48 protein-coding genes (2 of these 48 running past the window's edge) are annotated in these 57,671 nt (G+C 67.6%); 28 read left to right on the top strand and 20 right to left on the bottom strand.

Annotated features, from left to right (window positions below; translation table 11 throughout):
- The 4 genes from QRN34_RS10370 to QRN34_RS10355 all read right to left on the bottom strand — a co-directional run.
- Nucleotides 1-2,023: the 5' portion of a DUF6543 domain-containing protein gene (locus QRN34_RS10370; protein WP_285404251.1), read on the bottom strand. The gene continues 1,133 nt to the left of window position 1, outside the view; only the first 2,023 of its 3,156 coding nucleotides appear in the window; its start codon is at nt 2,021-2,023; the stop codon falls past the left edge of the window.
- Nucleotides 2,024-2,164: 141 nt separating this feature from the next.
- Nucleotides 2,165-4,765, bottom strand: a complete 2,601-nt coding sequence (gene plsB, locus QRN34_RS10365) for a glycerol-3-phosphate 1-O-acyltransferase PlsB (RefSeq protein ID WP_285404248.1) — start codon at nt 4,763-4,765, stop codon at nt 2,165-2,167.
- A 32-nt stretch (nt 4,766-4,797) separates the two neighbouring features.
- On the bottom strand, nt 4,798-5,769 hold the full coding sequence (locus tag QRN34_RS10360) for a hypothetical protein (protein WP_285404246.1): 972 nt from the start codon (nt 5,767-5,769) through the stop codon (nt 4,798-4,800).
- A gap of 213 nt (nt 5,770-5,982) precedes the next feature.
- Complete coding sequence (locus tag QRN34_RS10355; protein ID WP_285404244.1) at nt 5,983-6,906, bottom strand: HAD family acid phosphatase; 924 nt, start codon at nt 6,904-6,906, stop codon at nt 5,983-5,985.
- Between the two features lie 145 nt (nt 6,907-7,051).
- On the opposite strand from QRN34_RS10355, the gene QRN34_RS10350 reads away from it, so the two are divergent.
- Both QRN34_RS10350 and QRN34_RS10345 read left to right on the top strand, forming a co-directional pair.
- Nucleotides 7,052-8,071, top strand: coding sequence for a hypothetical protein (locus tag QRN34_RS10350; RefSeq protein WP_285404242.1), 1,020 nt, complete (start codon nt 7,052-7,054; stop codon nt 8,069-8,071).
- A 47-nt stretch (nt 8,072-8,118) separates the two neighbouring features.
- Nucleotides 8,119-9,138 (top strand): AI-2E family transporter, encoded by a 1,020-nt coding sequence (locus QRN34_RS10345; protein ID WP_285404240.1) that lies wholly within the window; start codon nt 8,119-8,121, stop codon nt 9,136-9,138.
- 4 nt (nt 9,139-9,142) lie between these two features.
- Here the strand turns inward: QRN34_RS10345 and QRN34_RS10340 are convergent, their stop codons facing one another.
- Entirely contained in the window at nt 9,143-11,137 is a 1,995-nt protein-coding gene (locus tag QRN34_RS10340; RefSeq protein WP_285404238.1) for a UvrD-helicase domain-containing protein, read from the bottom strand.
- A gap of 156 nt (nt 11,138-11,293) precedes the next feature.
- Between QRN34_RS10340 and QRN34_RS10335 the strand changes: the two genes are divergently transcribed.
- Nucleotides 11,294-11,947, top strand: a complete 654-nt coding sequence (locus QRN34_RS10335) for a thymidine kinase (protein WP_036138231.1) — start codon at nt 11,294-11,296, stop codon at nt 11,945-11,947.
- Nucleotides 11,944-12,717 carry a hypothetical protein gene (locus QRN34_RS10330; protein ID WP_285404235.1) on the top strand — a complete coding sequence of 258 codons (774 nt, stop codon included), beginning with the start codon at nt 11,944-11,946 and terminating at the stop codon, nt 12,715-12,717. Before QRN34_RS10335 ends, QRN34_RS10330 begins: the two co-directional genes overlap by 4 nt.
- Here the strand turns inward: QRN34_RS10330 and mutM are convergent, their stop codons facing one another.
- The 5 genes from mutM to QRN34_RS10305 all read right to left on the bottom strand — a co-directional run bounded on the left by mutM (nt 12,718) and on the right by QRN34_RS10305 (nt 16,919).
- On the bottom strand, nt 12,718-13,530 hold the full coding sequence (mutM, locus tag QRN34_RS10325) for a bifunctional DNA-formamidopyrimidine glycosylase/DNA-(apurinic or apyrimidinic site) lyase (protein ID WP_285404232.1): 813 nt from the start codon (nt 13,528-13,530) through the stop codon (nt 12,718-12,720).
- Between the two features lie 69 nt (nt 13,531-13,599).
- Nucleotides 13,600-14,094 carry a hypothetical protein gene (locus QRN34_RS10320; protein ID WP_285404230.1) on the bottom strand — a complete coding sequence of 165 codons (495 nt, stop codon included), beginning with the start codon at nt 14,092-14,094 and terminating at the stop codon, nt 13,600-13,602.
- A 1-nt stretch (nt 14,095) separates the two neighbouring features.
- Nucleotides 14,096-15,442 carry a DUF4350 domain-containing protein gene (locus QRN34_RS10315; RefSeq protein WP_285404228.1) on the bottom strand — a complete coding sequence of 449 codons (1,347 nt, stop codon included), beginning with the start codon at nt 15,440-15,442 and terminating at the stop codon, nt 14,096-14,098.
- Complete coding sequence (locus QRN34_RS10310; RefSeq protein ID WP_285404226.1) at nt 15,442-16,197, bottom strand: ABC transporter permease subunit; 756 nt, start codon at nt 16,195-16,197, stop codon at nt 15,442-15,444. The genes QRN34_RS10315 and QRN34_RS10310 overlap by 1 nt, the downstream gene beginning before the upstream one ends.
- Complete coding sequence (locus QRN34_RS10305) at nt 16,194-16,919, bottom strand: ABC transporter ATP-binding protein (RefSeq protein WP_285404224.1); 726 nt, start codon at nt 16,917-16,919, stop codon at nt 16,194-16,196. Before QRN34_RS10305 ends, QRN34_RS10310 begins: the two co-directional genes overlap by 4 nt.
- Before the next feature lie 241 nt (nt 16,920-17,160).
- Here QRN34_RS10305 and QRN34_RS10300 point away from each other — a divergent pair, with 241 nt between their 5' ends.
- Nucleotides 17,161-18,354, top strand: coding sequence for a fatty acid desaturase (locus tag QRN34_RS10300; protein WP_285404222.1), 1,194 nt, complete (start codon nt 17,161-17,163; stop codon nt 18,352-18,354).
- Nucleotides 18,355-18,560: 206 nt separating this feature from the next.
- On the opposite strand, the gene rpmG is transcribed toward QRN34_RS10300, so the two are convergent.
- Together rpmG and rpmB are read right to left on the bottom strand one after the other, a co-directional pair.
- On the bottom strand, nt 18,561-18,725 hold the full coding sequence (gene rpmG, locus QRN34_RS10295) for a 50S ribosomal protein L33 (RefSeq protein WP_036109728.1): 165 nt from the start codon (nt 18,723-18,725) through the stop codon (nt 18,561-18,563).
- An 11-nt stretch (nt 18,726-18,736) separates the two neighbouring features.
- Nucleotides 18,737-18,973: a 50S ribosomal protein L28 gene (rpmB, locus tag QRN34_RS10290; RefSeq protein ID WP_036109731.1), complete on the bottom strand. Its 237-nt coding sequence runs from the start codon at nt 18,971-18,973 to the stop codon at nt 18,737-18,739.
- Nucleotides 18,974-19,277: 304 nt separating this feature from the next.
- On the opposite strand from rpmB, the gene secB reads away from it, so the two are divergent.
- From secB to QRN34_RS10265, 5 genes are all read left to right on the top strand, one after another.
- Nucleotides 19,278-19,769, top strand: a complete 492-nt coding sequence (secB, locus tag QRN34_RS10285) for a protein-export chaperone SecB (protein WP_285404218.1) — start codon at nt 19,278-19,280, stop codon at nt 19,767-19,769.
- A gap of 3 nt (nt 19,770-19,772) precedes the next feature.
- Nucleotides 19,773-20,816 (top strand): NAD(P)H-dependent glycerol-3-phosphate dehydrogenase, encoded by a 1,044-nt coding sequence (locus QRN34_RS10280; RefSeq protein WP_285404217.1) that lies wholly within the window; start codon nt 19,773-19,775, stop codon nt 20,814-20,816.
- A 151-nt stretch (nt 20,817-20,967) separates the two neighbouring features.
- Nucleotides 20,968-23,943 carry a DEAD/DEAH box helicase gene (locus QRN34_RS10275; RefSeq protein WP_285404215.1) on the top strand — a complete coding sequence of 992 codons (2,976 nt, stop codon included), beginning with the start codon at nt 20,968-20,970 and terminating at the stop codon, nt 23,941-23,943.
- A 106-nt stretch (nt 23,944-24,049) separates the two neighbouring features.
- Complete coding sequence (locus QRN34_RS10270) at nt 24,050-24,502, top strand: type II toxin-antitoxin system RelE/ParE family toxin (protein ID WP_285404213.1); 453 nt, start codon at nt 24,050-24,052, stop codon at nt 24,500-24,502.
- Nucleotides 24,409-24,633: an addiction module antidote protein gene (locus tag QRN34_RS10265; RefSeq protein ID WP_285404211.1), complete on the top strand. Its 225-nt coding sequence runs from the start codon at nt 24,409-24,411 to the stop codon at nt 24,631-24,633. Before QRN34_RS10270 ends, QRN34_RS10265 begins: the two co-directional genes overlap by 94 nt.
- 24 nt (nt 24,634-24,657) lie before the next feature.
- On the opposite strand, the gene glk is transcribed toward QRN34_RS10265, so the two are convergent.
- Nucleotides 24,658-25,698: a glucokinase gene (glk, locus tag QRN34_RS10260; RefSeq protein ID WP_285404209.1), complete on the bottom strand. Its 1,041-nt coding sequence runs from the start codon at nt 25,696-25,698 to the stop codon at nt 24,658-24,660.
- A 227-nt stretch (nt 25,699-25,925) separates the two neighbouring features.
- Between glk and ugpC the strand changes: the two genes are divergently transcribed.
- From ugpC to QRN34_RS10220, 8 genes are all read left to right on the top strand, one after another.
- The gene (gene ugpC / locus QRN34_RS10255) at nt 25,926-27,020 is read left to right on the top strand and encodes a sn-glycerol-3-phosphate ABC transporter ATP-binding protein UgpC (RefSeq protein WP_285404208.1); all 1,095 of its coding nucleotides are present in this window, start codon (nt 25,926-25,928) and stop codon (nt 27,018-27,020) included.
- Between the two features lie 173 nt (nt 27,021-27,193).
- Complete coding sequence (locus tag QRN34_RS10250) at nt 27,194-29,512, top strand: TonB-dependent hemoglobin/transferrin/lactoferrin family receptor (protein WP_285404206.1); 2,319 nt, start codon at nt 27,194-27,196, stop codon at nt 29,510-29,512.
- Between the two features lie 10 nt (nt 29,513-29,522).
- Nucleotides 29,523-30,596 carry a ChuX/HutX family heme-like substrate-binding protein gene (locus QRN34_RS10245; protein WP_285404204.1) on the top strand — a complete coding sequence of 358 codons (1,074 nt, stop codon included), beginning with the start codon at nt 29,523-29,525 and terminating at the stop codon, nt 30,594-30,596.
- Complete coding sequence (locus QRN34_RS10240) at nt 30,593-31,444, top strand: ABC transporter substrate-binding protein (RefSeq protein WP_285404202.1); 852 nt, start codon at nt 30,593-30,595, stop codon at nt 31,442-31,444. The genes QRN34_RS10245 and QRN34_RS10240 overlap by 4 nt, the downstream gene beginning before the upstream one ends.
- The gene (locus QRN34_RS10235) at nt 31,441-32,475 is read left to right on the top strand and encodes an iron ABC transporter permease (RefSeq protein ID WP_285404200.1); all 1,035 of its coding nucleotides are present in this window, start codon (nt 31,441-31,443) and stop codon (nt 32,473-32,475) included. Before QRN34_RS10240 ends, QRN34_RS10235 begins: the two co-directional genes overlap by 4 nt.
- Nucleotides 32,472-33,245 carry a heme ABC transporter ATP-binding protein gene (locus tag QRN34_RS10230; protein ID WP_285404199.1) on the top strand — a complete coding sequence of 258 codons (774 nt, stop codon included), beginning with the start codon at nt 32,472-32,474 and terminating at the stop codon, nt 33,243-33,245. Before QRN34_RS10235 ends, QRN34_RS10230 begins: the two co-directional genes overlap by 4 nt.
- Before the next feature lie 79 nt (nt 33,246-33,324).
- Complete coding sequence (hemB, locus tag QRN34_RS10225) at nt 33,325-34,314, top strand: porphobilinogen synthase (RefSeq protein ID WP_285404197.1); 990 nt, start codon at nt 33,325-33,327, stop codon at nt 34,312-34,314.
- A gap of 80 nt (nt 34,315-34,394) precedes the next feature.
- A complete protein-coding gene (locus QRN34_RS10220) occupies nt 34,395-36,197 on the top strand; it encodes a monovalent cation:proton antiporter-2 (CPA2) family protein (RefSeq protein ID WP_285404195.1) in 1,803 nt (600 codons plus the stop codon).
- Between the two features lie 245 nt (nt 36,198-36,442).
- Here the strand turns inward: QRN34_RS10220 and QRN34_RS10215 are convergent, their stop codons facing one another.
- Nucleotides 36,443-39,883: an ankyrin repeat domain-containing protein gene (locus QRN34_RS10215; protein ID WP_285404193.1), complete on the bottom strand. Its 3,441-nt coding sequence runs from the start codon at nt 39,881-39,883 to the stop codon at nt 36,443-36,445.
- Between the two features lie 90 nt (nt 39,884-39,973).
- Entirely contained in the window at nt 39,974-40,276 is a 303-nt protein-coding gene (locus tag QRN34_RS10210) for a YcgL domain-containing protein (RefSeq protein WP_036138187.1), read from the bottom strand.
- A gap of 225 nt (nt 40,277-40,501) precedes the next feature.
- Between QRN34_RS10210 and QRN34_RS10205 the strand changes: the two genes are divergently transcribed.
- Nucleotides 40,502-41,926 (top strand): outer membrane protein transport protein, encoded by a 1,425-nt coding sequence (locus tag QRN34_RS10205; protein WP_285404190.1) that lies wholly within the window; start codon nt 40,502-40,504, stop codon nt 41,924-41,926.
- 74 nt (nt 41,927-42,000) lie between these two features.
- Here QRN34_RS10205 and QRN34_RS10200 read toward each other — a convergent pair whose 3' ends face one another.
- From QRN34_RS10200 to trxA, 5 genes are all read right to left on the bottom strand, one after another.
- Complete coding sequence (locus QRN34_RS10200; protein WP_285404188.1) at nt 42,001-42,696, bottom strand: UPF0149 family protein; 696 nt, start codon at nt 42,694-42,696, stop codon at nt 42,001-42,003.
- 9 nt (nt 42,697-42,705) lie between these two features.
- Nucleotides 42,706-44,076 (bottom strand): glutamate--cysteine ligase, encoded by a 1,371-nt coding sequence (locus QRN34_RS10195; RefSeq protein WP_285404186.1) that lies wholly within the window; start codon nt 44,074-44,076, stop codon nt 42,706-42,708.
- 261 nt (nt 44,077-44,337) lie between these two features.
- On the bottom strand, nt 44,338-44,511 hold the full coding sequence (locus tag QRN34_RS10190; RefSeq protein WP_285404184.1) for a hypothetical protein: 174 nt from the start codon (nt 44,509-44,511) through the stop codon (nt 44,338-44,340).
- 286 nt (nt 44,512-44,797) lie between these two features.
- On the bottom strand, nt 44,798-46,696 hold the full coding sequence (rho, locus tag QRN34_RS10185) for a transcription termination factor Rho (RefSeq protein ID WP_285404182.1): 1,899 nt from the start codon (nt 46,694-46,696) through the stop codon (nt 44,798-44,800).
- Nucleotides 46,697-46,850: 154 nt separating this feature from the next.
- Complete coding sequence (gene trxA, locus QRN34_RS10180; RefSeq protein ID WP_036143580.1) at nt 46,851-47,177, bottom strand: thioredoxin TrxA; 327 nt, start codon at nt 47,175-47,177, stop codon at nt 46,851-46,853.
- Nucleotides 47,178-47,607: 430 nt separating this feature from the next.
- On the opposite strand from trxA, the gene QRN34_RS10175 reads away from it, so the two are divergent.
- The 9 genes from QRN34_RS10175 to QRN34_RS10135 all read left to right on the top strand — a co-directional run.
- On the top strand, nt 47,608-49,386 hold the full coding sequence (locus tag QRN34_RS10175; RefSeq protein ID WP_285404180.1) for a DEAD/DEAH box helicase: 1,779 nt from the start codon (nt 47,608-47,610) through the stop codon (nt 49,384-49,386).
- A gap of 90 nt (nt 49,387-49,476) precedes the next feature.
- A complete protein-coding gene (gene ftsE / locus QRN34_RS10170) occupies nt 49,477-50,154 on the top strand; it encodes a cell division ATP-binding protein FtsE (protein ID WP_285404178.1) in 678 nt (225 codons plus the stop codon).
- Complete coding sequence (gene ftsX, locus QRN34_RS10165; protein WP_285404176.1) at nt 50,151-51,131, top strand: permease-like cell division protein FtsX; 981 nt, start codon at nt 50,151-50,153, stop codon at nt 51,129-51,131. Before ftsE ends, ftsX begins: the two co-directional genes overlap by 4 nt.
- A 60-nt stretch (nt 51,132-51,191) precedes the next feature.
- Nucleotides 51,192-51,986, top strand: coding sequence for a response regulator (locus QRN34_RS10160; RefSeq protein ID WP_285404348.1), 795 nt, complete (start codon nt 51,192-51,194; stop codon nt 51,984-51,986).
- Entirely contained in the window at nt 51,983-52,678 is a 696-nt protein-coding gene (gene ung / locus QRN34_RS10155; protein WP_285404174.1) for a uracil-DNA glycosylase, read from the top strand. The genes QRN34_RS10160 and ung overlap by 4 nt, the downstream gene beginning before the upstream one ends.
- A gap of 243 nt (nt 52,679-52,921) precedes the next feature.
- Nucleotides 52,922-53,782 carry an RNA polymerase sigma factor RpoH gene (gene rpoH, locus QRN34_RS10150; protein ID WP_285404172.1) on the top strand — a complete coding sequence of 287 codons (861 nt, stop codon included), beginning with the start codon at nt 52,922-52,924 and terminating at the stop codon, nt 53,780-53,782.
- An 83-nt stretch (nt 53,783-53,865) separates the two neighbouring features.
- Nucleotides 53,866-54,546: a response regulator transcription factor gene (locus tag QRN34_RS10145; protein WP_285404170.1), complete on the top strand. Its 681-nt coding sequence runs from the start codon at nt 53,866-53,868 to the stop codon at nt 54,544-54,546.
- The gene (locus QRN34_RS10140) at nt 54,530-55,900 is read left to right on the top strand and encodes an ATP-binding protein (RefSeq protein ID WP_285404168.1); all 1,371 of its coding nucleotides are present in this window, start codon (nt 54,530-54,532) and stop codon (nt 55,898-55,900) included. The genes QRN34_RS10145 and QRN34_RS10140 overlap by 17 nt, the downstream gene beginning before the upstream one ends.
- 79 nt (nt 55,901-55,979) lie before the next feature.
- On the top strand, nt 55,980-57,671 hold the 5' portion of the coding sequence (locus tag QRN34_RS10135) for an efflux RND transporter permease subunit (protein WP_285404166.1). 1,515 nt of this gene lie beyond the right edge of the window; the window shows 1,692 of its 3,207 coding nt (coding positions 1-1,692); its start codon is at nt 55,980-55,982; its stop codon lies off the right edge, out of view.

Genomic DNA, 57,671 nt, shown 5'->3' with positions numbered 1-57,671 from the left:
CACTGATGGTCTCCATGATCGGTGCCGTCGGGCCGCGACTTCCCGACAAGGCCACCCGGAGAATTCCCCTGATCGAATCAGTATCGGCCTGTGCCGTGCTTCGCCCGGCCCAGGCCACGTCGCGGGCCTGTCGCACGATCTCCGCATCGAACAGGGCCGTGCGGACGTCGCCATCCACGACCCGTTCCTCGAAGGGGCCCTCCGTGAGCGTGCCACGGCCATCGCTGGGGGCGCTCAGCACCCAGTGCGCACGTGCCGTCGATGCGGACACGCGAAAGCGCCGTCCGCTGCCGTTGGGACGTGTCTCGCCGAATTCGGCGGGAAGCCGCCGCAGCAGGTATTCCTCGAACGCGGACGCATAAAGGAAGTGTCGTGCGGCCGTCGCCCGGTCGGCGAACTCGCGGAACGACAGGCCATCCGGCGCCCCGGGCGTGTAGAGCACCACGCGCGACGAGCTGCGCGGGTCCTGCACGCCGATGACCAGCACGTCGCTGACTACCTCGCCCTGATAGACCAGTTGTCGCACGCTGACGCGGTGGCCGCCCACGGTGCGCCGGGTGGCAGCGGCCGGGCTGTCGAGCACCGCTTCGACCATGCGGTATCCCCGGTCGTCGTTGTCGTCGAGGAAAACAGCGGGTTCGTCGGTGAGGTAAGACGCCATGCGTGCGTCGGCGGCTTCCAGGCGCATGCGCGCCTGCTGCAGGCGCATGGTGCTCGTACGATAAGGGCGTCCGTCAGGATCGCGCAGCTTTTCGCGCAGGTACGTGGCGAAGCGGGGTGCGAGGTTGAGCTCGCGAACGATGTCACGCAGTGCCTGCAAGGGTGGGGGCGTGCCTTTCGCGCTGATCACGCGCAACGATCGCGCATCGATGACGCCGGTGTTGCGCAGCGCGAATTCGGCGAGACTCATGCGTGTCGTGCCGGTCGATGAGGTTGAGCCCGGTAGGGTCAATGCTTCCGTGCCGGTGGTCTCGATCGCGATGTCGGCCGGATCGACGTCGATCCGGTGCCGCGACAGCGCAGCGACGAGTTCGCGCCGGCTCCACTGTGCAAGGTCGAGCGGGATGTGCGAGGGATGCCGCTGTGCGGAACCGACGGCCAGCATGCCGGCCATCCGATATTCCGCCACGGCGCGGCGCCAGCCCTGCGCCACCTCGGCGGGCACGCGCGCCAGGCGTGCCTCGCTTGCCGCTACCGCGAGGCGCATTTCGCGCGCGCTGACCAGGGCGAACACGTCGATCAGGTCGTGCAGGTCGTCGGCGGCCGCGATGTCGTCGGCGAATGGCGATGCATCTGCCGCGCCCGCTTCCGGCCATGCGTCCGCCACCTTCTGACGGTGCAGCTCGCCCATGCGGCGCGCGAGGACCTGGAATACATCGCCGTGCAGGGGCGCGGAATCGACGAAGCGTACCGCGGTGACGACCTGCTGTGCCTCGTCCGCGCGCACGCCCGGCAGCGTCTGGCGGTGGGCCATGACCTGGCGCAGGCGAACCTCCGTGCGCGCGTGCAACGCATCGAGCGTTTCGAAAGTCTCCCAGCCATGGTCCGGCGTAAAGAGCAGCGTGGGCGATCCTGGCGTTTCGCGGGTGACGATCACCGCGCCGGCGTAGTCGACCTCGCCGATGCGCAGGCTGCGTACGTCGGTACCCGGCGGCAACGCACCGCCGTGCGAGCGAGCGAAACCGGTGGCCAGCGAAGCGGCGGCCTCGTCCAGGGTGCCGTCGATGCGTCGCACGATGGCTTCGTCGCGCATGGTGGCGGCAAGTCGTGCCGCCAGGGCGTCGATACGTGCCACGGAGGGCGTGCCGGGCGCACCATCGACCGACTGGCGCCACCAGGCATCCAGTCCGGCAAGATACGCCATGCGATCTTCGGCGTGGGGTGTGGCCGGCAGAGCGGGGAGCGCGGCTTGCTGCTCGGCCAGCCATGCCTGCACGTCCAGCAGTCGCCGAAGCCCGTCGATGGCCTCCTGTTGCGTACTGCTGACGATGGCAGGCGGTGCCTGCGGTGGAGTCATATCCATGCTGCATCCTTTGCTTGGGAAAGTCCGTCGCAAAGGTTAGGTGCGTGGCCCGCGCGCGTCTGTCCCCGGCCAGGCGCGTCCCGTGTCGGGTGATCCAAGGCAGCGGCGTGGGCAGCGCGTCGGTGTCGTCACTGCCCGGCCTTACACGCCCGGATGCTCCCGATGACGTATTTCCTCGTTGGCCACATGGCGCTCATGCAGCGACTCGGCGGTGGTTTCACCAGGATCGGCGGGCGGCCGCGCGTCCAGGTCGCGATCGTTGTCGCCGCCGGGGGTGATCTTCAGAATCGAGTGACGCACCTCGCGCGCGAGGATGACGCGTGCATCGCGCACCATGTCCTCCAGGGCGTCGCTGAAATCCAGCTTGCCCGCCTTGTCCGTCCAGACGATCTTCACCTCGCGCAGTTTCTGGATGAAGCCGCGGAACAGCGCCTTGTCGAAGAACTCCGGTGCCGACAGCTCGTTGAGCAGGCCCAGTCGCTGGGCCGTAAGCGTGCACGCGGTTTCCAGCTCGCCGGAACTCATGGTATGCGGGCCGTTCTTCACCAGCGCGGCGATGGCGATGTAGTACCGCTCGAAGGCCTGCAGCATGCTTCGTGCGATGACGCGGAGCTGGTACGCGCCGTCGTCCTGGCCCGGTCCGCGCTCGAGCACGCGACCGTCGGCGCTGGACTCGAGCAGGCCCCGGCGGACGAAGAACTCGATGGTGTCCTGCAACTGCGCCGCAAAGCCGTCCTGGTCCCAGGGCAGGAACAGTTCGCCCTGGATGAACGGGTAGATGACCCGGCCCAGCCGGATGACGGACGAGCGTGACATGCGGCGGTTGTTGAGGAAGCACGCCGCCACCCACGCCGCCGCCGCGTTGAGGTGCAGCACGTTGTTGCGGAAGTAGGACAGCAACACCGCCTGTTCGCCGTCCGTGACGAGCACGTCGCCCAGCGGATGGCGCACCCGGCGAATCCAACCCATCTGCTCGCCGTAGGCGACGATGCTTTGCGGGTTCATCGGCGTGATGGTGACCCGATCCGAGTAGGGCAGTTCGACGAACATCGACTTGGTCAGCTCGAGCTGGGCCAACAGGTCGTTTTCCGCCATCGCGTGCTTCGGCGTGGCCAGCACCACAAGCGCCAGCAGGTTGATCGGATTGACGTCTGCGGCGCGGTTGATGTTGATCTGGATGCGGTCGGCAAGATCGTCGACCACGCCATTCATCCAGTCCGGGCGGGTATCGGCGTCCGCGGTGGTCGCGCGCCAGTCGGGGGCGACGGCATCGAGCATCGGCGTGAGCGCGATCGGCTCGCCGAAGTTCAGCGTCACGTGGCCGTAGCGCTGGCGCAGCACCTTCAGGCCGCGGATCAGGCCGAGCAGGGATTCCTTTTCCTTCGGCTTGCCCGACAGTTCGCCGATGTAGGACTTACCTTCCATCAGTTTCTCGTAGCCGATGTACACCGGCTGGAACAGCACGGGGCGGCGCGGTGCACGCAGGAACGCGCGCAGCGTCATCACCAGCATGCCGGCGCGTGGCGCGAGCAGGCGCCCCGTGCGCGAGCGGCCGCCCTCGATGAAGTATTCCAGCGGCACGCCGCGGTCCACCAGCTGCGCGAGGTATTCGTTGAACACCACGGAGTACAGCGCGTTGCCCTTGAAGCTGCGGCGCAGGAAGAACGCACCGCCGCGGCGCAGGATCGGACCCACCACCGGCAGGTTGAGGTTGACGCCGGCAGCGATGTGCGGCGGCACCACGCCCGAGTGATGCAGCTGGTAGGACAGCAGCAGGTAATCGGTGTGGCTGCGGTGGCAGGGCACGTAGATCACTTCGTGGCCGGGAGCCGCGGCACGCGCCTTGTCGAAATGGTGCATCGCGATGCCGTCGTACAGCTTGTTCCAGAAGTTGGACAGCAGGAACGACGACGAGCGCACCACGGGATGCGAGTAATCCGCCGAGATCTCCAGCGCGAAATCGCGCGCGCGACGCTGCGCCTTGGCCAGCGTGATGTTTTCCTTGCTGGCGGTGGCGGCGATGGCGTCGCGGACCGGCTCGGTGGTGAGCACGGCATCGACCACGGTGCGGCGATGGGAAAGGTCGGGTCCGATCACCGCGGCGCGAACGCGACGGAAGTGGGTGCGCAGCACGCGGGCGATCTTGCGGGTCAGCCGCTCCGGCGTGAGGCTGTGCGATTCGCCCATGACATCGCGCAACGAGACCGGCGTGGAGAAATGGACCACGGTATCGCGACCGTTGAGCAACAGCGCCAGCATCCGGCGGAAGCGGCCCACCACCAGCCAGTTTTCCGCGAACAGCACGCTGAACCAGCCGCTTTCGCGGGCCGGTGCGCGGCCGACGTAGATCGACACCGGCACCACCTGGATGTCGCGCGTGGGATCGTCCTCGATCGCGCGGATCAGCTGGCCGAGCGGTTCCTTCGGGCCCCTGGCGTCCGTGCGCCCGAACAGCCAGCCGTGCCGGCGGCTCAGCGAGAACACGGACCGGCGCCGACGGCCAGGCAGCTCGAGCAGCTGCATCGGGCTGGGTAACCCGGCCTCGCGGCAGGCGCGCTCGAGGATCAGGGCATCCGACGTGCCGTCGCGCTCGATGGCATAGCAGACCGCCGCGCCGCTCCTGAGCAGCGTGGTCGGTTCGGCCGGATCGCGCTTGATCCGGACCCAGGGTTCGAGGACACGCCCCAGCAGCTTGAACCACCAGGGTGAACGGGCGACATGGACGTGCGGAACTGCACTCATCGGGATTTCGGACATGCGGCGATTGTACGGCCTCAGCGCGCCCGGGCGGCTGCGACGGGTGCGCCGGGCGGCTTGCCTGGCGTGGCGGCGGTGGCCGCCGGCGCGGGCGCGCTCGTGGCCGGGGCGGGCTGGGCAAGGCGTGCATGGTCGTCGCGGACGCGTTGAAGCAGGTCGCTGTCGTACCAGCGGCCGTCGAGCAGCACCAGGGTTGCGTCGGTCTGGATCGGCTTGTCGAGAAGGGTATAGGTGATCTTCACGTGCGCCGAGCCGCCGTTGTTTTCCAGCGTATCGATGCTCACCGAGTCGAAGCTCTTGTCCACGGACAGGCCGTAGACCGCCAGCAGGCGCTTGAAGCCGAGCCACCCCGTGGACCACGTGGCCATGGATTGCTCGAAGTTCATCGTGTGCAGGGCGTCGGGGGTGGAGAGGCCCGCCTTGCGCGCGGTATCCACGAGGATGCCGATCGCCTCCCGGGCGTGCCCCTGGTCGCCCCAGGCGACGGTCTGCGTCCAGGGGGCGACGATGTTCACCGCCTCGCGCAGCTGCCGTTTCTGCGGCACGGTAAGGTCCTTGGCCTGGTCGATCGCGGTGAGCGCCATCGATTGGCCGACACCCGCGATCAGCGGCATCTGGTCCTTGTAGTCGCGATCGAAGCGCAGCAGCGTGGGCCGCACGTCGGCGAACAGTTTCTTCTCGGCATCCGGCTCGGTCAGGCGTTTCACGCCCGCCTCGAACTTGGCGCGATCGGCCGGGTCCATCGGCGCCTCGGCCTCGTTGCGGCGCGGCCAGTCCGCGTGCAGGTTGGCAAAATCGGCCGGGGGCAGGGCGTGGCGCCAGAACATGTCGAACTTGCCGTCGCGGATCAGCTCCAGCGAAGCGCGTGTGGCGTCCTCCGGCGAACCGCCGCCCGGTGTGCCCGGCGCTTCCGCCTTTTTCTTGTCGCAGGCGGCGACGGACACGAGCAGGGCCAGGAGGACCGGTACCAGCAGGAGGGAGCGGCGCATGGGGGCTTCGACGTCTCGGCACGGCGGGGACGGGGAGCGTACAAGAAAAAACCCCGGAGACTCATCGTCTCACGGGGTTATCCAGCCCGAAGCCGGTAAGGGAAATGGCCTTGCCCGCCTTGCTTTGAAGCGCCACGGGTTTCGGCGACGGGGATGATAGTTGGATGACATTGTTAAAGCAATACATCACCTAGAACTATCTAAGTTACTGATTTAATTGATGCGTAGTGCGTCCACTTTCTTCTGGCGCCGTTCCGGCCGCGACAGCTCGAAATCGTTGTCGAACAGCGCCGGCTCCCACGAACCGTACGTGGGGTTGGGCAGGACGAACCAGCGTTCGCCGATCCACGCCGTATACGGCGCCATGGCACGGCTACGGCCCTCGCGCGTGTTGCCCGGGACGCTGGTGAAGTCGCCCAGCTGGTCGCCGAACTGCATCAGGACCCGGTAGTGGGCGCCGATGCGTTGCCGCCGGCAGCTCTTTTCGCTGCCCGCCTGCTCGCAGCCCTCGACGACCGTACCCAGGCCGAGGAAGGCATCCTTGCCGGCGACCGGGAACCCGGCGCTGCGCAGGTTGGCCAGCGTGGCCTCGTCCAGGTCGCGGGCGCGGTTGGAAATGTAGAACACGGCGATGCCGTGGTCCGCGGCAAAGCGGGTAAAGGCCAGGGCGCCGGGCAGGGGCCGGGCTGCCGCTTCCTTGCACCAGGCCGCCCATGCCGCCTCGTTGTATTCACCGCCCGAACGCACCAGGCGCGCCTGGTAGGGCGAGTTGTCCAGCACGGTCTCGTCGATATCGAGGATCACGGCCGGCTTCAGGCCCTTCAACGAGGGATGCGCGGCACGGTCGTCCTTCGGCAACGCATCCCACGTGGGGTCCTGCTTTGCCTTGAGGATTTTCTCCTGCGCATCGCGGAAGGTCTGCAGGTAGATCAGGTCGTGCTCGTCGGCGCGCTGCGACCAGGCCACCGCGTTGAGGTTGTCGTCGGCATCGGCGCCCGAGGCAGGTGCCGGGAGCGCTGCCGCGGCAGCAGGGGCCCCTGCCGGGGTCGCCGGGGCGGCAGCCCGCGGCGCATGGGCGCAACCGCCCGTGGTCAGGGCGAGGACGGCCGCCAGGGCGACCGGAGCGAACTTCATCATGGAAACCCCTTGTCGATCGGGTATCGGCACCCGAGGGGCGGCGATTCTGCGCGCAGTTTACGACAGCCTGACGACGGGGGCATGCCTCTGGCGCTGCCGCCCCACGTACTGACAGACTGCGGCCTTACCCACGACGAGATCGTCCATGGATGCTTCGCCCTCACGGACCCGCGCCGTGCGCATCGCCAGCTATGTCGCCGCGGGTAGCGGCTTGCTGCTGATCCTGTGGCTGCGCCTGCTGCCGGCCCTGCTCGCCGGCCTGCTCGTCTACGAGATGGTGGTTTCCACGGCGCCCCTGATGGGGCGCCGCCTGCCGAACGACCGCGCACGCGTGCTGGCCGTGGCGGTGATCGGGGTCGTGGTGGTCGGTCTGCTGACCTTGCTGATCCTGGGCGGCATCAGCTACTTCCGCAATGAGATCGGCAATCCGCAGGAGTTGTGGCAGGACCGCCTTATGCCGTTGGTGGAGCGTGCGCGGCAGCAACTGCCCCCCGCCATCGTCGATCGCCTGCCCGACAGCGTCGAGGCGCTCCGTTACACAGCGATGGACTGGGCCCGCTCGCACGCGCTGGACCTGCAACTGGCAGGCAAGGAGGCTGCGCGCGTGCTGGTGCATATCCTCATCGGCCTGATCCTCGGCGCCATCGTCGCCCTGAGCCGCACGCGGCCCAGCCACCAGGTGGGGCCGTTCGCCGCCGAGATGTCACTGCGTAGCGCGCGGCTCGCCGACGCGTTCCACAACATCGTCTTCGCCCAGATCAAGATCTCGATGGTCAATACCGCATTCACGGCGATCTACCTGCTCGGCATCCTGCCCCTGTTCGGCGTGCACCTGCCGCTGACCAAGACCCTGATCGTCGTGACGTTCCTCGTGGGGCTGCTGCCCGTGATCGGCAACCTGCTGTCCAACACGGCCATCACCATCGTCGGGTTGTCCGTCTCGCTTTACGTGGGCCTGGGCGCGCTGGTGTTCCTGGTCGTGATCCACAAGCTGGAATACTTCCTCAACGCGCGCATCGTCGGCGTGCAGATCCGGGCTCGCGCCTGGGAGCTGCTGGTGGCCATGCTGATGTTCGAGGCGGCGTTCGGGCTGCCGGGGGTGGTCGCGGCGCCGATTTTCTACGCCTACCTCAAGTCTGAACTCGAGGCCGCGCGTTTGATCTGACGTTCATCGTCGTGATGCTGGAATCGCCGCCATTCAAGGAACCCGACATGATCAGCACGCCCGGATCTTCCCGCGCCATCCGCGTGGCCACCTATATCCTCGCGGCGCTGGCGCTGTGGGGCGTGCTGATGTTGCACCTCGTCTCCGCGCTGCTGGCGGGGCTGCTGGTCTACGAGGTGGTCGAGGCGCTGACGCCGCTGATCCGGCGCGTCATCCCGGGTGAACGGGCCCGCCTCATCGCGGTAGGCGTGGTCACGGTGATCGTGGTGGGCGCCATCGTGCTGCTGGTCTTCGCGGCCTTGAGCTTCTATCGCCGCGACGTCGGCGATCCGCAGCAACTGTGGGATGCAAAGCTGGTGCCGCTGCTGGACAAGGCGCACGAGCAACTGCCTGCGTGGCTGACCTCGCGCCTGCCCGACAGCCTCAACGACTTCCGAACCCAGGGCATGGGCTGGGCCCACGAGCACGCGGGCGACCTGAAGCTGGTCGGCACCACGGCTGCCCGGGTGACGGCGCATATCCTGATCGGCCTGGTGCTGGGTGCCATCGTCGCCGTGTCGCACGGGGCGGGCGGTCGGCCGGCCAAGCCGCTCGCATTCGAGCTGTCGACCCGCTCGATGCGCCTCGCCGACGCGTTTCACAACATCATCTTTGCCCAGCTGAAGATATCGGCGATCAACACGACGCTGGCGGCGCTGTTCCTGCTGGTGGCGCTTCCACTCTTGGGCGTGCACGTGCCGCTGGCGAAGACGCTGGTCATCGTCACCTTCGTCGTGGGGCTGCTGCCGGTGGCGGGTAACCTCATCTCCAACGTGCTGATCGTGGTGGCGGGGTTGTCCGTCGCGCTGTGGGTCGGTGTGGCGGCGCTGGTATTCCTGGTCGTGGTGCACAAGCTGGAATACTTCCTCAACGCGAAGATCGTCGGCGGGCAGATCCGTGCGCGCACGTGGGAACTGCTGATCGCGATGCTGGTGTTCGAGGCCGCGTTCGGCATCGCCGGGCTGGTGGCGGCGCCGATCTACTACGCGTACCTGAAAAGCGAGCTGGAAGCGGAAGGGCTTATCTGAGGCATCAGCCGCCGCCCGCCAGCATCGCGCGGATGCGGGCAATGTGGGTGTCGGCGGCTTCCTTCTTCACCTCGGCGTCGGCGTCCGGGTCCTTGCCGTCCCAGTGCAGGTCGTCCTGCGGCAGTTCCTCGAGAAAGCGGCTCGGGTCGTTGGATAGCACCTCGCCGTACTTGCGCGAGCGGGCGGAGAAGGACAGGGTCAGCATCTCCTTCGCGCGCGTGATGCCGACGTACATCAGGCGGCGCTCCTCGTCGAGGCGGCCTTCGTCGATGGCGCCTTCGTGTGGCAGCGTGCCGTCCTCGCAGCCGACGATGAAGACGAAACGGAACTCCAGCCCCTTCGCCGAGTGCAGGGTCATCATCCGCAGGGCATTGCCCGGATCGTCGCGATCTGCATGGCTGAGCAGGGCGAGCTGGGCGGCGATGTCGCCGGTTCGGCCGCCGTCGCGGCCCATGGCGCGGAACCAGTCGACCAGTTCGCGCAGGTTGCCCAGGCGGCGCTCGCGCAGCACCTCGTCGGTGGTGGACGCCGCGATCTGCGCGCCGTAACCGGTTCTCTCGATCACGGTGTTGACCAGGTCGGCGGCGCTCTCATGCACGGCATGGCTGCGCAGTTCGTCCATCAATCGCGCGAAACCGGCCAGCGCCGAGGCGGCGCGCGGCGCGATGGTTTTCAGTGCGCTGTCGCTACGTGCGGCGTCCAGCAACGACGCGTTGCGGGACTGCGCCATCTGCCCGAGTTTTTCCAGTGACGTGGCACCGATCTCGCGCTTGGGTACGTTGACCACGCGCAGGAATGCCGCGTCGTCGGTCGGGTTGGTCAGCAGGCGCAGGTAGCAGAGGATGTCCTTCACTTCCGCGCGGTCGAGGAACGACAGCGCACCGCTGAGGTGATACGGCACCCGCGCGAGACGAAGCGCCTTCTCGATCACGCGTGCCTGGAAGTTGCCGCGGTAGAGGATGCAGAAGTCATCCCAGCGGATGCCTTTTTCCTTGTACTTCTCGTGCAGGCTGGCCGCGATGGAAGCGATGCGTTCCGCTTCGTGGTCGTTGTCCTTGCATTCCAGCACGCGGATGGGCGGGCCTTCGGCATGATCGCTCCACAGGCGCTTCTCGTGCACGTGCGGGTTGTTGGCGATCAGATGGTTGGCCGCGCGCAGGATGCGCTTGGCGCAGCGGTAGTTCTGCTCCAGCTTGATCACGCGCAGGTTGGTGAAGTCGCGCCCGAGCTGGTCGATGTTCTCGGGGTTCGCGCCGCGCCAGGCGTAGATGCTCTGGTCGTCGTCGCCCACGCAGGTGAAGCGCGCCTTGGGACCGGCGATGGCCTTGAGCAGGCGGTACTGCGCGTCGTTGGTGTCCTGGTATTCGTCGACCAGCAGATAGCGCAGGCGCTCCTGCCAGACGGCACGCGCATCGTCGTCGGTTTCCAGGATGCGCAGCGGCAGCCGGATCAGGTCGTCGAAGTCCACCGCGTTGAACGCGGCGAGGCGCTGCTGGTACAGGTCGTAGATGGTGGCTGCTTCTATCTCGCGCGGGCTGCGCGCCGAGGCCATGGCTTCCTCCGGGGACAGGCCGCCGTTCTTGGCCTTGCCCACCAGGTTGCGGATGCCCTGGATCACTTCCGGCTTCACGCCCTTGGGTGACAGCTCCTTGATCATGTTGGCGCTGTCGTCGGCGTCCAGCACGGAGAACCCGCGACGCAGCTGCGCGCGGTCGTGCTCGATCTGCAGGAACTTCAGGCCGAGCGCGTGGAAAGTGCAGACCGTGAGCGCCTTGGCCGACTGCTCGGAAATGAGCTTGCCGACGCGCTCGCGCATTTCCTTCGCCGCCTTGTTGGTGAAGGTGATCGCGGCGATCTTCTCGGCGGCCAGGTGGCGGCGCGAGATCAGGTGCGAGATCTTTTCGGTGATGACGCGCGTCTTGCCCGAGCCGGCACCGGCCAGCACGAGGAGGGGACCGTCGCAGTACTCGACGGCCGCGTGTTGTTGCGGATTGAGCATCGGGATTCGGGCCGGAAAGGACAGGCGGACGAGACCGGGGATGGTATCAGGTGCCGGCCTGGGGAAAGGGAACGCGACCCTACTCTCAGCGACGGCGAGACTGTCGGCGACGACGCCAGGCGGTACCATGTGCGGTCACGCATCGGAACGACCGGCATGGCCAAGCTGTATTTCTACTATTCGGCAATGAATGCCGGCAAGACCACCACGCTGCTGCAGAGCGCGCACAACTACCACGAGCGCGGCATGCGCACGCTGATCCTCACCCCGGCGCTGGACAACCGCTACGGCGAAGGCGTGGTGGCGTCGCGCATCGGCCTGCAGGCCCGCGCGCTGCGCTTCGCCGGCGACGAGGACATCCTCGCCATCGTGGAGCGGGACATCGCCCGCCGCGGTCCGCTGCACTGCGTGCTGGTGGACGAGGCCCAGTTCATGAGCAAGGCCCAGGTCTGGCAGCTGTCCGACGTGGTGGACCGGCTGGGGATTCCGGTGCTGGCCTATGGCCTGCGCACCGATTTCCGCGGCGAACTGTTCGAGGGCAGCCGCTACCTGCTGGCCTGGGCGGACAACCTGGAAGAGATCAAGACGATCTGCCATTCGGGCCGGAAGGCCACGATGGTGGTTCGTGTGGATGAGCATGGCCGGGCGGTGACCCAGGGCCCGCAGGTTGAGATCGGCGGCAACGACCGCTATGTCTCGGTCAGCCGCGCGGAGTTCAAGAGCGTTACCGCCGGCGATGGCCGTATCGAGTTGCAGCAATCCGTGCTGCCGCTCGGCGAAACCGATTCCGATGAAGGACAGCCCGCGTGACCGAAACGACCCCTGCCGCCCCCTCGTGGCCGCGCCCGCACTGGCAACCCAGCGACGAACATGCCGTGCTGCTGTTTTTCGTCTTCGGCGCCTTTCCGGAAGACCTTGCCATCCCCGCGTCGCGTTACGGCAGCGCGGGGCTGCCCGAAGGCGTGGAGCTGCAACGCTTCCAGAACGCCGTGCTGTCCCGCTGGGAGGGCTATCCCCTGGCCGGCGCGCTGGGCGACCTGCTGCGCGAGGACAGTCCCGAAGCCTTCGCGGCGGCCAAGGCCGCGCCGCATGTCGTGGCCATCCGCGGGCGGTTTGCCGACCGTGAGGCCCTGGATTACCTGCGTGACACGCTCGGCGTCGTGGCGGCCCTGACGGACATCGGCGGCAAGGCGGTGGTCGATCCGCAGATCCTCAGCCTGTTCGATGCTGCCAGCTGGCGTGAGCACTACCTGGTCAAGGGCGGCGCGCCCACGCGCCACCACGTGCTGATCCTGTGCAGCCCGGAAGAGACCAAGGGCCGTTCCTGGATCCGCACGCGCGGCATGCGCAAGTTCGGGCGTCCGGACATCAGCCTGACCAACGTGCCCGACCGCGAGATCGACCGCGCGGGTGCGCTGGCGGAGCGCTTCGTCGACCTGGGCGCCCTGGGTGCGCATTTCGAGGAAGGGCAGACGGTCGAGGTGGACGGCGTAGCGGGTGGACTGACCGTGGCCCTTTCAGGCGACGAGACCGACCCGCTGTTCAACAACTCGCACGCGGCGATGCGCTGGCCGGATTGATCAGGTCTGGCAGGACGGGCAGTAGAACGAGGCACGCTGCCCGAGCGTGACGACCCGGATCGGCGAGCCGCACTGCTTGCAGGGCTCGCCGCCCCGGCCGTAGACGAACAACTCCTGGAAGAAGTACCCGGGTGCCCCGTCGGGCGCGAGGAAATCGCGCAGCGTGGTGCCGCCCCGGGAAATCGCGTAGGCCAGGATGCGCTTGATCTCGGCGGCGAGCCGGGCATAGCGTTGCCGCGACACCTTGCCCGCGGCGCGACGGGGGTCGATGCCGGCGGCGAACAGTGCCTCGCTGGCGTAGATGTTGCCCACGCCGACCACGACGGCGTTGTCCATGATGAAGGTCTTGACCGCCGCGCTGCGTCCCTGTGCCAGGCGCCACAGCACGTCACCGTCGAAGGCGTCGGTCAGCGGCTCCGGCCCGATGCCATCCAGCAGGGCATGGGTTTCCCCCGGCATCTGCCACAGCAGTGCGCCGAACCGGCGCGGATCGGTCAGGCGCAGCACCTGGTCGGTTTCCAGCACGATGTCCACGTGGTCGTGCTTGCCCGGCGGCGTGTCTCGCGGCAGCACGCGCAACATGCCGGACATGCCCAGGTGGAGCAGGGCCGTGCCCGCCTGCGTTCGCAGCAGCAGGTACTTGGCGCGACGTTCCACCGCCTCGATCACCTGCCCGGGCAAGCGCGAGGTGATCTCCGGCGGAATGGGCCAGCGCAGGTCCGGGCGGCGGAGCACCACGCCGGTGACGCGGCGTCCTTCCAGGTGCGGAGCGATGCCGCGGCGGGTGGTTTCGACTTCGGGCAGTTCGGGCATGCGCGGAAGATGGGGCCTGTCGCGGCGGCTGGCAACTACCACGGAGCCCGCGGGATCAGGGCCGCGGGATCAGGGCGGCACGCTGGTGTGCATCGGCAGTGCGGCGGTTCGTTCGGCCCGCGGGAGCGCCTGCGCGGGTATGAAAGCGATGCGATTCCCCACCCTCGCGTAGCGTTGCCTGCCGAGCGCGGCCAGGTCGCCGAAGTCCACGCGAACATCGTCGAGCACGAGCACCGCGACCGGGGGCGCCAGGCCGATCTTCGCTGGGTCGAACGCTGCGGACGGTTTCCAGTCGGCCACCGGTGTGGCCGCGAGCGCGGCCAGGTCGCCCGCCCGCCCCTGGTCCGCGGCGCCACCGCCGTCCTCGGCGATCCAGCGCCCGTCGCGTCGTTCGAAGCGCTGCGGAGTGCTTCCCTTGAGCGCGACCTCGATGCGCGTGATCGCGTCCGGGTCGAGCGGCGTGAGCGTATGCGCGCGGGCGTCACTTTCGTCCACGTGCCATTGCCATGCCACGGCACCGACCAGCAGCGCCAGCACCAGCAGTCCGATCAGCCGGCTTCGCATCTCAGCGTCTCCGGCGTCGCCACGCGATGCCCACGCCGATGCCCAGCAGCAGGAGGGGCAGGGCGACGAGGAAGCCGAAGGTGAGCGCATTGAGCCCGTCCTGCGACAACGCGATGATGCGGTCGGGCGCGCCACGCGCCGGCAGGTTTACCAGCACGTCGTCGCCGAGCAGCCAGTCGAGCACGCGCTCGCCCAGGGCCCGGTTGCCGCCGTTGCCGATATACGTGTTGGAAAGGAAGTCGCCATCGCCGATCACGACGGCGCGCTGTTCGTTGCGATCGGGGCGCGGCGACAGGCGGTTGAGCGCGAAGCCGAAATCCAGCGGACCCTTCAGCTCGCCGGCCTCGGGATGGAACGCCACGGTGGAGGCATGCGCGTTGTCGATGCCGCCGAACGCGGTCCAGCTACGCTCGCCCGAGCGCAGGAACGGCACCACGGCCCAGTCGTGATCGGACACCTGCGCCAGTGCCGACACCTGCGGAAACAAGGTGCTTTCGTGGAATCCCCGGGTGATGGCGTGGAAGGGGTAGTCCCCCACGACGACCAGGCGAGGGTCGGCGACATTCAGGGTGCTGCCCTGGCCATCCACCAGCACGCCGGGCAGCACCCGCACGCCGAGCGCCTCGGCGAGCGGACCGGTGCCCAGGTCGTCGTTGCCCGGCTCGGTCAGCCACAACAGGTTGCCGCCGTCGCGCAGGTAGTCCACCAGTGCGGCGACGCTCGCCGCCGGCAAGGGCGCGCCGGGGCTGGCGAGCACGACCAGGTCGGTGTGCTCGGGAACGCCGCGTGTCTGGCTGAAGTTGAGCGGCACCGCGCGGATGCCGCGGCGTTCGATCTGGCCCATGAAGGTGCCCAGGTCGGCATTGGCATGGCCGTCGGCCTGTCGCTCGCCATCGCCGGTGACGAAGGCGACCACCCGCTCGCCACCGCGTGCCAGGCGTTCCAGCGCGTTGGACAGGTTGCGCTCGTTGATCGGGCTTTCCACGCGTTGTTCGCGGCCCTGGTAGCGCACCAGCAACGCGCCGTCGCCGGCGATGCCCAACTGGCGTGATGCCGCCGGGTCGAGGTCGGGATCGACGAAGGACAGGTGCAGATCCTTCTTCTGGCGCGTGTAGCGCTCCAGCACGGCGGCGATCTGCTCGCGCAGCGGGCCGGTCGGCGAGAGGTAGCCGATGACCTCGACGGGGCCGTGGAGCGCGTCCAGCACGGCCACGCTTTCCGGTGCCAGGCTGGCGCGGCCACCGCGTGTCCAGTCCGCCGTCCACACATGACGCGAGCTGAGGAAACCGAGGCAGCCGGTCGCCACCAGCAGGCCCAGCAGCACCAGCCAGCGATCGAGGCGGCGCATCACTGGCGCTCCCGGTCGGCGCCGAGGCGGCGGATGGCGAGTGTCAGCGACAGGGCGATCGCCAGCGCGAACCAGGCCAGGTCGGACGACATGACCAGTCCGCGGATCAGGTGCTGCAGGTGGGTCGCCATGGCCAGCCATTCGAGGAAGCCCCCGCTTACGCCAGCTGCCTGCGCGCCGCGGTCGATGGTCCAGAGGGCCAGCGTGACGATGAGCGACATCGCCGCCGCGATCGCGGGGAACGCCGTGGCGGCCGAGCAGGCAAGGCCGATGGCCGCCAGTGTCGCTAGGAACAGACCCGTGCCTAGCGTGGCCGCGGCGAGCTTGCCCCAGTCCGCGGTGGAGGCGGCGCCCACGCACAAGGGCATGGCCACCGTGGCCGCCAGCCAAAGGGCGAGCCAGCCCAGCACCGCGAGGTACTTGCCCAGCACGATGCGTGTCGGCGACAGGCCGGTCGATGCCAGCAGGGCCAGGGTGCCTGCGCGGCGCTCCCCGGCCAGCTGCGTCATGGTCATCAGCGGCACCACGAGGAAGGCGAGTTTGGCCAGTTCCGCCAGCAGCGGGATGGCGACCAGGTCGGTGAATCCCGGCGCGTCGGCGCTGCCGGCCAGCTTCACCTGGGCGCCGAGGAACTGGCCCAGGCCGAGCACGAACGTCCAGGCCAGCCAGGCGATGGTGAGTGCGGCAAGCGCCCAGGCCAACGGACGAACGAGGAGGCGGCGCCATTCCAGGCGAGCGACAGCGGCGACGGTCACGCGTGGCCTCCCGTGGCGATACCGAAAAACACGCCTTCGACATCGCCACGGCCGTCGGCGTCATGCAGGGGAGCGTCGTGCCGGAGCCGCCCCTCGTGGAGGATCGCCACCCGGTCGCAGACGGCCATCACTTCCCCCAGCACGTGGGTGGAGAGGATGACGGCGGCGCCCGCCGCGGCGCGTTCGCGGATCAGCCCACGCAGTTCGCCCACCTGGATCGGGTCCAGCGCGTTGGCCGGTTCGTCCAGGATCACGAGCACGGGCTGGTGGACCAGGGCGCACGCGAGCCCGAGGCGCTGGCGCTGGCCCTGCGACAACACGCCGGCAAGACGCCGCCGGAGGTCGCCCAGCTGCAGCCGGGCGACGATGGCATCGGTGGCTTGCCTGGCGTCCCTGGCGGTAGCACCCCGAAGTCGCGAAAACGCCAGCAGGTGTTCATCCACGGACAGCTCGGGCCACAGCGGCGCACCCTCGGGCAGCCAGCCGAGCTTTTTCCGGGCCAGGGAGGGCCGCGCGACGACGTCCTCGCCGTCGACCTCGATCCGGCCACTGTCCGGTCGGAGGGCGCCCGCGAGCATGGCGAGGGTGGTCGACTTGCCGGCCCCGTTCACCCCTAGCAGGCCGAGGACTTCACCACGGTTCAGGCTGAACGACACGTCGTCCACTGCCAGCCGTCCCACCCGGCGGCGGGAGATCCGTTCCACGTTCAGCAAAAGCGACATGGTCACGGCGCCAGGGGCGCGAATGACGCGTAACGACGGGCATCGTGCGCGCAAAATGCCGCAACGGATTGACCATGCTGAACGCGTAAGGGATCTGTCATCCCGCGATTGTGCGCAATGGCGTCCGGAAATCACAACAGCCGGCTTCACATCTGGCCATTTTCCAGGCTGGTGGGTATGGGATTGGCTCGCTAGACTGGCACCTGTACGACACCTTCACTCCCCGCGCGGTACCGACCTGATGTTCGACACCCTGCTCGATTTCCTGGCCAACGGCCTCACTCGCGCCAGCTGGGGCGAGATAGCCATCTATGTCCTCGTGGTTACCCAGCTCACCATCTTCACGGTGACGCTGTATTACCACCGCAGCGCTACGCACCGCGGCGTGGATTTCCATTGGACCCTCAACGGCTTCTTCCGTTTCTGGGGCTGGCTCACCACGGGCATGGTGGTGAAGGAATGGGTCGCCATTCATCGCAAGCACCACGCCAAGGTCGAGACCGAGGAAGATCCGCACAGCCCGCAGGTCTTCGGCATCAAAAAGGTGTTCCTCGACGGCGTGTCGCTCTATCGCGAGGCCAGCTACAACAAGGCCGACATGGAGAAGTACGGCCGCGGCACCCCGGATGACTGGTTCGAGCGCAAGCTGTTTGGTGCGCACCCCTACTGGGGCCCGGTCCTGATGGCCTTCATCGACGTGGCGCTGTTCGGCGTGATCGGCATGGCCATCTGGGCCGTGCAGATGGCCTGGATTCCGTTCTGGGCTGCCGGTTTCGTCAACGGCATCGGCCACTGGTGGGGTTATCGAAACTTCGAAAGCTCCGACACCGCGACCAACATCTCGCCGTGGGGCTTCTGGATCGGCGGTGAAGAACTGCACAACAACCACCACGCGTTCCCCAGCTCGGCCAAGTTCGCCCTGCGCAAGTGGGAGTTCGACATCGGCTGGGCGGTGATCTGCAGCCTGCGTTTCTTCCGCCTCGCCAAGGTGCTGCGCGTGGCACCCACCCTGAACATCCGTCCGAACGTGCACCTGCCGGATTCGGAGACGCTCAAGGGTGTGCTGGCGCTGCGCTTCCAGGCCACCACCGACTACTACCGCAACGTCATCCTGCCGACCATGCGCGAGGAAATGACCCAGGCCGGCGACAGCCTGAAGGCCGTGCCGCGTCGCGTGCGTCGGGCACTGGCCGATGGTGGGCGCTGGCTCGACCACGATGCGCGCGAGCGCATGCATGCGGCGCTCGAAAATCGCCCGGCCCTGGCCACCGTGTGCGAGTTCCGCGCCCGTCTGGTCGCCCTGATGGAAGAGCGCGGCGCCGAGAAGGCGCTGAAGTCCCTGCAACAGTGGATTGCCGAGGCCGAGGAAAGCGGCATTCGCTCGCTCCAGCAGTTCGCCCAGCGCCTCAAGGGCTATTCGGCGATCGGCGCGTAAGCTCACCTGTGCCGTAGAACGAAAAGGCCCGCCATAGGCGGGCCTTTTTTTTGTTTGTATCGCCGCTTCGTAGCCGTGACAGCCGGTTCGATGTTTTGCACGGCTTCATTCGCCAGTGGCGGCGTTGAGGGTTCGCGTACAACGTGCGCTCCTACATCCGCGCGATCCGCGCGGGTAAAAAAAAGCCGCCTTTCGGCGGCCTTTTTTTACTTGATCTTGCCTTCCTTGTATTCCACATGCTTGCGGACGACAGGATCGTACTTCATGAACACCATCTTTTCGGGGGTGTTCTTCTTGTTCTTCGTGGTCGTGTAGAAGTGACCAGTGCCCGCGGTGGAAATCAGGCGGTGCTTATCGCGCTTGCTTGCCATGGTTGATCTCCTTAGATCTTTTCGCCGCGGGAACGGAGGTCGGCCAGCACGGCTTCGATGCCGTTCTTGTCGATGGTGCGCAGCGCGTGGTTGGAAACGCGAAGCTTCACCCAGCGGTTCTCGCTCGCAACCCAGAAGCGGCGCTCGTGCAGGTTCGGCAGCCAGCGGCGGCGGGTCTTGTTGTTTGCATGCGAGACATTGTTGCCGCTCTGCACGCCCTTGTTGGTGACTTGGCATCTACGGGCCATGATGACCTCCTTTAGATTCGTTGGACCGCCCTTTGGCCAGGGTGGCGACGGCCCAGCCACGGCCCGTGTTGCGGGACGCCATGTGATGGCTGGAGGGGGTGGAGCATCCCGTTCGACAAGGCCCGCATCACATGACGGACGTGCCCGACGTATCGGGTCGGCATAGGGAAGCCGGGCATTCTCTCAGAATCCCACCCCGCCACGCAAGCCGGACTGTGCGGCGCGCCGGGTTGTGTGAAACAATCCCGGCTTTCGTGCCAGCGGCACGTATCCCGCCCATACGACGCCTTCGAGGATTCAAGCAATGGCAGACATCACCGTCAACGGCCAGGCCGGCCAGCCGCAGCTCATGCTGCAAAAGATCTACGTCAAGGATGCCTCCTTCGAAGCGCCCAACGCGCCGCAGGTGTTCCAGGAAATGGGCGAGACGGAAACCCAGCCGCAGGTGCAGCTCAACCTCGGCCACAAGGCCGTCGACCTGGGCAACGACCTGTTCGAAGTGGTGCTCAGCCTCACGCTCACCTGCAACCTGGGCGAGCGCACCGCGTACCTGGCCGAAGTCCATCAGGCCGGTATCTTCGGTATCGGTGGCTTCACCGCGGACGACCGTGACGGCATCCTGGGCTCCTATTGCCCGAACCTGCTGTTCCCCTACGCGCGCCAGATGGTCTCGGCCATGATCCAGGAAGGCGGCTTCCCGCCGTTCCTCCTGCAGCCGATCAACTTCGACGCCCTGTACGCCGAACAGCAGCGCCAGCAGGTCGAAGGCGCCGGTGCTCATCCGCTCAACAGCTGAGCGATGAACGCCGCTTCCCGACCCACCGTCGCCGTCCTCGGTGCCGGTTCCTGGGGCACGGCGTTGGCCGCGCTGCTGGCACGCAACGACGTCCCCACCCGGTTGTGGGGGCGCGATGCCGACGTGCTGGCGGCGATGGCCGCCTCGCGGCGCAACGTGCGTTACCTGCCCGACCTGGATCTGCCGCCGGAGCTCACCTACGACGCCGATCTGGCCAGCGTCCTGCGCGGGGCGGACATCGTGCTGCTGGTGGTGCCCAGCCACGCGTTCGCCGCGCTGCTCGACCAGATCGTGCCGATGCTGGAGCCGGGCGTGCGTATCTCGTGGGCGACCAAGGGCTTCGAAACCGGCACCGGTCGTTTCCTGCACGAACTGGTCGGCGAGAAACTGCCCGGGCGCCCCGCCGCCGTGGTCACGGGGCCGTCCTTCGCGCGCGAGGTCACCGCTGGCCTGCCCAGCGCCGTGACCGTGCATGCGACGGACGACGCTTTCGGCAAGGAACTGGCCGTACTGTTGCACGCGCCCAATTTCCGGGCCTACACCGGTAACGACATCCTGGGCGCGGAGCTCGGTGGCGCGATGAAAAACGTGCTGGCCGTGGCCACGGGCGTCGCCGACGGCATGGAACTGGGGCTCAACGCCCGCGCGGGCCTGATCACCCGCGGCATGAACGAAATGCTTCGCCTCGGCGTCGCCCTGGGCGCACGGGCCGAAACCCTGATGGGCCTTGCAGGCCTGGGCGACCTGGTACTGACCTGCACAGGTGATCTGTCGCGCAACCGTCGTCTCGGCCTCGCGCTGGGCCGGGGCATTCCCCTGGCCGAGGCGATACGCCAGATCGGCCAGGTCGTGGAAAGCGTGGTCACGGCCGACGAGGTGGCCCGCCTCGCGGGGTTCCATGGCCTGGACCTGCCGATCTCCGCCGCTGTGCGCTCCGTGCTCCACGGCGAGGTCACGCCCGAGCAGGGGTTGCGCACCCTGATGGGCCGTGAGCAGAAGGCCGAATACCCCGTCGACCTCTTCCCGCACCGCGCACCGGCCGCGTGAGGCAACTCCCGGCTGGCTGAACCGGGACGGTCCGCGGGGTAAAAAGTCCTACGGGCACGCCGTGCCGCCTTTGCTAAGCTTCCTGTTTTGGTCGCGCCGAAAGGCTCGCATACGGATGCATCAACCGGACGACAAGCGCAGGCGTCACGCCATGGCCGACGGGTTACCCGTGGCATGGCAGCGCGCGCTCGTCGAGCCGGCGGCCCCCGAGCCATCGGCCGGTCGTATCGTTCTCGGCTTCTTCCTCGAGGGCGTCAACGACGACCACGAACCGGCCGCCCGCCTTGATGTCGCGCCGGTGCTGCTGACGCTCGGCGAGGAAGGGCGCTATTCGCGGCCCACACCGCTGGACAGCCGCCATCTTCCGGAGGCCGCGCTCACCGTGGCCGAGAAACGCCTGGCCTCGACAGTGCTCGGTCTGCCGCAAACCCTGCGCAAGAGCCGCAGCTACGCGCGCTTCGCCGGTGCACTGGGTGACCAGCTGTTATCCGAGGTGCTCGATGGCGCGCCATGCTTTTTCGGCGGCGTGGCGGGGCTGAAGCTGTCGCGTGGCCAGCCACATGCACTCAGCTGGCGCTGGAACCTGGAGAAGGACGGCAGCCAGAAACTCCAGCCGGCACTTCCCGCCAGCCAGCGGCTGTTCCGCGTCGGCTCGCTGTGGTTCCTCGACGCCGAGCATGCGGAAGTGGGGCCGCTGGAGGGTTCGGCCGACGAAGATACCTGGCTGGACCTGCCGCCCCTGCCGCCCGAAAGCACGGCCGCTTTCATGGCCGGTGTGGCGGGTACGCGCATGGGATCGCGCCTTCCCGCACCGCAGGTCTTCGGCGACATGCGCCGTGCCGAAGTGTCGCCACGGCCCGTGCTCGTGCTGCACGCGTTGACCCGGCACGCCCGGCTCGCCGCCGGCACGCCCCCGCTGGCGTATGGCCGGCTCGCCTTCGACTACGCCGGCGAGCGGCTTCCGGGCCGGGGCGGCGAGCCACTGGTGCGCCGCGTGCGTAACGGTGCCTTGCTGGAGATTGCGCGGCGCCGGGCGGAAGAACTGGCTTCCATGGAAACCCTGGAAGGTGCGGGCCTCAATCCGGCCGTCGATACCGAAGGCCTGCCCTGGGACATGGCCGATACACTGCCCGACGATGCCTGGCTGTTTCCCGGCAAGGGCTATGCCGGTGCGCTGGAAGTGAACACGCCCGCGCGCTGGCTCGCGTTGCGACCGCGACTCGAAGCTGACGGCTTCGTACTGGAATACGACCGCAGCTTCCCCTTCGAGGTGCTGGAAGGGCCGGTGCACTGGTACGGCCAGGCCCACGAGGACGACGCCGACCGCGCCTTCGACCTGGAAATCGGTATCGAGGTGGAAGGCAAGCGGGTCAACCTGCTGCCCGCCGTGGCCCACGCGCTGGCGGAACACCAGCTCAGCCTTAGCCCGACCCCGGGCGAGGCCGAGGATTCCGTCTGGTATGCGCCGGTGGACGAGCGTCGCCGCGTGCCGGTGCGCCTCAAGGAGTTGCGCGGCCTGCTGGCGCCGCTGGCGGAATACCTCGAAAAGCCGCGTCAGCAACTGCACCTGCCGCGCGTGCAGGCCGGCCGCCTGGAAGAACTGGTACAGGCGCTGCCCAGCGGCGGTTCGTTCGAGGCGCCCGAGCGCCTGCGTGGTTTCACCAAGCGCCTGCGCGAGGCGGCGGAGCGCGCCAGCGATGCCGTGCCCGAAGGCCTGCGTGCCGAACTGCGCGGCTACCAGCGCGATGGCCTGCGCTGGATGAACGCGCTGGCCGAAGCCGGCACGGGCGGCGTGCTCGCCGATGACATGGGGCTTGGCAAGACGCTGCAGCTCATCACCCACCTGCTGGCCCTGAAGGAAAGCGGCAACCTGGAATCGCCGGCCCTGGTCGTGGTGCCGACCAGCCTCGTGCCCAACTGGTCGTCCGAACTGGCGCGTTTCGCTCCTGGCCTGCGCGTGCTTGCGCTGCATGGCCCGCAGCGCGCCGAAACCTTCGCCCATATCGGCGAGCGCGATGTCATCCTGACCACGTACGCGCTGCTGCCACGCGATGTGGAAACGCTGAAGAAACAGGCGTTCTCGCTGGTGGTGCTGGACGAAGCGCAACAGGTGAAGAACCCCCGCACGCAGGCACGCCGGGCGCTGCTCGCCATGAACGTGCCACGCTGCCTTTGCCTCACCGGCACGCCACTGGAGAACCACCTCGGCGAACTGTGGTCGCAGGTGGACCTCGCCGTCCCCGGATTGCTCGGTGACGAGGGCGCGTTCCGCCGCCACTATCGCGCACCGATCGAGAAGCACCAGGACATCGAGTGCCAGGACCGGCTGAACCGGCGCATCGCGCCATTCATCCTGCGCCGCACCAAGGCGCAGGTGGCTTCCGAACTGCCTGCCAAGACCGAGATCACCCGCCGCGTGGTGATGGAATCCCGCCAGCGCGACCTTTATGAAAGCCTCCGCCTTTCACTGGCGGAGGAACTGCGCGAGGTGATCGCGCAGCGTGGCATCGCGCACAGCGGCATCGTGGTGCTCGACGCCTTGCTGAAACTGCGTCAGGTCTGCTGCGATCCGCGCCTGGTGAAGCTCGAGGCCGCGCGCGGCGTGCGCGACTCGGCCAAGTTCGAACTGCTGATGGACATGTTGCCCGCGTTGCTGGCCGAGGGGCGGCGGGTGTTGTTGTTCAGCCAGTTCACCGAGATGCTGAAGCTCATCGCGGCCGAGCTCGATCGGCGTCGTATCAGCTATGTCACGCTCACCGGCGAAACGCGCGACCGCGCGGAGCCCGTGCAGCGCTTTCAGGAAGGTGACGTCCCGTTGTTCCTGCTTTCGTTGAAGGCGGGCGGCGTGGGCCTCAACCTCACCAGCGCCGACACCGTCATCCACTACGACCCCTGGTGGAACCCCGCCGCCGAAGCGCAGGCCAGCGATCGCGCGCACCGCATCGGCCAGGACAAACCGGTGTTCGTCTACCGCCTGATTACTGCGGGCACGGTGGAGGAGCGCATCGAGGAACTGAAGGCGCGCAAGGCGGATCTCGCCGATGCCGTCCTCGACGGCGGCGGCAGCCGGGAGCGGCTGAGTTTCGACGAGAGCGACCTCGACGCCCTGCTGGCGCCTCCCCTCTGATCGGAAAGACTGTTTCGGCGGATCAGCTTTTTCCTGCGTAACCGATCGTCCCGATACTTGTAATCCATAGGTCACATGTCGTAACTTATGAGTTACGGTGCGCGGCATGTACGAGATTGCCGAAAGTGAAACGTTCCGCCGCTGGTTGTCGTCGCTCCGCGATCGGTCAGCCGTCACGCGCATCGATGTCCGGCTCCGCAGGCTCTCGCTCGGCTATCTCGATGACGTCAAGCATGTGGGCGAGGGCGTCCGCGAGACACGCATCGATCACGGTCCGGGCTACCGGGTCTATTTCATCCAGCGTTCGGGCGTGCTGATCGTCCTGCTCTGCGGTGGAGACAAGACTTCGCAGCAACGTGACATCAGGAAGGCCACGGCACTTGCCGCCTCATGGGACAAGCAAGCATGCAAGAAAAATTCACTCGCTGGGATCCGGTCGAGCGCCTCGTCACCGAGGCGGATCACATGGCTTATCTCAACGCCAGCCTGGACGACGATCCGGGTGATGGCAGCCTCATTCGTGCCGCGCTGGGCGATATCGCCCGGGCGCGTGGCATGAGCCGCGTCTCACGCGCTGCGGGCATGTCGCGCGAGGGGCTGTATCGCGCCCTCTCGGCGGAGGGCAATCCGGAATTCGCGACGGTCATGCGCGTCATGCGCGCGCTGGGTCTCCAGCTGCGCGCGGCATGACGCCTTCCGGACGTTGCGCCGGCGTCAGCGGCGCAGCGGGGTGCCGCCGGCTTCCACGATGGCCAGCGCCGCGCCACCGATGAGGCCCGGCTCAGGGTTCATGATCGCCTGCGTCGGCACCTGTTCCATCGTGTCGCGGAAGCGACCCTTCGCCTCGAAGCGCTCGCGGAACTTGCCCTTCTGGATCCACGGCAGGAGGATCGGGGTCATGCCACCGGTGAGGTACACGCCGTCCCAGGCGCCCAGGGTCAGCACGAGGTCGCCCGCCACGCTGCCGAAGATGCCGGCGAAGGTCTCCACGGCGCGATCGCACATGGCGCAGCTCTTGTCCGTGGCCAGCTTGGTGATTTCTTCGGGCGTGATGTCCGCGCGCGGCTTCTGGCCGGAGATCTCGCAGATCGCCTCGTAGAGGTTCACCAGGCCCTGCCCGCAGATCAGGCGCTCGTTGGAGACGCGGCCGTAACGCAGGTTCAGCACCTTGAGGATCTCGATGTCCTCGGCGCTGTGCGCGGCGAAGCCGGCGTGGCCGCCTTCGGTCTGCAGCACGCTGACCTTCTCGCCACGAATGAGCAGGCCGCCCACGCCCAGGCCGGTGCCCGGGCCCACCACCACGAAGGTCTGCTCGTCCTTGGCACCGATCTTCGGCACCGGGACGGTACCCACCTCCACCAGGTCCTGGTGGCCGCTGGCATCCTTCGCGGAGCTCATCAGCATGACGGCCATGGACTGCGCGGCAAAATCGTTGACCAGGTGCACCCATTCCAGATCGAGCTCGGCGGCGAGGTTCTTCGCCGAGATCGCCCACGGGTTATTGGTGACCTTCACCGTCTCGCCGTTGTCGATGCGACCGGCCGCGGCAATGATGGCGCGCTGCGCCTCGTGGCCGGTTTCCTTGAAATACTGCTTGGCGGCGTCGCCCAGGGAGGCGTAGTCCTTGACGTGGTAACGCCGGATACTTTCCTGGATAAGTGGTTGATCCGCTTCCGGATGCGCGATGCCGAAGCGCACATTGGTGCCGCCGAGATCGGCCAGCAGGGTAGGCGCCGCGGCGCTCACGTTGGGCATGTTTTTTCAGACCTGTCAGATCACGGAAGCCCGCAAGGTTGCCTCGCGCGGGCGCTGGCGTCCAGTGACGGTTTGCTCCACGCCCCGTTGACATGCGTGGGGCATTCAAAAACGGTGGCTCGCGACCGACACTTTGACGTAAACGTTTACGCGGGCAGAATACCGCATCGCCCGGGTCCATGGCGGGGCATCTGCCCCCCGGACGCGGGTCAACGGGAGAGTACGTGATGGCAGCAGTCCGCCTCGACAAGGTGCGCAAGGTTTATCCGAACGGGCATGTGGCCCTGAAGGAGGCGAGCTTCGACATCGCCGACGGCGAGTTGCTGGTACTGGTCGGGCCTTCGGGGTGCGGCAAGACCACGTTGTTGCGCATGATCGCCGGGTTGGAGTCGATCTCCGGCGGCACGTTGAGCATCGGCGACCGCGTGGTCAACGATGTGCCGCCGAAAGACCGCGACATCGCCATGGTGTTCCAGAACTACGCGCTTTATCCGCACATGACGGTGCGCGAGAACCTCGGCTTCGGCCTGCGCCTGCGCGGCGTGGACAAGGCGGAGATCGATCGCCGCGTCGCGGGTGCCTCCGACATGCTGGGACTGGACGAGCGCCTGGACCATCGTCCTGCGGCCCTCTCCGGCGGGCAGCGGCAACGCGTGGCGCTGGGCCGCGCGATGGTGCGCGACCCGTCGGTCTTCCTGCTCGACGAGCCGCTGTCCAATCTCGATGCCAAGCTTCGCCTTTCCACCCGTGTCGAGATCGCGCGCATCCATCGCCGCGTGGGCGCCACGATGGTGTACGTCACGCACGACCAGATCGAGGCGATGACGCTCGGCCAGCGCATCGTGGTGCTCAACGGCGGCGTCATCCAGCAGCTGGATACGCCGATGAATCTCTACAACAAGCCGGTGAACCTGTTCGTCGCGGGTTTCCTCGGCAGCCCGGCGATGAATCTGTTCCACGGCACGCTGCGCCGCGAAGACGGACTGCGCCTGGTGATGAAGGAAGGCACGCTGGCGCTCGGTGCGGAAAGCGATGCGCTGGCCGCCTATCTGGACAAGCCGCTCATCGTCGGTATCCGCCCGGAAGACCTGCTTACCGTCGACGATCATCCCGGTGTCGAAGCGCGGCTGCGCGCCCATGTCGACGTGGTCGAGCCTGTCGGCAACGAAGTGTTCCTCAACATGCGCCATGGCGGGGATGAGCTCGTATCCCGCGTGCCGCCGCACTCCACGGTCCGGCCGGACAGCGAGGTGGCCCTCGGTTTCCACCGTGAGCGGGTGCACTTCTTCGATCCGCAGACCACGAATCGTATCGACGCCTGATCCACAGGCAGCCGGTCGGGTGGTTGTTAATGCGAAGCATTCGCATTAACATGACGCAGCATCGCACCTCCGGGTGCGGCTCCCCTTGACCGGCGCCAGCCGGAGGCAGGACGCCTCCTTCGCAAGCTCCCGAACCGTGCCCCAGCGGCACGACCTTGCGAAGGACCCTGCACGTGTTACCAAAGCATGCCCTCGCCGCGCTGATCGGCGCGGCACTCTCCTGTTCGACCCTTGCCCACGCCGATGGTCGCGACGCCGCCGACGCGGTGGCCGCCACGACCACCGACGAGCTGCCGCGCATCACCGTGACCGCGATCGGCTCGGCGTTCCGCTTCGATGTGCCGGCCACCGTGTCGGTCATCGATCGCCAGGCCATGGATCGCCACCTCGTCGTCGATATCCGCGACCTGGTGAAGTACGAACCCGGCGTCTCGGCCGTGGGTACGGCGGGCCGTTGGGGTCTGGACAGTTTCAACATCCGCGGTCTGGATGGAAACCGCGTCGCCATCCTGACCGACGGCGTGTCGGCGTCCAGTGCCTTCGGTTTCTCGACCACCGGCATGCGTGCCGGACGCAGCTTCGTCGATCCGGACACGCTGAAGAGTGTCGAGATCGTCCGGGGCCCTGCATCCGCCCTGGACCCTTCGGACGCCCTCGGCGGCACCGTGCGGTACACCACCAAGGACCCCGCCGACTACTTGCGCGATGGCAAGGATGTCTACGTCTCGGTGAAGGAGCGCTACGGCAGCGCCGATCGTTCGCTGGGAACCTCACTGACGCTGGCGGGCGGCACGCCGAGGAACGGCATCGTCTTCGTCGCCGATCATCGCGAAGCGAACCAGCTCGGCAACACCGGCGATGTCGACACGGCCAACTACTTGCGCACGCGCCCCGATCCGTTGACGCAGAACACCACCAGTGTGTTGGGCAAGTACGTGCATGTTGCCGCGTCCGGACGCGAGGACCGCGTCACGGTCGACATGTACCGTAACCGCGTCGATACCGATGTGCTCAGCGCGCTCGGCCAGGCCGGTACCACGCGGCTCCTGGCGGACGTCGCCGCCGACCGTGCCACGCGCACCCGTGTCTCGGTGGGGCAACGGTACGCCGGCATGGACCTGGGCATCGCCGATCGTGTCGAGTGGGATGTGTGGTGGCAGACGTCGGACACCGAATCGAGCACGCGTACCCTGGCCAATGTGCCCTCACGCGCCGCGACCTACGATCGCCTCTACCTGAGCGATCTTAGCGAAAGGTTGTGGGGCGGCAAGCTCACGCTTTTCCGTTCGCTTGATGGCGGCGACGTCGAACAGCGTATCGCCTACGGCGTCGAAGCCTCGCGTACCACGCCGTCGGGCGAGCTGAACGGTCAGGGTAGAAACGTGGCTACCGGTGTCGTGTCGAGTCGTTCGCCCTACATGCCGGAGAACTACCCGCTGCGCTTCTTCCCGCGCAACGATACCGATCGCTATGCGGTCTTCGCGCAGGACGATGTCTCGCTGTTCGACGGTCGGCTGCATGTCACCCCGGGGGTTCGCTGGGACCGTTATGCCTTCAGGCCCGATCGGAACGATCCTTACTACGACGGCGCGTTCGTCCAGGACGGGCTCGGCAACGTCACGAAGAGCCGGTTCTCGCCGAAGCTCGGCGCCACCTATGCGGTCGCGGAGAACGTCAAGCTCTACGCGAACTACGCGCAGGGTATCCGCTCGCCGCTTTACAGCGAAATGGCGGTGGCATGGGGCACGCCACGTCTCTACGGCATCGTCCCCAATCCGACGTTGAAGCCCGAGACCAGCAAGGGCGTCGAGATCGGCGTGCGCGGCAATGGCGAGTTGGGCTATTTCTCGGCCAGCACGTACTACAACCGCTATCGCAATTTCATCTATGGCGGATACACGCTGGATCGTAGCCAGTGGCCGCAATGGGCGCTCAACCAGAACCTGCTGATCGTCATGCAGGCGGTGAACTTTCCGCGGGCTACCATCAAGGGTGCCGAAGCCTCCGGTGGCCTGATGCTTGGCGCGTTGAGCGACGCGCTGCGTGGCTGGCGCATCCAGGGCAGTTTGTCCGCCGCCCGCGGCGACAAGCAGGTCTACGGTGCCGGCGGCACGTCGCCCCTGAACAGCGTCGATCTCCTGTCCGCCGTCGTCGGCGTGTCCTACGACGCGTCGACATGGGGCGCCGAGTTGATCGGCAAGGGCGTGCGTCGCAAGTCGCGTCTGGACGACGCCGACACGTATCGCGCGCCGGGCTACGCGACGATCGACCTCTACGCTCACTGGAAACCCATCGCTGCGCTGGAACTGATGGCCGGCGTCACCAACCTGGCCGATCGCAGGTACTGGGACTGGGGATCGTTGCACGGCGGCGTGCTGACCAACGTGGCCACCGGCGGCGGCGTGGACGACGCCCAGCTGCGCAACGCACAGATCGAACGCCTGACCATGCCGGGGCGTGCCGTCTCGGTATCGGCCCGTTACACCTTCTGAGGACGCGACCATGCAGCAGATTCCCGTGACGCCGGCATTACGCCTGGACATTCCCACGCTGGTCGACGGCTGGCGACGGCTACGCGATGCCGAACCCGGTCTGCGTGCCCTCGATGCGGCGCATCGCCTGGGCGTAAGCGAGGGCGAGCTCGTCGCCAGCCGTGTCGGCGACGGCGTCACGCGCCTGGAGGGGGAGTTGCCGGCCCTGATCCGCGAGCTCCCCTCCCTGGGGCGCGTGATGGCACTCACCCGCAACGCGTACTGCGTACATGAAAAGAAAGGCTGTTACGAGAACATCGATATCGGCGGCACCATGGGCATCGTGCTCGCGGAGGATATCGACCTCCGCCTGTTCCTCACCCACTGGCGTTACGGATTCGCGGTTCGTGAGTCGACGCGCGGACGCACGCTGGAAAGCCTGCAGTTCTTCGACGGCGACGGCAAGGCGGTGCACAAGGTGTACCTCACCGACCGGAGCGATCGCCCGGCCTGGCGCTCATTGGTGCATCGCTACACGGCGGCGGTGCAGTCACCGCTGATCGATTGCGCGGCGGTGGCCGACCCGCTGCCCTTACAGCAAGCGGACGAGGAGGTTGCCGTCGACGCGCTGCGCGACGGGTGGCGCGCACTGCGCGATCCGCACGATTTCTTCGCCTTGCTCAGAAAACACCGGGTGACGCGTGCGCAGGCGTTGCGGCTGGTGGGGGCGGAGTTCGCCACCCGTGTGGACGATGGCGCGTTGCGTCGGGTGCTCGAAGGCGCGGCCGCCGGTGGCGAGCCGCTGATGGTCTTCGTCGGCTCGCCGGGCGTGGTGCAGATCCACACCGGGCCCGTGCGGAAAGTGGCCATGGCCGGCCCATGGCTGAACGTGCTGGACGACGACTTCAATCTGCACCTTCGCGCCGACGCCATCGCCGATAGCTGGATCGTGCGCAAGCCGGTACCCGAAGGCACGGTCACGTCGCTCGAGCTGTATGCGGAGGACGGTACGCAGATCGTGCAGGTGTTCGGCCGACGCAAACCGGGCCTGCCGGAGCGTGACGACTGGCGGGCATTGCTGGCGACGGCCGGGGCGGCGGCATGAAGACGACCTGTGTCCGTCAACTCGCGCTCGCCGTCCTGCTCGCGTGCGTGTCCCTCGCAGCGAACGCCGCGTCGCGCATCGTCGCCCTGGGCGGCGACGTCACCGAGACCCTCTACGCCATCCACGCCGAGGGCAACCTGGTCGCGGTGGACAGCACCAGCACCTGGCCCGTGGCGGCCACGTCACTGCCGCAGGTGGGCTACGTGCGGCAGCTGAGCGCCGAAGGTGTGCTCGCGCTGCGCCCCGACCTGATCGTGGCGACCCACGATGCCGGCCCACCCACGGCCATGGCGCAGCTGCGCGAGGCGGGTGTGCGCATCGCCTCGTTGCCGGCATCACGCACGCCGGAGGACATCGTCGCGAAAATCCGCGGCGTGGGTGCGCTCACCGGCCACGCGGCGGAAGCGGAGGCACTGGCGCGCAGTGTCACGCGCACGTTCGCCACACTCTCGGCGGCAGTGGATGCGATGCCCCAACATCCCCGCGCGGTGTTCCTCATGTCGACGGGGCAGGGCAGCCCCATGGCGGCCGGCGCGGAGACGGCCGCGGACCGTGCGCTGGTCCTGGCAGGCGCACGCAACGTTGCCACGGGCATCGACGGCTACAAGGCGGTGTCGCCCGAAGCACTGGTGGCCATGGCGCCCGACGTCATCGTGCTCATGCAGGAGCGCGAAGCGGCGGTGGGTGGCATCGCGGGGGTACTGGCCCTGCCGGGTGTCGCCGATACGCCGGCTGGCAAGGCCCGGCGGGTGTACTTCGTGCCGGGCCAGGCGCTGCTCGGTTTCGGCCCGCGCACCGCCGGCGAGGCCCTCGCGCTGCAGCGGCGCCTGGCTTCCCTCGCACCATGAGCACCGTGGCGACCCTGGTGCCGGCCATCGCGTGGCGACGCCTCGCGCTACCGGCGCTCGTGCTGCTGCTGGTCGCGGTGGCGCTGTGGAGCCTGTGCCATGGTGCCATCGACATCCCGCCGCGCGAGGTGCTTGCATCCCTGCTGCGCGCGGCGGACGGCGCCCCGGCACGCGGCGATGACACCGTGGTGCTCGGCCTGCGTCTGCCGAGGATAGCGCTGGCGATCCTGGTCGGCTCGGCGCTGGCCAGCGGCGGGGCGACGATGCAGGGCCTGTTCCGCAACCCGCTGGCCGATCCCGGCCTGATCGGGGTGTCCGCCGGCGCGGCCCTCGGCGCCGTCGGCGCGATCGTGCTCGGCGGCCAGTCCGGCTCGTGGCGGGTCGCCGCCGCGGCGTTCGTGGGTGGCCTCGGCGCGACCTCCTTCGTCTACATGCTGGGCCGCCATCGTGCCGGCGTAAGCCATCTCCTGCTCGCCGGCGTCGCGGTGAACGCCATCGCCATGGCCGGGGTCGGCCTGCTGACCTACCTGGCCGACGAAAACCAGCTGCGTGACCTGACCTTCTGGTCGCTCGGCAGCCTGGGTGGCGCGAGCTGGTCGCGGCTGGCCACGGTGGCCCCGTGGATACTGCTTCCGCTGCTGTGCCTGCCCGCCGCCGCGGCGGGGCTCAACGCCCTGTTGCTGGGCGAGAACGAGGCGACGCTGCTCGGCTACCGTCCCGAGCGCCTGCAGCCCTTCCTCGTCGGGCTGGTCGCGCTGGCCGTCGGTGCCTCGGTGGCCTTTACCGGCGTGATCGGTTTCGTCGGCCTGATCGTCCCGCACCTGCTGCGCATGGGCTTCGGCCCCGACCATCGCTTCCTCCTGCCGGCCTCCGCGGTGGGTGGTGCCACGCTGCTGGTGGCGGCCGATGCGCTGGCGCGCACGGTCGTCGTGCCCGGCGAACTGCCGATCGGCGTGCTCACCGCGCTCGTGGGCGGGCCCTTCTTCCTCTGGCTGCTGCTGCGCGGTCGCGGCCACGGCGGCGGGCGATGACGACGATGCCCGGGTGGCTGGCCACCCACCATGTCGACCTGGTTCGCCAGGGCCGGTCCATCCTGCACGGCGTGTCGCTGGCCGCGGCGCCGGGTCGCCTGCTGGTGTTGATCGGCCCCAATGGCGCGGGCAAGAGCAGCCTGCTGAAGGTGCTTGCCGGCCTGACGCACGCGACGAGAGGCATCGCCACGCTTGACGACCGCGCGCTGCCGACATGGCACCCGCGCGACCTGGCCCGGCGACGCGCCATGCTTTCGCAGCGCGTGGACCTCGACTTCGGGTTCCTCGCGGAGGAAGTGGTGGCGCTGGGCCGCGGCCCCCATCCGGCCGACCGGGAGCGCGATGCCGGCATCGTCACCGCGGCGCTGCACGCGGCCCATGCCTGGGCGCTGCGTGGGCGCCGTTACACGGTGTTGTCCGGCGGCGAGCGGCAACGCGTGCAGCTGGCCCGCGTGCTCGCGCAGGTGTGGGAAGGGGCCAGCCACGGCGCGTGGTTGCTCCTGGACGAGCCCGAGGCCGGCCTCGACATCGCCCATCAGCACTTCATCCTGCGCCGGGCCCGCGCCCTTGCGACACAAGGCTTCGGCGTGGTCGCCGTGCTGCACGACCTGGCACTGGCCGCCCGCTACGCCGACGAGGTCGCGTTGATGGCCGGCGGTCGCCTGCTGCGGCAGGGTCCGCCAGGGGTGACACTGGATCCGGCACTGCTCTCGGAGGTCTACGGCATCGCGCTGGTCCGCGGCGCGGCGGGTGGTATCGAGGTGGCCTGAGGCCTGCGACCCCGTGCCGCCACCGCGATCGCGGCCGAGGCGTAAAATGGTGGTCTTGCCCACCCACAGGCCACCCTCCATGACTTTTCCCGCCGTCCGCATGCGCCGCATGCGCCGCGATGCCTTCTCCCGCGCCCTCATGCGCGAGACCGTGCTCACCGTATCCGACCTCATCATGGTCGCCTTCGTCGTCGATGGCGAAGGTGTACGACAGCCGGTGGCCTCCATGCCGGGCGTGGAACGGCTCTCGATCGACCAGCTGTTGAAGCTCGGCGAGGAATGCGTGGCGCTGGGTATCCCGGCACTGGCCCTGTTTCCGTCGGTGGGCAACGAGGTGAAGAGCGAAGACGCGGCGGAGGCCTGGAATGCGCAGGCGTTGTTCCAGCGTGCGACGCGCGCCCTCAAGGAACGTTTTCCCGAACTGGGGCTGATTGGCGACGTGGCCCTGGACCCCTACACCACGCATGGCCAGGATGGCCTGATCGACGCCGACGGCTACGTGATGAACGACGCCACGGTGCAGGCGCTGATCCGGATGTCGCTGGCGCAGGCGGAAGCCGGCATGGATTTCATCGCACCGTCCGACATGATGGACGGGCGCATCGGTGCCATCCGCGACGCCCTGGAAGAGGCCGGCCATATCCACACGCGCATCCTGGCGTATTCGGCGAAGTACGCATCCAGCTTTTACGGCCCGTTCCGCGACGCCGTGGGTTCGTCGGGCAACCTGGGCAAGGGCAACAAGCACACCTACCAGATGGACGTCGGCAACAGCGACGAGGCCCTGCGCGAGGTGGAACTCGACCTCGCCGAGGGTGCGGACGCGGTGATGGTGAAGCCCGGCCTGCCTTACCTGGATATCGTCCGCCGGGTCAAGGACACCTTCGGCGCGCCCACCTTCGTCTACCAGGTCAGCGGCGAGTACGCGATGATCAAGGCCGCCGCGCAGAACGGCTGGCTGGACGAAAAGGCCGTGGTCATGGAATCCCTGCTGGCGATGAAGCGTGCAGGCGCGGACGCGATCCTGACGTATTTCGCGGTGGACGTGGCGCGCTGGCTGAAGGGCTGAGACGGCGCACCGCCAGCCGATCGTGCAGGGCCTGCCCGCTCGCGTGACATAATCCGGAACGATCTTCCGGGAGTCGCAGGATGGATGGACATCACTTTCTCGAGACGGCCGTCGTCTTCCTGCTGGCGACGGTCGTGGCCGTGCCCCTCACGAAGCGCTTCCGCCTGGGCGCCGTGCTCGGCTACCTGCTGGCGGGGGTGGTCATCGGGCCTTCGGTCCTCGGGCTGGTAAACGACACCGAGGGCGTCGCGACGATCTCCGACTTCGGCGTCGTGCTGATGCTGTTCGTCATCGGGCTGGAACTGTCGCCGTCGCGCCTGTGGGTGATGCGACGCGCGGTGTTCGGCAGCGGCAGCCTGCAGGTCATCACCTGCGCGCTGGCGCTCGGCGCCATCGGCTATTTCCTGTTCGGCCTCACCTGGAAAGCCGGCGTCATCGTCGGCGGAAGTCTGGCTCTTTCCTCCACGGCCTTCGGCCTGCAGATCCTGGCCGAGCGCAAGGAGGCCGGTTCGGCGTACGGTCGCCAGGCCTTCGCCATCCTGCTGTTCCAGGACCTGGCCGCCATTCCGCTGATCGCCGCGGTGCCCCTGCTGGGTAGCGCCGTGGCCCACGATGCGCACGGACCGGACATGGCCAGCGTGCTGCGCGTGGTCGGCACCATCTTCGGGGTGATCCTGGGCGGCCGCCTGCTGTTGCGCCACGTGTTCCGCTTCGTCGCCCGCGCCAAGAGCACCGAGGTGTTCACGGCAACGGCCCTGCTCGTGGTCATGGGCACGGCATGGCTGATGGAACTGGCCGGCATCTCGGTCACGCTCGGTGCCTTCCTGGCCGGCCTGCTGCTGGCAGATTCGGAATACCGGCACGAACTGGAATCCAACATCGAGCCGTTCAAGGGGCTGCTGCTGGGGCTGTTCTTCGTCAGCGTGGGCATGTCGGTCGACCTCGCGCTGCTGGTGGCCAAGCCGCTCCTGGTGCTGGGCATGGTGGCCTTGCTGCTGGCCGTCAAGGCGATGCTGATCGTGCCGCTGGGCCGGCTGATCGGTGCACTGACCACCGCGGATTCCGTGCGGCTTGCCGCCGTGCTGGCCAGCGGCGGCGAGTTCGCGTTCGTCATCCTCAACCTCGCCCAGCAGAACCGCCTGATCGACGATAGCCAGCGCGGGTTGATGGTCATGGCCATCTCGCTGTCCATGGCGCTGACACCGCTGCTGGTGCTGGCAGCCTCCCGGCTGGTCCACGAGCGTGTGCATACGCCCGACCGCGCCTTCGACACCATCGAGTCCGATACGCCGCGGGTCATCATCGCGGGCTTCGGCCGCATGGGCCAGATCGTCGCGCGCATGCTGCGCGCACAGGACATCCCGTTCGTCGCCCTGGAAAGCTCGGTGGAGCAGGTGGATACCTCGCGGCGGTTCGGTGGCACGTCGCTGTTCTTCGGTGACCCCGCGCGTCCGGAAATGCTGCGGGCGGCGCAGGCCGACAAGGCCGAGGTGTTCGTCATCGCCACCGACGATCCTGAGGCGAACATCCGCACCGCCCGGCTGGTCAGGCGACAGTACCCGCACCTGAAGATCATCGCCCGTGCGCGTAACCGCCAGCATGCCTTCCGTCTGATGGACATCGGCATCGAAGAACCCGTGCGCGAGACGTTCTACTCCAGCCTGGAAATGACCCGCCACGTGCTCCAGTCGCTCGACATGCCGGCGGAGGTCGTGGACAGCCGCATCGCCCGTTTCCGCAAGCACGACGAGCAGGTGCTGCGCGCGCAGTACCTCGTCTACGACGACGACGCGGCCCTCATCCAGTCCTCGAAGGAAGCCCTGCACGACCTGCAGCAGCTGTTCGAAGCCGACGCCGTTGACGAGCGCGAGCGCGATAGTTGAGCCACGTCGATCTCGCGTCACACGACAAGCACGGCATGCATGACATGCGCGACATGCATCTGTAGGAGCGCGCGATGCGCGCGACATCTTCTCGCGGCGCCTTTCATGCTGGCGCGCCAGCTGCCGGGTTATCGCAAAAAGATGTCGCGCGCATCGCGCGCTCCTACAGGGTCATCGCGCCGGCAAGCGGTGTCACCGTGCCGGCATGTCGGCGGCGAAGCAAAGTCGGCGGCGCAGCAAAGGGGTCAATCGGGCTGGGCGGGCTGCCGGAGTGTCTGGCGTACGCTGGGTACGGTGCCGACGCGGCTGCCCAGTTCATGCGCGATGTCCACATAGCCCAGGTGTCGTGCGACATCGCCGGCGGTCCGGCCGAAGCCATCGGCGGCGTTGCGGTTGGCGCCGCGCTGCAGCAGCACGCGCGCCGGCCCGAGCAGGGCATGCATCGCGCTGGCGTGCAGCGCGCTGACGCCGCGGTGGTCGGCATGCTCGATCCGGGCGCCGGCATCCAGCAGCACCGGTACCAGGGCGCCGAGGTGAGTGGCATCGGCAGGGGCGCCCGGGCGCAGGTTCGCACCCAGCAACATCAGTAGCGGGGTCACGCCGTCCTTGTCGGCCTTGTTCGCATCGGCGCCCTTGCCGATCACGGTATCCAGCAGGCGCCGCGCACGCAGGCTGTCGCTACTGCCGAAGCAGTACTGCGCGGCGGCGTGCAGGGCGGTGTGGCCGTGGGCGTCCTCGGCTTTCGCATCGGCACCGGCACGCAGCAGCATGTCGGCGATCTCCGGATAGCCCAGCGCGGCGGCGATCATCAGCGCCGTGGTCTCGCCCGGCAACCGCTGGTCGGCCGACACGCCATGCGCGAGCAGGGCCTCGACAATCGTGTCGCGTCGCGCGTTGACGGCTGCCGCCAGCGGCGTGATGCCGGAGGCGGCGGCGAGGGTCGGATCGGCGCCGGCCTGGAGCAGGTGGTCGACGACGTGACGCTGTCCGGCGCCGGACGCGCGAAGCAGGCCGGTCGCGCCCTGGTGGTCGCGTGTGTCGACGGGGAAGCCCAGTTCGATCAGCCGGTCCACGGCTTGCACATCGCCCGCGGCGGCGGCGGCGGGAAGATCGTCGGCACGCAGGGGGCGACGCGGCAGAGGCCACGCTGTCCAGCTGAGCCAGCGCTCCACATCGCCGTGTCCGATGCCCAGTCCGTAGGGTGTCTCGCCATTGACGTCGGCCGCCTCGGGATCCGCGCCGTGGGCGACCAGCAGGCGTACCAGCGGCAGGCTTTCGCCACCTTGCTCGAGCGCCGCGTGCAGCGGCGTGCGTCCGCCTGCGTCGCGAACGTTCGGGTTCATGCCGCGGGCGAGCAGGGCACCCAGCAGCGCGGTACGGCCCGTGGAGGCGGCCATGTGCAGGGGCGTGCGTCCGCGGGCGTCGGCACCGAACGGATCGGCGCCGGCCTCGAGCATCGCCAGGGTCAGGCGTTCGTCGGCGCCGTCGAGGCGGCAGATCGCCTGGCCGAGCAGACCCGCGCCGGCCGGGCTGGCGCCGGCCCGCATCAGTTGCAGCAGGGCGTCGGCCGACTGCGGCAGCTGGGGTAGCAGTGCATCGAACAGGCGGCGTCCGGCCTGGGGCGCGTCGCCGGGTGCACCCAGCCGTGCCTCGGCATGCAGGCCGTGGTCGAGCAGCCATGCGCGTGCTGCCTCGAAACCGGGACCCGCAAGGTCGACGTAGAGGGCCGACAGTTCCTCCACGGGCCAGGCGCGCACCTTGGTGGTGAACGTGGAAGCCACGGCCCAGTGGCCGAAGCGCAGGGCATCGTAGAGGTGCAGGGGCGAATCGGCGCCAGCCTCCGGCACGACCGACTCGCTGAGCGATGTCGGCAGCGGTGTTTCCGGATCGAGCAGCGCCACGAAATCCCAGCGTCCGGCCCCGGCCGCGTGGTCGAGCGCGCTCCGGCCGTCCGCGCCGGGCTCTTTCGGCTGGGCGCCGAGCGCCAGCAGCGCCCGCACCGTGGCGGCCTGGGCCCGGGGCGACTGGCAGGCGAGGGTCAGTGCGTCGCGGCCGTGGCCGTCGCGCGGCGAGGCGTCCGCGTGGGCGTCGGCCAGCAGCTGGACGATGCCCTGCGCGCCGGCGCGCGCGGCTTCCATCAACGCCGTCGTGCCGTGGCGATCGGCGAGGTTGGGTTGCGCGTGCGCCTGCAACAGCGCGCGGGCGATCTGTTCGTGCCCTTCGGCGGCCGCGGCCATGAGCGCTGAGCGGCCGTGGGCGTCGGTGGCGTTCACCGCCGCCTTGTAACGCAGCAGTACCTTCACGCCCTCGGCGTCGTCGTCGGCAATGCCGGCTGCCGCGACCAGTGCGGGTTCGCCGCCCACGGGCGAGGCCTTGGCGCCGTGTTCCAGGAGAAACCTCACCAGCGCCCAGTTGGCTGCGCGGCAGGCGATCGCCAGGGGCGTGTCACCTGCCGCGTTCACCGCATCCACCGGTGCGCCGGCGTCCAGCAGCATGGCCGCCACGGTCGGTTCGGCACTCAGTACCGCGCCATGCAGTGGCGTGTTGCCCTCGTTGTCGACGGCGGCCGCATTCGCGCCATTGGTGAGCAGGGTAAGTACGGCGTCCGGCCGGCCGTGCCAGCTGTCGCGCGTGGCCGCGTGCAATGCGGTGACGCCCTGGTGGGCGCGATCGACCTTCGCGCCCCGCGCGATCAGCGCACGCAGCAGGCGTGAATCAGGTGACAGTGCCGCCAGTGTCAGCACCGAGCGCTGGTCGCGGTCGCCGGGCTCGGCGCCGGTGTCCGGTTCGGCACCGGCCTCGACCAGCGCAACCGCGCGCGCGATATCACCCTCGCGGGTGGCGAGCAGCAGGGCACGCTCGCGGACGCCAGGCTGGCTTTCTTCCGTGCTGAGCACGGGAATGGGTGCCGGCGGGATGTCTGCCGGGCGCTCCGCGTCCTGCCCGACGTCTTCACGCGACGGGATGCCGCCCCGTTTCGCACCGAGGCGTACGCGGCGATCCGGGAGCAGTGCGCGCAAGGTGCGATTGGCGATCACCATGCCTGCCACTGGCAACAGGACCACGCCGTAGAGCGCCAGCGACGCGAGGCGCATTTCCGCAGGCAGCACGCCGTACAGGCCGGACAACGCCACGGCGCAGAACGCCAGCACCAACAGGCTGAGCGCCGCCGGGAGGAAATGGGAGAAGAAGCGCTCCTCGGCGGACAGGTGGCGGCCGAAACTCACGGATCGCGCCAGCGCCGTGAAAATCCACGAGGCCGTTCCGCTGTCTTCGGGGTAGGCGTCGTCCCAGAGGAAGATCAGGCCGAAGGCGGGCCATGTCCGCCATAGCGCGGCAAGCGCCACGACCAGGGTGGCAGCCAGCAGGAGCGCCGCGCCCAGGCTGGGGGCCTGGGTCAGCTTGAGCAGGGGCCAGGCCACCAGCACGAAGACCACGAACGTATAGGCCGTGAAAATCACCACGTAGGCCGAGCCCCGGCGCAAGGCCGTGCGCAGGTAGCTGGTTTCGGGGTCGAAGCCGATGGCATGGCACACCGCGCCCATGACCAGCGCATTCGCCAGCAGCAGCGGAATCAGCGCCAGCGGTGACGCCGTGAGGCCGGCGCAGGCGACCGCAGCAAGGACGGGAATGAACCAGGGCAGCGCTTTGAGCAGCGACGGTCGACGACGTTTGGGATTGGCCATGCGCGGGAGTATACGGACGCGCATGGCCGTACGCGGTAACGCGGCGTTAACCCTGGTAACGCACGGCGCGCCCGGCGCGGTTTCGCCTGCTCAGGCCCTGACGAGCATCTGGTCGGGGTCGATCTCGCGATTGTGGTTCGGCTGGTTGCACACGGTGAGCGTTTCGCCCGGAGGCGTCTGCAGGTGCCAGCCGCATCCGGCGAGGTTGATGAGCACTTGCTCAGTGTCGTTATGCGGCAGCTTGCGCTGGGGCGTCAGTTCCACCTCGAGCACGAAGCGCAGTTCGCCCAGCAGGAGCACCAGCGGTTCGGGAAGCATGTCGAGGCCATCCCGGCGGGTCATCCAGACGTAGGTATCGGGCTTGCGAAGGCTTGCGTAGACATAGCAGTGCATGACGGCGGTCTCGCTGGCGGTTCGAGTACCTAAGGTAGCAAAAGGCCGGCGCCCGCGGGCGCGTGCGGACCACATTCCTGCAGATTTGTTGCACCGGCACTTGCAAATTATTCGTCAAGTCGTCCAGAGTTCCCCCGCAGATTGTTAAACGCGCGTATGAAAACAAGAACGTTTCCGTTGCGCGACTGTGACATCGACCCAGACAGAACAAGCAGGAGCCCCACCATGCAGACGTTGATCCGTACCCGCCCGTTGGCCGTCGCCGCCCTTTCGCTGGCCATCGCCGGCGCGCTCGTGGCTCCGCAGGCCGCCCACGCCAGTGCCTTCCAGCTGAAGGAAAATAGTGCCGCCGCGCTCGGCCGCGCTTTCGCCGGCTCCACCGCGGCAGGTGACGATGCGTCCGTCATCGTGAACAACCCGGCCGCCATGAGCATGCTCAAGGGCACCACGTTCCAGGCCGACGTCACCGGCATCAACTTCAGCACCAAGTTCCACGGCACCGCCACCGACGCGCAGGGTCGTCCCATCTCCGGCGGCAACGGCGGCGACGCGGGCACCACCATCCCGGTGCCGGCCTTCTACGTGGCCACCCAGGTCAGCGACCGCTGGCACGTCGGCTTCGGCCTGACCGCGCCGTTCGGCTTCAAGACCGAATACGACGGCGACTGGAAGGGTCGTTACAACGCTATCAAGTCCGACTTCAAGTCGTATGACGCCACCCTGTCGGCCTCGTTCGACGTCACCGACAACTTCGCCCTGGGCGTCAGCGCCATCGCGCAGAAGACCACGGCCGAACTGACCAGCGGCATCAACTACAACACCGTCGGCCTGGGCCTGATCCAGCGCGCCGCCGCGGCTGGCCAGCTCTCGCCCGCCGTGGCTCGTGCCCTGGCCGCCCAGTACGCGGCCGTGGTGCCGCCGGGCAGCGATGGCGTGGCCAAGATCAAGGGCGACGACTGGGCCTACGGCTGGCAGGTCGGTGGTCTGTGGAAGCTCACCCCGAACGACCGCATCGCGCTGAACTACCGCAGCAAGATCAAGCACACGCTGGAAGGCACGGGTAACTTCACGATGCCGAGCAACGTCTCGGCCGTGCTGTCCAACCCGACCGTCGGTGCCCTGCTCGGCAGCGGCCAGCCGCCCTTCACCCACACCAACGGCACCGCGGGCTTCACCACGCCGGTCGTGGCCACCGCCAGCTTCTGGCACCAGGACGTCAAGTTCGGCCTGGGCTTCGACCTGTCGTGGACCAAGTGGGACGAGTTCAAGGACCTGACGGTTGACTACTCGAACCCGAACCAGCCGTCCACCAGCGAGAACTACAGCTGGCGCAACAGCTACTTCCTCTCGGCTGGTGGTGAGTACTACCCGACCGACAAGCTGACGCTGCGTGCCGGTATCGCCGTGGACAGCACCCCGACCTACGACGACACCCGTTCGCCGCGCGTGCCCGACTCCACCCGCAAGTGGCTCGCGTTCGGCGTCGGCTACAAGGCCACGGAGAACTTCGAGCTCAACGCCGGCTATGCGCACATCTTCGTCAACAAGGCGCACATCGCGGGCGTCACCGATGCGACGGGCGACCGCCTGGTCGGCCAGAACGACGACAAGGGCAACCTGCTCAGCGTGTCGGCCAAGTACCAGTTCTGATCGCGTCGTCGATCGGCTGAGGCCTGATACGAAAAAAACCTCCCCGGCAACGGGGAGGTTTTTTTATGGGCGGATCAACCGCCCGCGCCGCAGCACTTCTTGTATTTCTTCCCGCTGCCGCACGTGCAGCTGTCGTTGCGTCCGACCTTGGCGTCCTCGCGACGCGACGGGCGCCCGTGTTCCGGGTGACGCCGGCGATACAGCGCCGCCAGCTGGAACGGAATCTCGTTGAGCAGTGTCATCCGCTCCTCGAAGGTGGGTAGCGGCACCTCCGGGGTACCGGGCTCCGGATCGACCTGGTCGGCGGTGAGCGTGAGCAACATGCCGACGAGGGGATAGGTGGACTCGTCGAGCCACTCGGACCATTCCTCTTCCCACGCGTTGATGGCGAAGCGGAAGCCGAGCGCCCAGTCGCTGGCGAGCGGGAAGTCACCGTCGTACGTGCTGACGTCCTCGAGTTCGTCGAATGCCTCGGGAGAGTCGACGAAGGGCAGCGACTCGTCCGCCATGATCTTCGGATCGCCCGAGACACGCGCCTCGATCACCGCCCAGAACTCCTTGAGCAGTTCGGCAACCTCGGCATGCACCGCCTCGGATTCCCACGGTATCGCCTCGCCCGCGTCGAAGATGGCCATGCAGTCGTCGATGTCGACCTCGGCCGGCCCGACGATGGCTGCGGAAAACAGACCGTCCAGCGTTTCCAGCGAATAGCGGTTGGTCGAGATCAGGAGGTCGTCGAGTCGGCCTAGCCGCGTTTCATTCATCTGCATGGTGGTTGCTCAGTAAGCGTAGTCGCGGAAGACGGGATCGACGCTGCCGTTCCATGGGCCGTGGAATAGCTCGAGCTTGGTATCGGCCTGGGTCTTGCCGGACAGGGCGATCTCCTCCAGCGGCTCGAGGTACACCGACTCGTCCACGCCGCGGTGGCCCAGGCGGTTTCGCCGCTTCAGGCCCTCACGGGCGATCTTCACCGCTTCCAGCGAGAGTTCGCGCACGCTGTGATCGCGGAAACGCAGGGCAAGCGCCTCTTTCGGCACGCCGTCGCGCAAGGCATGACGCTCGGCCTTCGTGAAGTCCTTCACGAGATCCCATGCGGCATCCAGTGCAGTGTCGTCGTACAGCAGACCCACCCAGAAGGCCGGCAGGGCACACAGCGAATTCCACGTGCTGGTGTCGGCGCCGCGCATCTCCAGGTATTGCTTGAGGCGTACTTCGGGGAAGGCGGTGGTCAGGTGATCGGCCCAGTCCTTCATGTCGGCCCGTACACCAGGCAACGCCGGCAACTCGCCGCGCATGAACTTTTTGAAGTCCTGTCCGGCCAGGTCGACATACTTGCCGTCGCGGTAGCTGAAGTACATCGGTACATCGAGGATGTAATCGACATAGCGCTCGTAGCCGAAGCCGTCCTCGAACACGAAGTCGAGCATGCCGGTACGGTCGGCATCGGTGTCCGTCCATACATGCGAGCGGAACGACTTGTAGCCGTTGGGCTTGCCCTCGGTGAAGGGCGAGTTGGCGAACAGCGCGGTGGCGATGGGTTGCAGCGCGAGCGCGACGCGGAACTTCTTCACCATGTCCGCCTCGCTGGAGAAGTCGAGGTTGACCTGGACGGTGCAGGTGCGGGTCATCATGTCCAGGCCGAGCGAGCCCACCTTGGGCATGTACTCGCGCATGATCTTGTAACGCCCCTTGGGCATCCAGGGCATCTGGTCGCGGCGCCATTTCGGCTGGAAGCCCATGCCGAGGAAGCCGATGCCGAGTTCTTCCGCCACCGAGCGCACCTCGCGCAGGTGGTCGGTCACTTCGTCGCAGGTGTCGTGGATCGTTTCCAGGGGCGCACCGGAAAGCTCCAGCTGCCCGGCGGGCTCGAGCGTGATGTTGGCCATGCCCTTGGTCAGCGCCACGGGAATGTCGCCTTCACGGGCGACGTCCCAGCCGAAGCGCGTGGCCAGCGTTTCCATCAGCTGACGAATGCCGGGGCGGTCGCCGTCGAACGGGGGCGGGGTCAGGTCGTCGCTGTAGAAGCCGAACTTCTCGTGCTCCGTGCCGATCCGCCAGGCCTCGCGCGGCTTCTCGCCCTTGGCGAGGTACGCCACCAGGTCGTTACGGTCGCCGATGGGCGTGCTCTTGGCGGCGCTGGGGATGGACACAGGGGCTTTCCTTGAAGAGGGGGCTTTAGGCCGGATGCAGCCCACATGGGGGCGCGCGCCCGACGGAAAAAGGTGCCATGCGGCCGCGCAGGGTAACAAAAGGCAGGGCGTCCTGCCGCCACGAAAGCGGCGCCGGTCCGTCGTTCATGACCCGCCGAAGGGCCAAAGAAAAGCCCCGGCGCTTGCGCCAGGGCTTAGGGACCGCCATGAGGCGTCGCCGTGAGTCGCGGTACGCCCCCGCGACGCGGGGGCATCGATCGATCATGCGGCGGAGATGACGATGCTTTCCCCGTCGGTGAACCGAACTTCTTCTTCACTCCCCTCCTCGAGCCTGTCTTCGGAAAGCGCCTGGCCTTTCGCATCCATCACCCGAACCATGATCGGACCGGTATCGCCTGGTTCGTCATTGACGATCGTGACCTTTAAATGCTTCATGCCGTGTTCTCCATGGGTTTGGCTAGATAGTCCATCACGATCACGCGACGCACCAGCGCCGTGGCGTCGCGTCACGGCGGCCGACAAAGAGAGGCTGGAGTGCCTTGCATTTTACGTTGCCCAATTCGCTTACAGATAAGCGCCGAGCGAGGTATCGCGATCAGCGCTTCATCGACGTTTCGTGAGCGCCCAGGGTGACTAGGCCGTCCCCTGCCCGGGTTCGCGGTAGCGTCCACAAAAAAAGGCCGCCCACGGGCGGCCTTTTTTCCTGTGCGATGGATCGCGGTCAGCGCTTCATCGAATTGAAGAACTCGTCGTTTGACTTCGTGTTCTTCATCTTGTCGAGCATGAACTCCATCGCCGCCAGCTCGTCCATCGGGTGGAGGAGCTTGCGCAGGATCCAGATCTTGGCGAGCAGGTCCGGATCGATCAGCAGGTCTTCGCGGCGCGTGCCGGAGCGGTTGATATCGATGGCGGGATAGACGCGCTTCTCGGAGATGCGCCGGGACAGGTGCACTTCCATGTTGCCGGTACCCTTGAACTCCTCGTAGATCACCTCGTCCATCTTCGAGCCCGTATCGGTCAGCGCCGTGGCGATGATCGTCAGGCTGCCGCCTTCCTCGACGTTGCGTGCCGCGCCGAAGAATCGCTTCGGACGCTGCAGGGCGTTGGCGTCGACACCGCCGGTGAGCACCTTGCCGGAGCTCGGCACCACCGTGTTGTAGGCGCGGGCAAGGCGGGTGATCGAGTCGAGCAGGATCACCACGTCCTTCTTGTGCTCGACCAGGCGCTTGGCCCGCTCGATCACCATCTCGGCTACCTGCACGTGGCGCACCGCGGGTTCGTCGAAGGTGGAGCTGATCACTTCGGCGCGAACCGTGCGGGCGATTTCCGTGACTTCCTCGGGGCGCTCATCGATCAAAAGCATGATCAGATGGACGTCCGGGTGGTTGTACTGGATGGCCTGCGCGACGTTCTGCAGCATCATCGTCTTGCCGGATTTGGGCTGGGAGACGATGAGGCCACGCTGGCCCCGACCGATGGGCGCCACCAGGTCGAGGATGCGGCCGGTGATGTCCTCGGTGGAGCCGTTGCCGCGCTCGAGTTTGAACGACTTGCGCGGGAACAGCGGCGTGAGGTTTTCGAACAACAGCTTGTTCTTCGACGCCTCCGGCGGATCGCCGTTGATGTCGTCCACCTTGAGCATCGCGAAGTAGCGCTCGCCTTCCTTGGGATGGCGGACGCGTCCGGTGATGTAGTCGCCGGTGCGCAGGTTGAAGCGACGGATCTGGCTGGGCGAGACGTAGATGTCGTCCGGGCCGGCCAGGTACGACTCGTCGGCCGAGCGCAGGAAGCCGAAGCCGTCCTGCAGGATTTCCAGCACGCCTTCCGCCCAGATGCCGCCGCCCGACCGGGCGTGGGCCTTCAGGATGTTGAACACCACATCCTGCTTGCGCTGGCGGGCCACGCCTTCGCGCACGCCGAGCGACTCGGCGAACTCGAGCAACTGGATGGCGTTCTTGCGCTTGAGCTCGGTCAGGTTGATCAGGCGATCGTTGCTGCCGGCATCGGCGTTCTCGTCGTCGTCGACGGGGTAGCCGTTGTTATTGTTGTTGCGCGGATGCTGATAATTGCCACCGCCGCCATTGCCGTTGCCCGGATTGCCGCCACCACCACCGCCACCGCCGCCCGGACGGGGCGGGTTGCGCTCGTTGCGGCGACGACGGCCGCGGCCTTCGCGCTCGGCATTGTTGGCGTTGTTGGGGCCACCGTTGGGGTTGGCGCCACCGTTAGGATTGCGGTCGTTACGGTTCTGCTGCGGGTTGGGGTTGTCGCCCCGGCCCTGCGGCTGGCCGTTCTGACCGCCCTGGCCGCCGCCCTGGGGCGGGTTGGCCTGGCCACCGTCGCGGGACTCGCCTTGCGGCGAAGCCGGTCGGGCATCCGCGGGCGGCGCCGAGGTGTTACCCAGCTGCAGTTCCGCCTGGGGGGCGGGCGCGGGCATCGGTGCGGGCACGGGTGGCAACGGCGGCGGGGCCTTGACCGGAGCCGGTGCGGGAGCACTCGTCTCTACCGCCTGCGTTTCGGCAGGCGGCGCCTTGCGGCGCGTACGGGGACGCGGTTCGGTCGCAGGCGTGTCGCCGGCGCCCTTGGCGTCGTTGGAGTCTTTGGTTTCGATATCGGACACGGGCAAACCTCACGGGGCGCCGTTAAAAGAAGAAGGGAGAGGGTTCGCGACTGGGGGGACAAGCGGTGTCCCGGCGAACCCCTAGAGCCTAGCATCGCGTGAGGCGCGACGTAAAGCGCCTCACGCGGTGGCTCGGGTCATGCGATGAACCGGATCAGAGGGCGCCGTCGATGAACTTGGCCAGCTGGCCCTTGCCCACGGCACCGATCTGGGTGCCTGCCACCTTGCCGTCCTTGAACAGCATGAGGGTGGGAATGCCGCGCACGCCGAACTGACGCGGCGTCTGCTGGTTCTCGTCGATGTTGATCTTGACGATCTTCAGCTTGCCCTCGTATTCGCCGGCCAGTTCGTCGAGCAACGGCGCGATGGACTTGCAGGGGCCGCACCATTCCGCCCAGAAGTCGAGCAGGACCGGGGTGTCGGAATCGAGGACTTCCTGCTGGAACGCAGCGTCGCTCGTATGGGTGATCTTGTCGCTCACCGTTATCTCCAAAAAGGGGTGACTGGGGGGCTTGACGACCGTAACGCTCACATCGGCTACACTAAGGCGCCTCATGTCGCGGGTCGCACCGGAAGCGAAGGTCCTGGCCATTGCAGCCTCGAGCCCTCCTTCCAACGCAACTAGGGGCGCGCTTCAAGCGTTTCAAGGGCGCCGACGGGATGGTTTCCGTTGACATAGGTGAGAAGGTTACCCGTTTTCCAGCCTTTTCACCTATGCCAGCGGAAGCCGTCGGGTCGCGCGCCGCCGCCTCCGGCCATCGTGCGCCGGGCGAGTCGTAAGGCCGCCGGTGGTAACCGGCCGCCCCCGACTCTCCCGTGACGCCGGTCGGATCACCCACCGTCCCCCGACCCTACGGTCGCCGGGGATGCCGCCGCGCATGTGCGTGGCGCGACGCAGGCCATTCCTACCTATGTCCGAAACCGTTCTCACCGACGTCTTCTACGAAAACCTCGACCTCCATCCGTTGCTCCACCAGGGTCTGGCCACCGCGGGCATCACCCGCTGCACGCCCATCCAGGCACTGACCCTGCCGGTCGCCCTGCTGGGACGCGACGTCGCCGGCCAGGCGCAGACGGGCACGGGCAAGACCTTCGCCTTCCTGGTCGCCCTGATGGACCGCCTGCTCAAGCACCCGGCCGCGGCGGACCGCAAGGATGCCGATCCGCGTGCCCTGATCATCGCGCCCACCCGCGAGCTGGCCATCCAGATCGAGAAGGATTTCCAGACGATCGGCAAGGCCACCGGCCTGCGCAGTGCGCTGATCTACGGCGGGGTGGACTACGACAAGCAGCGCCAGCAGCTGCGCGACGGCTGCGACATCATCATCGCCACGCCCGGCCGCCTGCTCGACTACTACAAGCAGGATGTGTTCGGTTTCGGCGCGGTCGAGGTCATGGTCATCGACGAAGCCGACCGCATGTTCGACCTCGGCTTCATCAAGGACGTGCGCTTCATCTTCCGCCGCCTGCCGGCCCGCGAGAAGCGCCAGGTGCTGCTGTTCTCCGCCACGCTCAGCCACCGCGTGCTGGAGCTGGCCTACGAACACATGCACGAGGCCGAGAAACTGGTGGTGGAGACGGAGAACGTCACCGCCGACCGGGTCCGCCAGGTCGTCTACTTCCCCTCCAAGGAAGAGAAGATGCCCCTTCTGCTCAACCTGCTCGAAGAGAGCAAGACCGAGCGCAGCATCATCTTCGTCAACACCAAGGCCGCCGCCGAACGCATCACCGATCGCCTGAAGCGGCACAACTTCCGCGTCGGCGCCATTTCCGGCGACGTGCCGCAGGTCAAGCGCCAGAAGCTGCTCCAGCGCTTCCAGGATGGCCAGATCGACCTGCTCGTGGCCACCGACGTGGCCGCGCGCGGCCTGCACATCCCGGCGGTCAGCCACGTCTTCAACTACGACCTTCCGCAGGACGCCGAAGACTACGTGCATCGCATCGGCCGTACCGCCCGCCTGGGTGCGGAGGGCGACGCGGTCAGCTTCGCCTGCGACCTGTATGCGATGGGCCTGCCGGACATCGAGACCTACATCAACCAGAAGATCCCCACCGCCTCCATCGAGGCGAAGATGCTGGTGATGCCGGCACCGCGTCCGCGCGCCGACGGCGTGCAGGACGAAGTGGACGATCCGAACGACACCGGCGGCCACATCCCGACCCGCGGCGCGCCGCCGGAGAAGGGTGGCCGTGCCGGCCGCGACGGTCGTGGCGGGCCGTCCCGTTCCGGCGAGCGTCCGGCCAGCCGTGAGCGCCGCCCGCGTCCGCCGCGCGAGGACCAGCCCGTGGGCGGTTTCACCGCGGCATCCACCGAAATACCGATGACGACGGTCGTGGTCGCGGAGTCGGTCGAGCAACTGCCGGCTGCCGCCGAGGCCATGGCCGCCGACGGCGCGGTGAAGAAGCGTCGCCGCCGTCGCGGTGGTCGCGGTCGTGGCGCACGGGAGGGCCTCGACGTGGCGACCGACGGCCAGCAGGTGGTCGAGGCGGCGGCCACGGCCGATCGCCCGGCGTCGCCGCCGGGCGCGCGCCATAAGGACGAGGGTCCGGCCGAGTCGAACCCGGGGCGTCGTCCGTCACGCCAGGTGGCGGCGAACCGTCCCGCCGGCACGCCGGCTCCCGCGGAAAAGACGCACGAGAAAAAAGTCGGCTTCTTCCGCCGCATCGGTCGCCTCTTCGGCAGCCGCTGAGGTGCCTGCGGGCCGCCTGCATGCAGGCGGCCCGCAAAACCGTCACGACATCCCTTATCCTCTGAGGCTGAACAGCCAACGGGTGACGCGGTGATCGGTTTCGATCTGGTGAGCAAACGATACGAGGGCGATCACCAGGCCCTTACCGACGTCTCGTTCCAGGTCGCGGCGGGCGAGATGGCCTTCGTGACCGGCCATTCCGGCGCGGGCAAGAGCACGCTGCTCAAGCTGCTGGCCATGATCGAGCGCCCGACCAACGGCGTCGTCACCCTCGACGGCCAGAAGCTCAACACCGTCCGCTCGGCGGACATTCCCCGCATCCGCCGCAAGCTGGGCATGGTTTTCCAGGACCACCGGCTGCTGATGGATCGCAGCGTGTTCGCCAATGTCGAACTGCCGCTGGTCATCGCCGGCATCGCGCCCGCGGATCGTTCGCGCCGGGTGCGCGCGGCGCTCGAGAAGGTCGGCCTGCTCAGCTACGAAAAGCAGTTGCCCGATGCCCTCTCCACGGGGGAACAGCAGCGGGTGGGCATCGCGCGCGCCATCGTCGCCAAACCGGCCGTGCTGATCGCCGACGAGCCCACCGGTAACCTCGACCCCCAGCTGGCGATGGAAATCATGACCCTGTTCGCCGAATTCCAGCAGGTGGGCACGGCCGTGCTCGTCGCCAGCCACGATCTCATGCTCATCAAGCGCATGAAGAAGCGCGTGGTCGTGCTGGACCACGGCAAGCTGGTGGCCGATGTGCCTGCCACGGAGGTGGTATGAACGCCGCTCGCGACACCCGCCGCCCTGCCGAACCCGCCAAGACCCAGCGCAGCGAAGCGCGCCGGATGGGGGCCTGGCGCGAACACCACGCGTGGAGCCTCTCGATCAGCCTGCGGCGCCTGGCCGCGCGTCCGCTGAGCACGCTGCTCACGGTGGCGGTCATGGGCGTGGCGCTGGCGTTGCCGCTGGCGTTCTACCTGCTGCTGGGCAATGTCGAGCGCATGGGTGACGCCCTCGGCCGCAACCAGTCCATCAGCGCCTTCATGAAGCCGGGCCAGAACGGCGCCATGGCCGAGACCGCGGCCTCCGCGTTGCGTGGGCGTCCCGAGGTGGCCGAGGTGGTGGTGCGCACGCCCAAGGACGGCCTGGACGAGCTGGCCGAGGTCCAGGGGTTTTCCGGGTCGCTGCAGTCGCTGGACGTGAACCCGTTGCCCTACGTGCTTTCGGTGCAGCCGCGCAGCGGGCTGTCCGCCGAGGATGCCGGACGCCTGGTCGAGGCGATGAAGGCCACCCCCGGGGTCGACATGGTGCAGGACACCGGTGCGTGGCGACAGCGACTGGACGCCCTGCTCGGCGTCGGTACGCGCGCCGTGAGCCTGCTCGCCACGCTGCTCGGCATTGCCGCGCTGCTGGTCGTGGGCAACACCATCCGGGTCGATATCCAGAGCCGGAGCGCGGAGATCGGTGTGCTTCTGCTGGTGGGCGCCAGCCGGCCCTTCGTGCGTCGGCCCTATCTTTACGCGGGCCTCTGGCTCGGCTTCCTCGCCGGCGTGCTGGCGGTGGTGCTGGCCGTGACGCTGGAGCTGGCCATGGCCGGGCCGGTCGGGCGGCTCGCCGCGGCGTACGATGGCAGCGTCAGTTTCGGTGGCCTGCCGGCGTGGTTGCTGCTTTCGGTCCCGTTCGCCGCGGCCCTGCTCGGCTGGCTGGGTGCGCGGCTGGTCAGCGCGCGGCAGATCCGCCGCGCCGCGGCGGTCTGACAGGAGGGCACCCGGGTGGCGACTCACATCGGTTCGGGCGTGGCCGGCACGGCCCCGCGGATGCTCCTGGTCGACGGCTCCCGGGTCGTTCGCCAGCTCATTTCCCGGGTCGTCACCGCGGAAGTGCCTGGCGTGGAGATCGTGGGCGTGTCCACCGGCGCGGAGGCCCAGGTCGAGCTGCAGCGCGGCGTGTTCGATTTCGTCACCGTGGCGTTGCGCCTGCCCGATATGGATGGCCTGGACGTGGCCCGCTTCGTGCGCGAATCCGCGCCGCAGATCTACATGCCCATCGTGGTCGTTTCGGGCGACGTCGAGGAACGCCTCCATCGGCGTGAACTGGGCGAGTTCGTCACCGACTATTTCGACAAGTCGCTGGGCTTCGAGGCCCTGGCCGAATTCATCCGCGGCTATGTCCGACCGGAAGGGGGCGCCGAAGGCGAGGTGCTCTATGTCGAGGACAGCCGGGTGGTCGCGCTGGCCACGCGGCGCATGATGGAAAAATACGGCCTGACCGTGCATCACGTGATCAGCGCGGAAGACGCCCTGGTCCACCTGCATGAGGCGAAATTCCAGGGGCGGATGGGGGCTGACATCGTGCTGACCGATGTCAGCCTGAAAGGCGAGCTCACGGGCGGCGACCTGGTCGAGCGCATCCGCAACGAGTTTGGTTACGGCAAGGGTCGGTTGCCGACGCTCATCATGACCGGTGACGAAAACCCCGCCAACCAGGCCGCGCTGCTCCGCGCGGGGGCCAACGACCTGGTCGAGAAGCCCGTCGAGGAAAAACTGCTCATCACCAAGCTGCTGTTCCAGCTGCGAGTGGCGCTTCACCTGCGCGAAAGGACACGGGATTGAACGACCGCATCAAGCTGGAGCCGTCCTGGAAGGAACGGATCGGCCCTTACCTCGACCGGCCGGACATGCTGGCCCTGTCGCACTTCCTTCGGGAAGAGAAGGCGGCAGGCAAGGCGATCTTCCCGCCGGGCCCGGAGATCTTCAACGCCTTCGCGCACACGCCGTTCGACCGCGTCCGCGTGGTCATCCTGGGCCAGGATCCCTACCACGGCCCCGGTCAGGCGCACGGGCTGAGCTTCTCGGTGCGCCCCGGCGTGCGGGTGCCGCCGTCGCTGCAGAACATGTTCAAGGAGATTGAAGACAGCCTCGGCATTCCGCGGCCCGACCACGGCTGCCTCACCCCCTGGGCCGACCAGGGCGTGCTGCTGCTCAACGCGGTGCTGACGGTGGAAGCGGGGCAGGCCGCATCGCACCAGGGCAAGGGCTGGGAAGGCTTCACGGACGCCGCCATCGACGCGCTGAATCGCGAGCGCGAAGGCCTGGTGTTTCTCCTGTGGGGAAGCCACGCCCAGAAGAAGGGCCAGCTGATCGACGGAAAGCGCCACCTGATCCTGCGCAGCGTGCATCCCTCGCCGCTGTCCGCGCACCGGGGTTTCATGGGGTGCGGGCACTTCGCCAAGACAAACGCGTACCTGGCGTCCCGGGGCGAGGCGCCGATCGACTGGTCGCTTCCGCCGGCCGCGGCTCTTTAAAGCCCGCCTCGCGGCCCAATGAGGGTGGGTGCGACGGGCGCGTCACGTCTCCCGTGTCACCGTGCTGCCTTGGCCGGGTGGCAGGGTATCCGTCTGCCTCCTGAATACCCCGGTGGGTCCATCTGGACAGGCTTGGGGTATTTCTGTACCATTGCGTACAGTTAACCGATGAACTTCGGGCTGACTTAGCACTCTCACTGCGGGACTGCTAATCTGCATACAGACTTTTTGGAGGTTCCACACATGTCCCAAGCTCTCGTTACCCGTAACTACGGGCTCCCGAGCGTCGTCGGCAGTCTGGATTCCTACATCTCGGCAGTCCATCGCATCCCGGTGCTCAGCCTAGACGAGGAGCAGTCGCTGGCGCGTCGCTTCCGTGACGACGCCGATCTGGACGCCGCCAAGCAGCTGGTCATGTCCCACCTGCGCTTCGTGGTCCATGTGGCCCGCGGCTACAACGGCTACGGCCTGCAGCTGTCGGACCTGATCCAGGAAGGCAACATCGGCCTGATGAAGGCGGTCAAGCGCTTTGACCCGGACCAGGGCGTTCGCCTGGTCAGTTTCGCGGTGCACTGGATTCGCGCCGAGATGCACGAGTTCATTCTGCGCAACTGGCGCATCGTCAAGGTGGCCACCACCAAGGCGCAGCGCAAGCTGTTCTTCAACCTGCGCAAGAGCAAGAAGCGCCTGGGCTGGATGAACGCGGAAGAAGTGCGCGTGGTCGCCCACGACCTGGGTGTTCCCGAGGCCACGGTGCGCGAGATGGAATCGCGTCTTTCCGGCCGCGATGTGGGCTTCGAGGCTCCGGCCGATGCCGATGACGACGACAAGCCGGCTCCCGCCGCGTTCCTCGTCGACGAAGGCGCCGATCCGTACGAAAATCTCGCCGAGGAAGATGCGAGCAACAACCAGATGGGCGCGCTGTCGTCGGCGCTCGGCAACCTGGATGCCCGCTCGCGCGACATCATCCAGCGTCGCTGGCTGGCCGAGGACAACAAGGCCACGCTGCAGGATCTTGCGGACGAGTACGGCGTTTCCGCCGAGCGTATCCGCCAGATCGAAGCGAACGCGATGAAGAAGATGCGCGTCGCCATCGCCGCCTGAGTGCCGCGTTGGGCGTAAGATCCGGAACGGCCCCTCGGGGCCGTTTTCCGTTGTTCCTTTTCGTTTTGTCGGAGTCGCTGCGGATGCCGAAGGCCCTGGTCATCGAGGACGATGAAGTCACCGCGCGCGACATCGTCGCGGAGCTGGCCGCGCACGGCCTCAGCGCCGACTGGGTGGCCAATGGCCGCGACGGCCTCGCCCGCGCGCTGGCCGACGGCTACGACATCATCACGCTCGATCGCATGCTGCCCGGCATGGACGGCATCGACATCGTGTCCGCGTTGCGCCAGCGCCGCATCGATACTCCCGTGCTGATGATCAGTGCCTTGTCCGACGTGGACGAGCGTGTCCGTGGACTACGCGCCGGCGGCGACGATTACCTCACCAAGCCGTTCTCGCCGGACGAACTGGCCGCGCGTGCCGAAGTGCTGTTGCGCCGACGACGGCCGAGCGCGAACGAGACCCGGCTGCACGTGGCCGACCTGGAACTCGACCTGGTCAAGCACAACGCCCTGCGTAACGGCCAGCCGCTCACCCTGCTGCCCACGGAGTTCCGCCTGCTCGAATTCCTCATGCGGAATGCGGGGCAGGTGGTGACGCGGCAGATGATCTTCGAGCATGTCTGGGGGTTCCATTTCGATCCGGGTACCAATGTCATCGATGTCCATATCGGACGCCTTCGCCGCAAGATCGACGGCAGCGGCCAGCCGCCGCTGATCCGCACCGTGCGCGGATCGGGATACCTGCTTGCGCCCGCTGACTGACGCCTGGCGTTCCGCCACCTCGCGACTGATCCTCATCTACGGGGCGCTTTTCGCGATCTGGTGCGTGGTGTTGCTGGGCGTGGTGCAGTGGGAAACCTCGCGCTACCTGACCGGCGTGGTCGACCAGATGCTGGCCGCGCGCATCCATTACCTGGAAACCACCGATCCGCATCGCCTGCCGGAAACCGTGGAAGCGGCCAGCGCCGTCGACGTGCAGGGCTTCATGTGGGTGGGGCTGTTCGCGGCCGACGGCCGGCGTATCGCGGGCAATATCGCGCACGTGCCGGCCGAGCTGACCGAAGACGGCGTGGTGACCTCGGTGCAGGCCAACGTCCTCGCCTCCGCACGCCGCTCACCGCTGCGCGCCCGCGGTGTCACCCGCCTGTTGCCCGGTGGCCAGCGCCTTGTGGTGGCCAAGGACAGCACGACCATCGATGGCCTGGGCGCGATCATCCGCCGCGGCCTGCTGTGGGGACTGTCGCTCACGCTGATCCCCGGCGTGTTGGGTGGCGTGCTGATCGCGCGTGGCCCCGCGCGGCGCATCCGTGCCATCCAGCAGGCGATGGCGCCCATTCGCGAGGGTGACCTCAGTGTCCGCCTGCCGGTGACGCGTGGCGGCGACGAGGTCGACCTGCTGGCCGCCACCGTCAACACGGCCCTGGGCGAGATCGAACGACTGCTCGGCGAGGTCAAGGGCGTGACCGACAACATCGCCCACGACCTGCGGACACCGCTCACGCGTGTCCGCACGCGGCTCTATCGGCTGCAACAGCAGTTTGCCGCGTTGCCCGAAGGCGACGCGCTGGAGGCGTGCGTGGCCGACATCGACACCGTGCTGGGGCGCTTCCGCGCACTGCTGCGCGTGTCGGAGCTGGAGGATCGCCAGCGCAGTGCGTGCTTCGAGCCGCTCGATATCGGTGCCGTGCTGCGCAACGTGCACGAGTTCTACGCCCCGCTGGCGGAGGACCGCGGCCAGGATTTCCGCCTGGAAGTGGGTGCGCTGCCGCCGCTACGCGGCGATCCCCAGCTCATGTTCGAGGCGTTCGCCAACCTCGTCGGCAACGCCATCAAGTTCACCCCGGACCACGGTACGGTGTGCATGGTGGCCTTGACGGACGCCTCCGGCGAGGCGCGCATCGACATCGCCGACACGGGCCCGGGCATTCCCGAGGGTGAGCGCGAAGCGGTATTCCGGCGCTTCTATCGTGCCGACGAAACCCGCGCCAAGCCAGGGTGCGGCCTGGGGCTGGCGATCGTCAGCGCCATCGTGAGGCTGCATGGCTATTCGCTCGCGGTCGGCGGTGACGAGCGCGGCGCCGTGTTCTCCGTGACATGCCCCGCCGTGCCAGCCTAAACAAATCTTAACTACGGCCTGCGGGCCCGTGGGGGCAAACTTCGCCGCGACGCAGCATTCGCGCACGGAATCCTTTCCCATGATCGGCATCGTCCGGATCGCACTCACGCGACCGTATACCTTCATCGTCCTCGCGTTGTTGATCCTCATCGTGGGTCCGCTGGCGGCGCTGCGCACGCCGACGGATATCTTTCCCGACATTCGCATTCCGGTGATCGCGGTGGTGTGGCAGTACACCGGCCTGCCGCCCGACCAGATGGCCGGCCGCGTGACCTCGCCGTTCGAGCGGGTGCTCACCACGACCGTGAACGACGTGGAGCACATCGAAGCCAATTCGATCCAGGGCTTCGGCATCGTCAAGATCTTCTTCCAGCCGACGGTGGACATCCGCACGGCAAATGCGCAGGTCACCGCCGTCGCGCAGACCCTGCTGAAACAGCTGCCCCCGGGCATCACGCCGCCGCTCATCCTCAACTACAGCGCCTCCACGGTGCCGATCATCCAGCTGGCGCTGTCCGGCAAGGGCCTGACCGAGCAGAACCTGGGCGACCTGGGCCTCAACGTCATCCGCCCGCAGTTGACGTCCGTGCCGGGCGCGGCCATTCCGTACCCCTTCGGCGGCAAGACGCGCCAGGTGCAGATCGACATCGATCCCGGTGCGCTGCAGGCGCGCGGGCTGTCCGCGCAGGATGTGGCCAACGCGCTGGCCGCGCAGAACCTGATCACGCCGGTGGGCACGCAGAAGATCGGCCGGTTCGAGTACACGCTGCAACTCAACAACGCGCCCTCGGTGATCGACGAACTGGGCAACCTGCCCGTGAAGACCGTGGACGGCGCTACCGTGTATATCCGCGACGTGGCCCACGTGCGCGACGGCTCACCGCCGCAGACCAATATCGTGCACGTCGACGGTAACCGCTCGGTGCTGATGACGGTGCTGAAGAACGGCTCCGCCTCCACGCTGGCGATCATCCAGGGCATCAAGGACCGCGTTGCCGGGTTGAAGGAATCCGTGCCTCCCTCGCTGGAGATCAAGCCGATCGGCGACCAGTCGCTGTTCGTCAGCGGTGCCATCGAGGGAGTGGCGCGCGAGGGCGTGATCGCCGCCGCGCTGACCAGCCTGATGATCCTGCTCTTCCTCGGCAGCTGGCGCTCCACCGTCATCATCGCCACGTCGATCCCGCTGTCGATCCTGGGCTCGATCGCCGGACTATCGGCGTTCGGCGAGACCATGAACATCATGACGCTGGGTGGCCTGGCGCTGGCGGTGGGCATCCTGGTCGACGACGCCACCGTGACCATCGAGAACATCAACTGGCACCTGGAGCAGGGCAAGGACGTCGAGACGGCGATCCTCGACGGCGCCGCGCAGATCGTCACCCCGGCCTTCGTGTCGCTGCTGTGCATCTGCATCGTGTTCGTGCCCATGTTCTTCCTCAACGGCGTGGCGCGCTTCCTGTTCGTGCCGATGGCCGAGGCGGTGATGTTCGCGATGATCGCGTCGTTCATCCTCTCGCGCACGCTCGTGCCGACGATGGCGAAGTACCTGCTGCATCCGCATACGCACGACGATCCGCATGGCGAGGGCAAGGCACCGTCGCGCAATCCGCTGGTGCGCTTCCAGCGGGGTTTCGAGTCACGCTTCGAGGCGGTCCGCGATCGCTACCACGGGTTGCTCGGCGTGGCGCTCGCCCATCGCAAGGTGTTCGTGATCGTTTTCATGGCGTTCGTGGTGCTGTCGTTCGGCCTGGTACCGATGCTGGGCCGTAAC

Source organism: Luteibacter sp. ME-Dv--P-043b, from assembly GCF_030209605.1.
Taxonomy (GTDB): domain Bacteria; phylum Pseudomonadota; class Gammaproteobacteria; order Xanthomonadales; family Rhodanobacteraceae; genus Luteibacter.
Note: the sequence above shows the minus strand (reverse complement) of the source record. Positions and strands in the feature narration are given on the sequence as shown.

Coding starts and splice junctions, on each gene's coding strand:
- plsB (WP_285404248.1), bottom strand. CDS start 4,765: ATGAGTGCAGTTCCGCACGTCCATGTCGCCCGTTCACCCTGGTGGTTC.
- QRN34_RS10360 (WP_285404246.1), bottom strand. CDS start 5,769: ATGCGCCGCTCCCTCCTGCTGGTACCGGTCCTCCTGGCCCTGCTCGTG.
- QRN34_RS10355 (WP_285404244.1), bottom strand. CDS start 6,906: ATGATGAAGTTCGCTCCGGTCGCCCTGGCGGCCGTCCTCGCCCTGACC.
- QRN34_RS10350 (WP_285404242.1), top strand. CDS start 7,052: ATGGATGCTTCGCCCTCACGGACCCGCGCCGTGCGCATCGCCAGCTAT.
- QRN34_RS10345 (WP_285404240.1), top strand. CDS start 8,119: ATGATCAGCACGCCCGGATCTTCCCGCGCCATCCGCGTGGCCACCTAT.
- QRN34_RS10340 (WP_285404238.1), bottom strand. CDS start 11,137: ATGCTCAATCCGCAACAACACGCGGCCGTCGAGTACTGCGACGGTCCC.
- QRN34_RS10335 (WP_036138231.1), top strand. CDS start 11,294: ATGGCCAAGCTGTATTTCTACTATTCGGCAATGAATGCCGGCAAGACC.
- mutM (WP_285404232.1), bottom strand. CDS start 13,530: ATGCCCGAACTGCCCGAAGTCGAAACCACCCGCCGCGGCATCGCTCCG.
- QRN34_RS10320 (WP_285404230.1), bottom strand. CDS start 14,094: ATGCGAAGCCGGCTGATCGGACTGCTGGTGCTGGCGCTGCTGGTCGGT.
- QRN34_RS10315 (WP_285404228.1), bottom strand. CDS start 15,442: ATGCGCCGCCTCGATCGCTGGCTGGTGCTGCTGGGCCTGCTGGTGGCG.
- QRN34_RS10305 (WP_285404224.1), bottom strand. CDS start 16,919: ATGTCGCTTTTGCTGAACGTGGAACGGATCTCCCGCCGCCGGGTGGGA.
- QRN34_RS10300 (WP_285404222.1), top strand. CDS start 17,161: ATGTTCGACACCCTGCTCGATTTCCTGGCCAACGGCCTCACTCGCGCC.
- rpmG (WP_036109728.1), bottom strand. CDS start 18,725: ATGGCAAGCAAGCGCGATAAGCACCGCCTGATTTCCACCGCGGGCACT.
- rpmB (WP_036109731.1), bottom strand. CDS start 18,973: ATGGCCCGTAGATGCCAAGTCACCAACAAGGGCGTGCAGAGCGGCAAC.
- secB (WP_285404218.1), top strand. CDS start 19,278: ATGGCAGACATCACCGTCAACGGCCAGGCCGGCCAGCCGCAGCTCATG.
- QRN34_RS10280 (WP_285404217.1), top strand. CDS start 19,773: ATGAACGCCGCTTCCCGACCCACCGTCGCCGTCCTCGGTGCCGGTTCC.
- QRN34_RS10275 (WP_285404215.1), top strand. CDS start 20,968: ATGGCCGACGGGTTACCCGTGGCATGGCAGCGCGCGCTCGTCGAGCCG.
- QRN34_RS10270 (WP_285404213.1), top strand. CDS start 24,050: ATGTACGAGATTGCCGAAAGTGAAACGTTCCGCCGCTGGTTGTCGTCG.
- QRN34_RS10265 (WP_285404211.1), top strand. CDS start 24,409: ATGGCTTATCTCAACGCCAGCCTGGACGACGATCCGGGTGATGGCAGC.
- glk (WP_285404209.1), bottom strand. CDS start 25,698: ATGCCCAACGTGAGCGCCGCGGCGCCTACCCTGCTGGCCGATCTCGGC.
- ugpC (WP_285404208.1), top strand. CDS start 25,926: ATGGCAGCAGTCCGCCTCGACAAGGTGCGCAAGGTTTATCCGAACGGG.
- QRN34_RS10245 (WP_285404204.1), top strand. CDS start 29,523: ATGCAGCAGATTCCCGTGACGCCGGCATTACGCCTGGACATTCCCACG.
- QRN34_RS10240 (WP_285404202.1), top strand. CDS start 30,593: ATGAAGACGACCTGTGTCCGTCAACTCGCGCTCGCCGTCCTGCTCGCG.
- QRN34_RS10235 (WP_285404200.1), top strand. CDS start 31,441: ATGAGCACCGTGGCGACCCTGGTGCCGGCCATCGCGTGGCGACGCCTC.
- QRN34_RS10230 (WP_285404199.1), top strand. CDS start 32,472: ATGACGACGATGCCCGGGTGGCTGGCCACCCACCATGTCGACCTGGTT.
- hemB (WP_285404197.1), top strand. CDS start 33,325: ATGACTTTTCCCGCCGTCCGCATGCGCCGCATGCGCCGCGATGCCTTC.
- QRN34_RS10220 (WP_285404195.1), top strand. CDS start 34,395: ATGGATGGACATCACTTTCTCGAGACGGCCGTCGTCTTCCTGCTGGCG.
- QRN34_RS10215 (WP_285404193.1), bottom strand. CDS start 39,883: ATGGCCAATCCCAAACGTCGTCGACCGTCGCTGCTCAAAGCGCTGCCC.
- QRN34_RS10210 (WP_036138187.1), bottom strand. CDS start 40,276: ATGCACTGCTATGTCTACGCAAGCCTTCGCAAGCCCGATACCTACGTC.
- QRN34_RS10205 (WP_285404190.1), top strand. CDS start 40,502: ATGCAGACGTTGATCCGTACCCGCCCGTTGGCCGTCGCCGCCCTTTCG.
- QRN34_RS10200 (WP_285404188.1), bottom strand. CDS start 42,696: ATGCAGATGAATGAAACGCGGCTAGGCCGACTCGACGACCTCCTGATC.
- QRN34_RS10190 (WP_285404184.1), bottom strand. CDS start 44,511: ATGAAGCATTTAAAGGTCACGATCGTCAATGACGAACCAGGCGATACC.
- QRN34_RS10175 (WP_285404180.1), top strand. CDS start 47,608: ATGTCCGAAACCGTTCTCACCGACGTCTTCTACGAAAACCTCGACCTC.
- ftsX (WP_285404176.1), top strand. CDS start 50,151: ATGAACGCCGCTCGCGACACCCGCCGCCCTGCCGAACCCGCCAAGACC.
- QRN34_RS10160 (WP_285404348.1), top strand. CDS start 51,192: ATGCTCCTGGTCGACGGCTCCCGGGTCGTTCGCCAGCTCATTTCCCGG.
- rpoH (WP_285404172.1), top strand. CDS start 52,922: ATGTCCCAAGCTCTCGTTACCCGTAACTACGGGCTCCCGAGCGTCGTC.
- QRN34_RS10145 (WP_285404170.1), top strand. CDS start 53,866: ATGCCGAAGGCCCTGGTCATCGAGGACGATGAAGTCACCGCGCGCGAC.